52 protein-coding genes, 1 tRNA gene and 1 pseudogene (2 of these 54 cut by a window edge) are annotated in these 56438 nt (G+C 72.8%); 34 read left to right on the forward strand and 20 right to left on the reverse strand.

Features of this window, described 5'->3' with window-relative positions:
- From iolC to mmsA, 4 genes and pseudogenes are all read left to right on the forward strand, one after another.
- A protein-coding gene (gene iolC / locus ACF07S_RS04800) for a 5-dehydro-2-deoxygluconokinase (protein WP_391973440.1) crosses the window boundary here: on the forward strand, nt 1–227 show its end. It extends 724 nt beyond the left edge of the window; 227 of the gene's 951 nt are visible here — the last part of the coding sequence; the start codon falls outside the window, past its left edge; its stop codon occupies nt 225–227.
- Complete coding sequence (locus ACF07S_RS04805; protein WP_391973441.1) at nt 224–352, forward strand: hypothetical protein; 129 nt, start codon at nt 224–226, stop codon at nt 350–352. Before iolC ends, ACF07S_RS04805 begins: the two co-directional genes overlap by 4 nt.
- Before the next feature lie 74 nt (nt 353–426).
- Nucleotides 427–525 (forward strand): annotated as a pseudogene (locus ACF07S_RS04810) (5-deoxy-glucuronate isomerase); the annotation flags it as partial.
- Between the two features lie 206 nt (nt 526–731).
- Nucleotides 732–2234 carry a CoA-acylating methylmalonate-semialdehyde dehydrogenase gene (gene mmsA / locus ACF07S_RS04815; protein WP_391962262.1) on the forward strand — a complete coding sequence of 501 codons (1503 nt, stop codon included), beginning with the start codon at nt 732–734 and terminating at the stop codon, nt 2232–2234.
- A gap of 299 nt (nt 2235–2533) precedes the next feature.
- Here the strand turns inward: mmsA and ACF07S_RS04820 are convergent, their stop codons facing one another.
- Nucleotides 2534–2743: a hypothetical protein gene (locus ACF07S_RS04820; protein ID WP_391962261.1), complete on the reverse strand. Its 210-nt coding sequence runs from the start codon at nt 2741–2743 to the stop codon at nt 2534–2536.
- Complete coding sequence (locus tag ACF07S_RS04825; protein ID WP_391962260.1) at nt 2740–2997, reverse strand: hypothetical protein; 258 nt, start codon at nt 2995–2997, stop codon at nt 2740–2742. Before ACF07S_RS04825 ends, ACF07S_RS04820 begins: the two co-directional genes overlap by 4 nt.
- Before the next feature lie 106 nt (nt 2998–3103).
- On the opposite strand from ACF07S_RS04825, the gene ACF07S_RS04830 reads away from it, so the two are divergent.
- The 3 genes from ACF07S_RS04830 (at nt 3104) to ACF07S_RS04840 (ending at nt 7882) form a co-directional block, all read left to right on the forward strand.
- Nucleotides 3104–3931: a helix-turn-helix domain-containing protein gene (locus ACF07S_RS04830; protein ID WP_391962259.1), complete on the forward strand. Its 828-nt coding sequence runs from the start codon at nt 3104–3106 to the stop codon at nt 3929–3931.
- Nucleotides 3928–4143: a DUF397 domain-containing protein gene (locus ACF07S_RS04835; protein ID WP_391962258.1), complete on the forward strand. Its 216-nt coding sequence runs from the start codon at nt 3928–3930 to the stop codon at nt 4141–4143. The genes ACF07S_RS04830 and ACF07S_RS04835 overlap by 4 nt, the downstream gene beginning before the upstream one ends.
- A gap of 199 nt (nt 4144–4342) precedes the next feature.
- A complete protein-coding gene (locus tag ACF07S_RS04840; protein ID WP_391962257.1) occupies nt 4343–7882 on the forward strand; it encodes an AAA family ATPase in 3540 nt (1179 codons plus the stop codon).
- Here ACF07S_RS04840 and ACF07S_RS04845 read toward each other — a convergent pair whose 3' ends face one another.
- Entirely contained in the window at nt 7883–8182 is a 300-nt protein-coding gene (locus ACF07S_RS04845; RefSeq protein WP_391962256.1) for an NIPSNAP family protein, read from the reverse strand.
- A 304-nt stretch (nt 8183–8486) separates the two neighbouring features.
- Between ACF07S_RS04845 and ACF07S_RS04850 the strand changes: the two genes are divergently transcribed.
- From ACF07S_RS04850 to ACF07S_RS04860, 3 genes are all read left to right on the forward strand, one after another.
- On the forward strand, nt 8487–11141 hold the full coding sequence (locus tag ACF07S_RS04850) for an alpha/beta fold hydrolase (protein ID WP_391973442.1): 2655 nt from the start codon (nt 8487–8489) through the stop codon (nt 11139–11141).
- Complete coding sequence (locus tag ACF07S_RS04855; protein WP_391962254.1) at nt 11138–12028, forward strand: ABC transporter permease; 891 nt, start codon at nt 11138–11140, stop codon at nt 12026–12028. The genes ACF07S_RS04850 and ACF07S_RS04855 overlap by 4 nt, the downstream gene beginning before the upstream one ends.
- A gap of 203 nt (nt 12029–12231) precedes the next feature.
- Nucleotides 12232–13131 (forward strand): chaplin, encoded by a 900-nt coding sequence (locus tag ACF07S_RS04860; protein WP_391973443.1) that lies wholly within the window; start codon nt 12232–12234, stop codon nt 13129–13131.
- Nucleotides 13132–13227: 96 nt separating this feature from the next.
- On the opposite strand, the gene ACF07S_RS04865 is transcribed toward ACF07S_RS04860, so the two are convergent.
- On the reverse strand, nt 13228–14502 hold the full coding sequence (locus ACF07S_RS04865; protein WP_391973603.1) for an NAD(P)-binding domain-containing protein: 1275 nt from the start codon (nt 14500–14502) through the stop codon (nt 13228–13230).
- 2 nt (nt 14503–14504) lie between these two features.
- On the reverse strand, nt 14505–15758 hold the full coding sequence (locus tag ACF07S_RS04870) for an ATP-grasp domain-containing protein (protein ID WP_391962252.1): 1254 nt from the start codon (nt 15756–15758) through the stop codon (nt 14505–14507).
- A gap of 169 nt (nt 15759–15927) precedes the next feature.
- On the opposite strand from ACF07S_RS04870, the gene ACF07S_RS04875 reads away from it, so the two are divergent.
- Nucleotides 15928–17259: a glycoside hydrolase family 26 protein gene (locus tag ACF07S_RS04875; RefSeq protein ID WP_391973444.1), complete on the forward strand. Its 1332-nt coding sequence runs from the start codon at nt 15928–15930 to the stop codon at nt 17257–17259.
- A 32-nt stretch (nt 17260–17291) separates the two neighbouring features.
- Here ACF07S_RS04875 and ACF07S_RS04880 read toward each other — a convergent pair whose 3' ends face one another.
- The 8 genes from ACF07S_RS04880 to ACF07S_RS04915 are packed head-to-tail and all read right to left on the reverse strand — an operon-like array spanning nt 17292 to nt 26721.
- The gene (locus ACF07S_RS04880) at nt 17292–17942 is read right to left on the reverse strand and encodes a lipopolysaccharide biosynthesis protein (protein ID WP_391962250.1); all 651 of its coding nucleotides are present in this window, start codon (nt 17940–17942) and stop codon (nt 17292–17294) included.
- A complete protein-coding gene (locus ACF07S_RS04885) occupies nt 17939–19093 on the reverse strand; it encodes a glycosyltransferase (protein ID WP_391973445.1) in 1155 nt (384 codons plus the stop codon). Before ACF07S_RS04885 ends, ACF07S_RS04880 begins: the two co-directional genes overlap by 4 nt.
- Before the next feature lies 1 nt (nt 19094).
- Nucleotides 19095–19859: a polysaccharide deacetylase family protein gene (locus tag ACF07S_RS04890; protein ID WP_391973446.1), complete on the reverse strand. Its 765-nt coding sequence runs from the start codon at nt 19857–19859 to the stop codon at nt 19095–19097.
- Nucleotides 19843–21579, reverse strand: coding sequence for a lipid II flippase MurJ (locus ACF07S_RS04895; RefSeq protein ID WP_391962247.1), 1737 nt, complete (start codon nt 21577–21579; stop codon nt 19843–19845). Before ACF07S_RS04895 ends, ACF07S_RS04890 begins: the two co-directional genes overlap by 17 nt.
- Nucleotides 21576–22919, reverse strand: a complete 1344-nt coding sequence (locus ACF07S_RS04900) for an O-antigen ligase family protein (protein ID WP_391973447.1) — start codon at nt 22917–22919, stop codon at nt 21576–21578. Before ACF07S_RS04900 ends, ACF07S_RS04895 begins: the two co-directional genes overlap by 4 nt.
- 6 nt (nt 22920–22925) lie before the next feature.
- Nucleotides 22926–24347: a sugar transferase gene (locus tag ACF07S_RS04905; protein WP_391962245.1), complete on the reverse strand. Its 1422-nt coding sequence runs from the start codon at nt 24345–24347 to the stop codon at nt 22926–22928.
- Nucleotides 24344–25588: a glycosyltransferase family 4 protein gene (locus ACF07S_RS04910; protein ID WP_391962244.1), complete on the reverse strand. Its 1245-nt coding sequence runs from the start codon at nt 25586–25588 to the stop codon at nt 24344–24346. Before ACF07S_RS04910 ends, ACF07S_RS04905 begins: the two co-directional genes overlap by 4 nt.
- Nucleotides 25589–25632: 44 nt before the next feature.
- Nucleotides 25633–26721: a DUF3344 domain-containing protein gene (locus ACF07S_RS04915; RefSeq protein ID WP_391973448.1), complete on the reverse strand. Its 1089-nt coding sequence runs from the start codon at nt 26719–26721 to the stop codon at nt 25633–25635.
- A gap of 317 nt (nt 26722–27038) precedes the next feature.
- Between ACF07S_RS04915 and ACF07S_RS04920 the strand changes: the two genes are divergently transcribed.
- Both ACF07S_RS04920 and ACF07S_RS04925 read left to right on the forward strand, forming a co-directional pair.
- The gene (locus ACF07S_RS04920; RefSeq protein WP_391973449.1) at nt 27039–27752 is read left to right on the forward strand and encodes a hypothetical protein; all 714 of its coding nucleotides are present in this window, start codon (nt 27039–27041) and stop codon (nt 27750–27752) included.
- A gap of 151 nt (nt 27753–27903) precedes the next feature.
- Complete coding sequence (locus tag ACF07S_RS04925) at nt 27904–28170, forward strand: hypothetical protein (RefSeq protein ID WP_391962241.1); 267 nt, start codon at nt 27904–27906, stop codon at nt 28168–28170.
- Between the two features lie 201 nt (nt 28171–28371).
- Here ACF07S_RS04925 and ACF07S_RS04930 read toward each other — a convergent pair whose 3' ends face one another.
- Nucleotides 28372–28611 carry a chaplin gene (locus tag ACF07S_RS04930; protein ID WP_391962240.1) on the reverse strand — a complete coding sequence of 80 codons (240 nt, stop codon included), beginning with the start codon at nt 28609–28611 and terminating at the stop codon, nt 28372–28374.
- A gap of 319 nt (nt 28612–28930) precedes the next feature.
- Between ACF07S_RS04930 and ACF07S_RS04935 the strand changes: the two genes are divergently transcribed.
- From ACF07S_RS04935 to ACF07S_RS04950, 4 genes are all read left to right on the forward strand, one after another.
- Nucleotides 28931–29203, forward strand: a complete 273-nt coding sequence (locus tag ACF07S_RS04935) for a hypothetical protein (RefSeq protein WP_391962239.1) — start codon at nt 28931–28933, stop codon at nt 29201–29203.
- Between the two features lie 108 nt (nt 29204–29311).
- Nucleotides 29312–29581 carry a hypothetical protein gene (locus tag ACF07S_RS04940; RefSeq protein WP_391962238.1) on the forward strand — a complete coding sequence of 90 codons (270 nt, stop codon included), beginning with the start codon at nt 29312–29314 and terminating at the stop codon, nt 29579–29581.
- A gap of 208 nt (nt 29582–29789) precedes the next feature.
- Entirely contained in the window at nt 29790–30059 is a 270-nt protein-coding gene (locus ACF07S_RS04945; RefSeq protein ID WP_391962237.1) for a hypothetical protein, read from the forward strand.
- Between the two features lie 143 nt (nt 30060–30202).
- Nucleotides 30203–30481: a hypothetical protein gene (locus ACF07S_RS04950; RefSeq protein ID WP_391962236.1), complete on the forward strand. Its 279-nt coding sequence runs from the start codon at nt 30203–30205 to the stop codon at nt 30479–30481.
- Between the two features lie 82 nt (nt 30482–30563).
- Here the strand turns inward: ACF07S_RS04950 and ACF07S_RS04955 are convergent, their stop codons facing one another.
- Nucleotides 30564–31493: an alpha/beta fold hydrolase gene (locus ACF07S_RS04955; protein WP_391973450.1), complete on the reverse strand. Its 930-nt coding sequence runs from the start codon at nt 31491–31493 to the stop codon at nt 30564–30566.
- Nucleotides 31494–31693: 200 nt separating this feature from the next.
- Nucleotides 31694–31766, reverse strand: a tRNA-Arg gene (locus tag ACF07S_RS04960).
- 322 nt (nt 31767–32088) lie between these two features.
- On the opposite strand from ACF07S_RS04960, the gene ACF07S_RS04965 reads away from it, so the two are divergent.
- The 8 genes from ACF07S_RS04965 to ACF07S_RS05000 all read left to right on the forward strand — a co-directional run bounded on the left by ACF07S_RS04965 (nt 32089) and on the right by ACF07S_RS05000 (nt 41992).
- Complete coding sequence (locus ACF07S_RS04965; protein ID WP_391962234.1) at nt 32089–33699, forward strand: dynamin family protein; 1611 nt, start codon at nt 32089–32091, stop codon at nt 33697–33699.
- A gap of 3 nt (nt 33700–33702) precedes the next feature.
- The gene (locus ACF07S_RS04970) at nt 33703–35505 is read left to right on the forward strand and encodes a GTPase (RefSeq protein WP_391973451.1); all 1803 of its coding nucleotides are present in this window, start codon (nt 33703–33705) and stop codon (nt 35503–35505) included.
- A gap of 243 nt (nt 35506–35748) precedes the next feature.
- Nucleotides 35749–36228 (forward strand): single-stranded DNA-binding protein, encoded by a 480-nt coding sequence (locus tag ACF07S_RS04975; protein ID WP_391962232.1) that lies wholly within the window; start codon nt 35749–35751, stop codon nt 36226–36228.
- Nucleotides 36229–36520: 292 nt separating this feature from the next.
- Nucleotides 36521–37930 carry a Cys-Gln thioester bond-forming surface protein gene (locus ACF07S_RS04980; protein WP_391962231.1) on the forward strand — a complete coding sequence of 470 codons (1410 nt, stop codon included), beginning with the start codon at nt 36521–36523 and terminating at the stop codon, nt 37928–37930.
- A 474-nt stretch (nt 37931–38404) separates the two neighbouring features.
- Nucleotides 38405–38740, forward strand: coding sequence for a hypothetical protein (locus ACF07S_RS04985; RefSeq protein WP_391962230.1), 336 nt, complete (start codon nt 38405–38407; stop codon nt 38738–38740).
- A 498-nt stretch (nt 38741–39238) separates the two neighbouring features.
- Entirely contained in the window at nt 39239–40903 is a 1665-nt protein-coding gene (gene ettA, locus ACF07S_RS04990; protein WP_391962229.1) for an energy-dependent translational throttle protein EttA, read from the forward strand.
- A gap of 4 nt (nt 40904–40907) precedes the next feature.
- The gene (locus ACF07S_RS04995) at nt 40908–41330 is read left to right on the forward strand and encodes an acyl-CoA thioesterase (protein ID WP_391962228.1); all 423 of its coding nucleotides are present in this window, start codon (nt 40908–40910) and stop codon (nt 41328–41330) included.
- Nucleotides 41327–41992 carry a hypothetical protein gene (locus tag ACF07S_RS05000; RefSeq protein WP_391962227.1) on the forward strand — a complete coding sequence of 222 codons (666 nt, stop codon included), beginning with the start codon at nt 41327–41329 and terminating at the stop codon, nt 41990–41992. Before ACF07S_RS04995 ends, ACF07S_RS05000 begins: the two co-directional genes overlap by 4 nt.
- A 69-nt stretch (nt 41993–42061) precedes the next feature.
- On the opposite strand, the gene ACF07S_RS05005 is transcribed toward ACF07S_RS05000, so the two are convergent.
- The 3 genes from ACF07S_RS05005 to ACF07S_RS05015 all read right to left on the reverse strand — a co-directional run bounded on the left by ACF07S_RS05005 (nt 42062) and on the right by ACF07S_RS05015 (nt 44641).
- Nucleotides 42062–42475 (reverse strand): globin, encoded by a 414-nt coding sequence (locus ACF07S_RS05005; RefSeq protein WP_391962226.1) that lies wholly within the window; start codon nt 42473–42475, stop codon nt 42062–42064.
- 667 nt (nt 42476–43142) lie between these two features.
- The gene (locus ACF07S_RS05010) at nt 43143–44009 is read right to left on the reverse strand and encodes a choice-of-anchor K domain-containing protein (RefSeq protein WP_391962225.1); all 867 of its coding nucleotides are present in this window, start codon (nt 44007–44009) and stop codon (nt 43143–43145) included.
- Between the two features lie 20 nt (nt 44010–44029).
- Nucleotides 44030–44641, reverse strand: coding sequence for a hypothetical protein (locus ACF07S_RS05015; protein ID WP_391973452.1), 612 nt, complete (start codon nt 44639–44641; stop codon nt 44030–44032).
- Between the two features lie 541 nt (nt 44642–45182).
- Between ACF07S_RS05015 and ACF07S_RS05020 the strand changes: the two genes are divergently transcribed.
- From ACF07S_RS05020 to ACF07S_RS05060, 9 genes are all read left to right on the forward strand, one after another.
- Nucleotides 45183–46772 (forward strand): serine/threonine protein kinase, encoded by a 1590-nt coding sequence (locus ACF07S_RS05020; protein ID WP_391973453.1) that lies wholly within the window; start codon nt 45183–45185, stop codon nt 46770–46772.
- 134 nt (nt 46773–46906) lie between these two features.
- Nucleotides 46907–47992: a hypothetical protein gene (locus ACF07S_RS05025; RefSeq protein ID WP_391962222.1), complete on the forward strand. Its 1086-nt coding sequence runs from the start codon at nt 46907–46909 to the stop codon at nt 47990–47992.
- The gene (locus tag ACF07S_RS05030) at nt 47985–49637 is read left to right on the forward strand and encodes a polyprenyl synthetase family protein (protein ID WP_391962221.1); all 1653 of its coding nucleotides are present in this window, start codon (nt 47985–47987) and stop codon (nt 49635–49637) included. The genes ACF07S_RS05025 and ACF07S_RS05030 overlap by 8 nt, the downstream gene beginning before the upstream one ends.
- Nucleotides 49634–50347 carry a hypothetical protein gene (locus tag ACF07S_RS05035; protein ID WP_391962220.1) on the forward strand — a complete coding sequence of 238 codons (714 nt, stop codon included), beginning with the start codon at nt 49634–49636 and terminating at the stop codon, nt 50345–50347. The genes ACF07S_RS05030 and ACF07S_RS05035 overlap by 4 nt, the downstream gene beginning before the upstream one ends.
- 74 nt (nt 50348–50421) lie before the next feature.
- Nucleotides 50422–50892, forward strand: coding sequence for a hypothetical protein (locus ACF07S_RS05040; RefSeq protein WP_391962219.1), 471 nt, complete (start codon nt 50422–50424; stop codon nt 50890–50892).
- 88 nt (nt 50893–50980) lie between these two features.
- Nucleotides 50981–51697: a hypothetical protein gene (locus ACF07S_RS05045; RefSeq protein WP_391962218.1), complete on the forward strand. Its 717-nt coding sequence runs from the start codon at nt 50981–50983 to the stop codon at nt 51695–51697.
- Nucleotides 51698–52164: 467 nt separating this feature from the next.
- On the forward strand, nt 52165–53568 hold the full coding sequence (locus ACF07S_RS05050; RefSeq protein WP_391973454.1) for a hypothetical protein: 1404 nt from the start codon (nt 52165–52167) through the stop codon (nt 53566–53568).
- Between the two features lie 105 nt (nt 53569–53673).
- Nucleotides 53674–54240, forward strand: coding sequence for a DUF642 domain-containing protein (locus tag ACF07S_RS05055; RefSeq protein WP_391962216.1), 567 nt, complete (start codon nt 53674–53676; stop codon nt 54238–54240).
- A gap of 115 nt (nt 54241–54355) precedes the next feature.
- Nucleotides 54356–55813: a DUF642 domain-containing protein gene (locus tag ACF07S_RS05060; protein ID WP_391973455.1), complete on the forward strand. Its 1458-nt coding sequence runs from the start codon at nt 54356–54358 to the stop codon at nt 55811–55813.
- Between the two features lie 447 nt (nt 55814–56260).
- Here the strand turns inward: ACF07S_RS05060 and ACF07S_RS05065 are convergent, their stop codons facing one another.
- Nucleotides 56261–56438: the 3' portion of an FHA domain-containing protein gene (locus ACF07S_RS05065; RefSeq protein WP_391973456.1), read on the reverse strand. It continues 1169 nt past the right edge of the window; 178 of the gene's 1347 nt are visible here — the last part of the coding sequence; the start codon falls outside the window, past its right edge; the stop codon is at nt 56261–56263.

Below are 56438 nucleotides of genomic sequence, written 5' to 3' on the forward strand. Positions count from 1 at the left end.
CGGCCGAGGTCCCGCCGCTGCCGGTGAACGTCCTCAACGGGCTCGGCGCCGGCGACGCCTTCGGCGGCTCGCTCTGTCACGGACTGCTGGCCGGCTGGGACCTGGAGAGGACCATGCGGTACGCCAACGCCGCCGGGGCCATCGTCGCCTCCCGCCTGGAGTGCTCCTCCGCCATGCCCACCCCCGGCGAGATCGACGCGGCGCTCGCCGCGGGAGCCGTGACATGACCGTCGACACGGCCGGACCGGTCCGGATCCGTGCCCGGCACCCCGCACGCGGCGCGCTCGGCGCCGGCGGCCGGTCCCTCGCCCCGGCCGACCGCGCCGGCCTCCTCCGGAGGGCCGCCGGATGAGCCGCCGCAGCCGTACGGGCGGCACGGACGGCACGGGACCGCACATCCACCGGGGCGCCACCGGCGGCACCCCGGCACCGATCGCCTCCGGCGCGGGACGCCGCTTCGCTTTGGCAGGAGCGAAGTGCGAGCGACGACTCCCCGCCCGCCTCGGCCCCGCGCCGGAGGTTCCGCCCGGGTCCCCCGAGCCGCCGGGGTCCCATGTGTCTACGCGGGGACCCGAACGGCCGACACAGTGTCGGGCCCGTCCGCGGGGTCCGGCCTGGTCGGATGTACCCGTGGCCGGACCGCGGCACCCCGGGGCCGCGGCCGGGCCGCACGAGCTGTACGAACGGCACGTCCCCACCCGACGCCGCCATCTGCGAAGGAGCACTCGGTCATGACGAAGATCGTCAACCACTGGATCGGCGGCAGGACCGCCGAAGGCGCCTCGGGAACCTACGGGCCGGTGACCGACCCGGCGACCGGCGAGGTCACCACGAAGGTCGCGTTCGCCTCCGTCGAGGAGGTGGACGCCGCGGTCGCCGCCGCCAAGGAGGCGTACCTGTCCTGGGGCCGGTCCTCCCTGGCCCAGCGCACGACCATCCTCTTCAGGTTCCGGGCGCTGCTCGACGCCCACCGCGACGAGATCGCGGAGCTGATCACCGCCGAGCACGGCAAGGTGCACTCCGACGCGCTCGGCGAGGTGGCGCGCGGCCTGGAGGTCGTCGAGCTGGCCTGCGGGATCAACGTGCAGCTCAAGGGCGAACTGTCCACCCAGGTCGCCGGCCGCGTCGACGTGGCGTCGATCCGCCAGCCGCTGGGCGTGGTCGCGGGCATCACGCCGTTCAACTTCCCGGCGATGGTGCCGATGTGGATGTTCCCCCTCGCCATCGCCTGCGGCAACACGTTCGTGCTGAAGCCGAGCGAGAAGGACCCCTCCGCCTCGATCCGCCTCGCCGAACTGCTGTCCGAGGCCGGGCTGCCCGACGGCGTGTTCAACGTGGTGCACGGCGACAAGGTGGCCGTCGACCGCCTCCTGGCGCACCCCGACGTCAGGGCCGTCTCCTTCGTCGGCTCCACCCCGATCGCCCGCCACATCCACACCACCGCCTCCGCCAACGGCAAGCGGGTCCAGGCCCTGGGCGGCGCCAAGAACCACATGCTGGTCCTGCCCGACGCCGACCTCGACGCGGCGGCCGACGCGGCCGTCTCCGCGGCCTACGGCTCGGCGGGCGAGCGCTGCATGGCCATCTCCGCGGTGGTCGCCGTCGGTGCGATCGGCGACGAACTGGTGGAGAAGATCCGCGAGCGCGCCGAGAAGATCAAGATCGGCCCCGGCAACGACCCCGCCTCCGAGATGGGCCCGCTGATCACCAGGGCCCACCGCGACAAGGTGGCCTCCTACGTGGCCGGCGCGGCGGACGAGGGCGCCGAGGTCGTCCTCGACGGCACCGGCCACACCGTGGACGGCTTCGAGGACGGCCACTGGATCGGCATCTCCCTGCTCGACAAGGTGCCGACCACGGCGAGGGCCTACCGGGACGAGATCTTCGGCCCCGTCCTGTGCGTGCTGCGCACCGAGACGTACGAGGAGGCCCTCGACCTGATCAACAGCTCGCCGTTCGGCAACGGCACCGCGATCTTCACCCGGGACGGCGGCGCCGCCCGCCGCTTCCAGCTGGAGGTCGAGGCCGGCATGGTCGGCGTGAACGTCCCGATCCCGGTCCCCGTCGGCTACCACTCCTTCGGCGGCTGGAAGGACTCCCTCTTCGGCGACCACCACATCTACGGCAACGACGGCACGCACTTCTACACCCGCGGCAAGGTCGTCACCACCCGCTGGCCCGACCCGGCGGACGCCCCCACCGGCGTCGACCTGGGCTTCCCGCGCAACCACTGACCGCGTGGACCGTCATCCAGACCGACCGGGACCGTGGAAGTGAACACGGTCCCGGTCGGCCTGGATGACGGCCGGTCGCAACCGCTCCGGGGGTGCGGTCCACTCCCGGCCCCCGCCGACGGGACGCACGAACGCGGTCGGGCGCGGGCGCTGATCCCCTCGCCAGGGAGGGACGCACGCGGTGACGTCCTGGAGGATCCCCACGCGCCCGGATTCCGGATCCTCGACCAGGCTGCCGCGAGGGAGGTTTTCCGTCCCCCGTGGTGGTGCGAGCCAGTCCACGTCCGACTGCCACCCGGTCACCGCCGCCCGTCCCGGTGGCTGCTCCAGTGGTTGAGTTCCCGGAGCCGCTCCCTCAGCGGTCGCCCGTCTCCCCGCGGCGTGGACTCAGGCAGCGACTCGTCCCGGCCTTCCTCGGCCTCGCACGCCAGGCCATTCCTCAAGCAGGCCAGTAACCGCAGCATCATGCGCCGCTCGTCGGCCGTGAGCGGCTCCGCTCCCTCGCTCACCGCGCCGTTCCGGCGGCCCGCAGAACGGCCGCGAGCTTGCGGGCGGTCGGGAGGTTGCAGCGCCCGAGGTCGACGAGCGGGACGGAGTGGCATGCCGCGACCATGGGGACGTCCAGCGCCAGTGAGGGCAGTGTGATCCCGGCACCGGCCAGCGCCGCCCCCAACTCCTCCCGTACGGCCTCCGCCTGCTGAATTCCTTCCATCACCGCTTCGAGTTCCTTGTCCGTCATGTGGCTGCTCCAGTTGTCCGTCACGTGCTGCACTCAAAGCCTCACGTTGAGCAGGTGGCTTGACCAGGGCCGACACGTTGCCGCCCCGCACGGCAGCGGACGCGGTACGAGAGACGAAGGGGAGAAGCCGATGAACGTACGGCCGGAGCTTCAGGACAACGAGGACTCAGCGCGGGGCGCACTCGGCAGCACTCTGCGCTACCTCCGTGAGAAGGAGGGCAAGTCGTTGAGCCAGCTCGCCGAGGACACCAACTACGACAAGAGCTACCTGTACCGGCTGGAAGCCGCCGAACGCATCTCCAAACGGCCGGTGATGGAGGACCTGGACACGTACTACGAGACCGGGGACCTCTTGGTACGGCTGTGGAAGCTGGCGCGGATGGAGGTGTTCAAGGACCAGTACAAGGCATTCATGCGGCTTGAGGCCACGGCCAACGTGATGCACATGTACACGCCGGTCATTCCCGGCCTGTTCCAGACCGAGGGGTTCGCACGTGTGCTGTTGTCCCTCTGGTCGACACAGATCGACGAGGAGGAGTTGGAGGAACAGGTCGTTGCCCGTATCGGTCGACAGGAGTTGCTCCACAGGAAACCCCGGCCGACTGTCCGCGCGATCATTGACGAGGCGGCACTACGACGCGTACCGGCCGATCCCAAGATCTGGGAAGACCAGTTGAGCCACCTCATCCTCTCCGCAGCACAACCGTCGATCACTGTCCAGGTGCTGCCGTTCAGTGTGGGAGTTCAGCCGGTTCCCGACGGCGCGCTCTCCTTGTTGTGGCAGCCGGACGGTAGCTCCGTCGCCTATCTGGAGGGCAGCGCGTCGGGCGAACTGATCGAAGAATCGGATGACTTCCTCAAGTACCGCTTGGCCTACGATCAGATCCGAGACGCGGCACTGGCGCCGCCGGAATCGGTGACGTTCATCGAGCGCATCCTGGAGGAACACCGATCATGAACCGCACTCTCGATCTGGACACCGTGACGTGGCGTAAATCGAGCTACAGCGATGGGGGCCAGAACAACTGCGTCGAGGTCGCCGACGGCCTCCCCGCCGTTGTCCCCGTCCGGGACAGCAAGACCCCGCACGGTCCTGTCCTTCTCTTCCAGGCACCCATATGGGCGGCCTTCCTGAGCACTTTCAAAGGTCCCCACTCGCCGGCTTCCTGATACGGCGTGGTCTGTCGTGGCCGGATCTGATTCGCACCGTTGATCGCTTCTTGGCTTGCCCAGGAAGATGGCCACGAGCCCTCCTGCCCATGGTGAGGGCCGAGGGAATGTGGCACTGGCTCTGAGGCCGGTAGATCGGGGGGCGGGTCGTGCCGGCGGGCGTTGACACGGTCGTGAGTGGTGCCGGATGAGAAACCGGATGCAGATGCTGCTCCAGGTCATGCTGGCGCTGGTTGCCTGCTTACTCGGCATCACCACCAACTACGCCACCAGCACCGACGACGCGCCGTGGGCGCTGCAGGTCATCCAGCGATTCTCGGTTCCGGCCATCGGGCTGCTGGTGGTGGCCATGGTGGTCGGGCAGGTCGTGGTGTACCGGCTGGAGAACCCTGCACCGCCACAAGCCGACTGGCCGCGTGATCGGGTCCCGTATCCGGGCCTGGACGCCTACGACGAGGACGAGGCGGCCGTCTACTTCGGCCGTGAGTCGCAGGCCGCCGAGTTCACACGCAGGCTGCACGCCACTGCGACGCAACCCGCCGACCGGTTCCTTCTGCTCGTCGGGGCGTCCGGCAGCGGGAAGTCCTCACTCGTGCGGGCCGGGGTCCTGCCCCGGCTGCGAGAGAGCCGATGGACTGTCGTCCCGCCCTTCTCCCCCGGTCCGAATCCTTTCGGAGCCTTGGCCGCATCCCTCGCCGCCGCTGCCGGAGGGAGTGAATCAGCCGGCGCCGTACTGCGGCGGTTGCGCCAAGGGCCGGACGCCCTGCGGACCGAGCTGGCCCGGCTGCGCGGAGGACGGTTCCGGCGGACACTCCTCGTCGTCGACCAGCTCGAGGAACTCGTCACCCTCGGGGGCGAGCGGGAACGAGCCCACTTCCTCGATTCCCTGCGCACCTGCCTGGAACAGGACCCCTCGGTCCGTGTACTGGCCACGCTCCGCGTGGATCTTCTGGGAAGACTCCTCGGCACCGGTCATGCCGAACTCTTCCGGCACCCTGTCGCGATCGGCACCCTGAGCAGGGCGCAGCTTGCCGAGGCGGTGGAGGCGCCCGGTGCCCTGGTGGGCCTCTCCTTCGCCCCCGGCGTCGTCGACACGATCGTGAACGAGACGGGCACCGATGACGCCCTCCCGCTGCTCGCCTACCTCCTCCAGGAGCTGTACTTCGCGTCCGGTCCCGGCGGAACGGTCACCGAGGAGCTGTACCAGCGGCTCGGAGGTGTGCCGGGCGCGCTGGCGCGGCAGGCGGACAACACCGTGGTCGGTCTCGGTACGGGCGACACCATCGACCTCGTCCTCCGCGTGCTGCTGAAGTTCGTCACCGTGGAGGGGCAGGAGGTCGCCCGCCGTCACGTGCCGCTGTCGGACCTCACCGACCGGGAGCGGCACGTGGTGGACGCGTTCATCGACGCCCGGCTGCTGCGGTCCGACGTACGTGGGGACGCGGCCCTCGGCCAGGAGCCGTACGCCCAGGTGACGCACGAGGCCCTGTTCCGGCAGTGGGCGCCGCTGCGGCAGGAGGTCGAGGCACGGGCCGAGCGGCTGCGCGAGCGTGCGGAGCTGGAGCGGTGGGCCGAGGACTGGGAGCGGTCCGGGCACAGCGCCGACTATCTCCTCACCGGTGAACGGCTCACCGTGGCCCGGCGCTGGCTCGGAGCCCTGGACGAGGCCGGGCAGGCGTCGGCGCCCGCCCGGGCGCTGGTCGAGGCTTCGCAGCGCCGGGACCTCGCCTTCCTGAGCCGCGTCTCCGACAGCATCGGTCGGCAGGTGCTCGGCAGCGTGGAGACCGAGCCCGAGCGATCCCTGCTGCTGTCCCTGGCCGCGCTCGACGAGTGCACACCGACGCCTTCAGCGCGACGGGGCCTGATGGCGGCGCTGGCCGCCAGCCATCCACGCGTGCGGCTCGACGGGCACACGGACACGGTGCGCGACATCGCCTGGTCGCCGGACGGACGACTGCTGGCAACGGCGTCCCGGGACGGTACGGCCCGTGTCTACGACGCCCGGTCGGGGCGGCCCGTGCTCGTCCTGCCGTCCGACGGTGCGATGGTCGAGTCCGTCGCCTGGTCGCCCGACTCGGCCCAGGTGGCCACCACCGGCCGGGACCATGTCGTACGGATCTGGGACGCCGTCTCCGGCGAGCCCGTACAGCTGCTGACCGGGGCCGGAGCCATCGGCCGGCAGGTGGCCTGGTCGCCCGACGGGCTGCACATCGCCGCCACGTTCAAGGACCGTGTGGTACGTGTGTGGGAGGCCCTGACAGGCCGGCTCGTGCACGAACTGCGTGGGCACGGCGACGACGTCTGGGGTGTTGCCTGGTCCCCGGACAGCGGCCGTCTCGCTTCCGCCGCTCACGACCAGACGGTGATCGTGTGGGACCGTGCAACGGGGACGGCCATCGTGACTCTGACCGGGCACACGGACTTCGTCGAAGGCATCGCCTGGTCCCCGGACGGGCGCCGCATCGCGACCGGCTCCGGAGACCACACCGCCCGCATCTGGGACGCGGATACGGGCGCGCTCCGACTGTTGTTGCGCGGGCACACCGACTACGTGTGGAACCTGGCCTGGTCCCCTGACGGCCGGATGCTCGCCTCAGCCTCCTCCGACCGGACCGTACGCATCGTCAACGCCGAAGACGCGAAAGTCCTGGCGGTGCTGCGCGGACACACCGACACCGTGTGGGGAGTGACCTGGTCTCCCAACGGCACGCAGCTCGCCACCGGCTCGACCGACGGCACCGGGATCGTGTGGGACCTGCGTCCGCGCGGTGCCGAAACCACACTCGTCGATGGGCACGACGGCCCGGTGAACGAGGCCGCGTGGTCCGGCGACGACAACCGTGTCGTCACGGCGTCGGACGACGGCAGCGTGCGGGTCTGGGACTCGACGACAGGCACTCCCGTCGGGCCCGTGATGAGGCTGGAGGACCGTGTGTGGAGCGTGGCCTGCTCGCCGCACGGCGACCGGCTCGCCATCAGCACCAACGACGGGCTTTTCCGGATTGCGGACGGGGCGGGCCGCACACTTTTCGAGCAGCGCGGGGAGGTCGTCGAAGGATGCGCCTGGTCCCCGGACGGCCGGCGGATCGTAACCGGCGGACACGACGGCGCCGTACGCGTCCTGTCGGCGCAGGACGGGACCGAACTGATGAAGCTCACGGAACACCAGGACTGGGTGGGCCGCGTGGCCTGGTCACCGAGTGGGCGGCTGCTCGCCAGCTGTTCCGACGACCGGACCTGCCGGCTGTGGGACACCAGTGACGGCCAACAGCTCACCGTCCTGCGCGGACACGACAACTATGTGGAGGATGCGGCCTGGTCCCCGGACGAGGCGCGCGTCGCCACGGCCTCGGGCGACTGGACGGCCGCCGTCTGGGACGTGGCAACGGGGCGTCGCATCGACATCCTGAAGGGGCACGAGGGGCGGGTCCGTGCCGTCGCATGGTCGCCCGACGGGAGGTACGTCGCCACCGGGGCCGACGACCGCACCGTACGGATGTGGTCCGCGACCACCTTCGAGGAGGTCGGTGTGGTCGGCGTCCACCAGGACAAGGTGACCTCGGTGGCGTGGTCCCGTGACAGCACGCAGCTGCTGACCGGGTCCGCCGACGGGACGGCCCGGGTGTGGCCCGCGGAGCCGGACTACGACCGGCTGGAGGCGATCGCGCGGACGCGGGTGTTCCGCACGCTCACGGAAGAGGAACGGCGGCACCACATGCTGCCGCTCGGCCATCCGTGATCAGTAGACCTGCTCGACGGTGCGGTCGTCGGTGTGGACGAGGTAGTCGTCCGGGTTCAGGTTCATCGCCTTGCGCTCGGGCGACGACCAGTACAGCGCGTTGCGCTCCTGGAAGGTCTCGGGACCGTCGTAGGAGATCAGCCACACGAACTGGTTGCGTTCCCGCTCCACCCACGCCCCGCCGATGGTGAAGCCCAGCTTCAGTCGCAGCGGCACGATCTCCTGCCGCCAGCGCTCGGCCCACTCATCGAGCATGCCGTCACGAACCGTGTACGTGCGCAGCTGTGTGGTCATGGGCATCCTGACGTCCTCCTGGTGTTCGGCCGTTGTGATACAGCCTAGGTAGATCAGCGGCTGCCGCAGAGGCGTTCTCCAGGACAATTCTTCTCCGCGGACGGGACATGCCACCGGCCCACGACCACGCACGCAACTGGGCGCTGCCGCCCCCGAAGCCGATGGCATCCCCAAGCCTTGGCCGGGGCACGAGTACGACCGCGTACCGCGGACGCGGTACGCGGGAGGCCCGGGGTACGCCTCCGGGAGGCCCCCGGGTTCGGTCTCCGGTCGGCATCTCCCCGGCAGGTTCGCCCCGTACGGTTGACGCATGGATCTTCGACTGCCCGGATCGCGGTGGCTGCGGTCACGGCGACCGCGACGGATCACGGCCGCCGCGGCCGCCGTCGTCGTGCTCGCCGGCGCCGGTACCTGGACCGCCGCCGCCTCGGACGACGCGCCCGCGGTCCGCCGCGCCGACCGCGTCGTGGCCACGGGCGACGGTGTGCGCATCGACACCTCGTACTTCACCGCCGGCCCCGGCGGCCGCCGCCCCGCCGTCCTGCTCGGGCACGGCTTCGGCGGCAGCAAGGACGACGTACGGCAGCAGGCCGAGGACCTCGCGCGCGACGGATACGCGGTCCTGACCTGGTCCGCGCGCGGCTTCGGCACGTCGAACGGGCGGATCGGGCTGAACGACCCCGAGGGCGAGGTCGCCGACGTCTCCCGCCTGATCGACTGGCTGGCCGGACGGCCCGAGGTCGAGCTCGACGAGGCCGGCGACCCGCGCGTGGGCATGGCCGGCGCCTCCTACGGCGGTGCCGTCGCCCTGCTCACCGCCGGGTACGACGACCGGGTCGACGCCATCGCCCCGGCGATCACCTACTTCGACCTCGCCGACGCGCTGTTCCCGAACGGCGTGTTCAAGAAGCTGTGGGCCGGCGTCTTCGTCAACTCCGGCGGCGGCTGCCAGAAGTTCGAACCCACGCTGTGCCGGATGTACGAGCGGGTCGCCACGTCGGGCACCCCGGACGCCGAGGCGCGCGAACTGCTCGAGGAACGCTCGCCGTCCGCCGTCGCCGACCGCATCGACGTCCCCACCCTCCTGGTGCAGGGGCAGTCCGACTCCCTCTTCCCGCTCGGCCAGGCCGACGCCGCCGCGAAGGCGATCCGGGCGAACGGCGCCCCGGTCGACGTCGACTGGATCGCCGGCGGACACGACGGCGGCGACCTGGAGACCGCCCGCGTGCAGCAGCGCACGCGGGACTGGTTCGACCGGTACCTGAAGGACGACGAGGCCGCCGGCACCGGCCCCGCCTTCCGCGTCACCCGCACCGGAGGCGTCGACTCCACCGACGGCCGGGCCCTGCTGCGCGGCGCGAGCGCCGACACCTACCCGGGCCTGGACGGAGGCGGCCGGTCCTTCCCCCTCACCGGACGCGAGCAGAGCTTCGCCAACCCGGCCGGCGCCGGCCCGCCCGCCGTCTCCGCCCTGCCCGGCCTCGGCGGCTCCGGCGGACTCGGCCGGCTGTCCTCGCTCGGCCTCGGCGTCTCCCTGGACTTCCCGGGCCAGCACGCCCGCTTCGAGTCGGCCCCGGTCGGCAGCGATCTGCGGATCACGGGATCGCCGGCCGTCACCGTGCGCGTGAAGTCGACCGCCGACGCCGCCGTCCTGTTCGGCAAGGTGTACGACGTCGGCCCGGACGGCCGGCAGCAGGTACTGCCCTCCCAGCTGGTCGCACCGGTCCGCGTCGAGGACGCCCGAGCCGGGAAGGACGTCACGCTCACCCTCCCGGCCGTCGACCACGAGGTCCGCAAGGGCCACCGCCTGCGCCTCGTCCTGGCCTCCACCGACCTCGGCTACGCCTCCCCGGTCGCCCCGGCGACGTACACCGTCTCGCTGGAGAGCGACCTGACGGTGCCCACCGCACCCGGCGTGACCACCGCCGCCACCCCGCTGCCCGCGTGGGTGGTGTGGCTGCCGGCCGCCGGTGCCGTGATCGCCCTCGCCCTGCTGCTGACCGGCCGCCGCCGCACCACCGCCCCGGCCCCCGACCCCGCACTGGCCGACGTCCCGCTCCAGATCACCGGCCTGAGCAAGCGCTACGCCCGTTCCGCGGACCGGTACGCCGTCCGGGACCTGTCCTTCCGCGTCGAGAAGGGCCAGGTCCTCGGCCTCCTCGGCCCCAACGGCGCGGGCAAGACCACCACCCTGCGCATGCTGATGGGCCTGATCAAGCCCGACGGCGGCGAGATCCGCGTCTTCGGCCACGCCATCCGGCCCGGCGCCCCGGTGCTGTCCCGGGTCGGCGCCTTCGTCGAGGGCGCGGGCTTCCTGCCGCACCTGTCCGGCCGGGAGAACCTCGAGCTGTACTGGCGGGCCACCGGCCGCCCGCCCGGCGACGCCCACCTGGACGAGGCCCTGGAGATCGCCGGGCTCGGCGACGCCCTCGCCCGCGCGGTGCGCACCTACTCCCAGGGCATGCGCCAGCGCCTGGCCATCGCCCAGGCCATGCTCGGCCTGCCGGACCTGCTCATCCTCGACGAACCGACCAACGGCCTCGACCCGCCGCAGATCCGCGAGATGCGCGAGGTGATGATCCGCTACGCCGCCGCCGGACGCACGGTGATCGTCTCCAGCCATCTGCTCGCGGAGGTCGAGCAGTCCTGCACCCACCTCGTCGTCATGGACCGCGGCCGGCTCGTCCGGACCGGTCCGGTGCACGAGATCATCGGCTCCGGCGACACCCTGCTCGTCGGCACCGGCACCCCCGTGGACGAGCCGGTCGCCGAGAAGATCGCCGCCCTGCCGGGCGTCGCCTCGGCCGTGCGCACCGACGAGGGCCTGCTGGTCCGCCTCGACGCCGGCGGCACCGCCCCGCGCCTGGTCGCCGAACTGGTCCGGCTGGAGGTGCCCGTGGCGTCGGTGGGCCCGCACCGCCGCCTCGAAGACGCCTTCCTCACCCTGATCGGAGGTTCCGCATGAGCACGCTCACCGAGCGGAACGAGCCCGTCGCGCCGACCCCGCCCGTCGAGGTCGCCGCCGGCTACCGCGCGGGCCGCACGCTGCCCCCGGGGGTGGAGCTGGTCCGCCAGCTGAAGCGCCGGCGCACCCTCGTCATGGGCGCGATCCTCGCCGTCCTGCCGTTCGTGCTGGTGGTCGCCTTCGCGATCGGCGGCGAGCCGGACGGCCGCGGCGACCGGATCAACCTGATGGACACGGCCACCGCGTCCGGCGCCAACTTCGCCGCCGTGAACCTGTTCGTCTCCGCCGGCTTCCTGCTGATCATCCCCGTCGCCCTGTTCTGCGGGGACACGGTCGCCTCCGAGGCCGGCTGGTCCTCCCTGCGCTATCTGCTCGCCGCGCCGGTACCCCGGATGCGGCTGCTGTGGTCCAAGCTGGTCGTCGGCCTGGGGCTCAGCCTCGCCGCGATGCTGCTGCTGCCGCTGGTGGCGCTCGCCGTCGGCACGGCCGCCTACGGCTGGGGCCCGCTGCAGATCCCCACCGGCGGCGCGCTGGACCCCGGCACGGCGGCGCAGCGGCTCGTGGTGGTCGTGGCGTACCTCTTCGTGTCGCAGCTGGTCACCGCCGGGCTCGCGTTCTGGCTGTCCACCCGCACCGACGCCCCGCTGGGCGCGGTCGGCGGGGCGGTGGGCCTGACCATCGTCGGCAATGTGCTGGACGCCGTCACCGCCCTCGGCGACTGGCGGCACTTCCTGCCCGCGCACTGGCAGTTCGCCTGGGCGGACGCCATCCAGCCGACCCCGGAGTGGTCCGGCATGATCCAGGGGGCGGCGGTCTCCGTGACGTACGCACTGGTGCTGTTCGCACTGGCATTCCGCGGGTTCGTGCGCAAGGACGTGGTGTCCTGACGGCGCGGGACGGTGGTGTCCCGGCCCCGGACGCGCCCCCGCCGTGCGGTCCAACCGGGTGAACCTGCGCAACCGATTCCCCCGAGTCGGGTTGATGAAGAAGTAGGCCATGCGGCCGTGGAAGGGCAGAACGCGTGGTCTCGGTTGCCGTTTCCCGAGCCGGGGCCGGCCACTCCCATTCTTCAAGCAGGAAGACAACCACATTGCGACAGACCCTGAGCAGGGGAGTGTTCGCGGCGGCAGCCGCCACGGGCATTCTGTCCCTGTACGGAACCCCCGCCCTCGCCGACTCGTTCGCGGGGGGCGGTGCCGAGGATTCTCCCGGTGTGCTGTCCGGGAACAACGTGCAGGCACCGGTCCACGTGCCGGTCAACGCCTGCGGCAACACCATCACCGCGGTCGGTGCGTTCAACGGTGCCTACGACAACGCCTGCGTCAACGGGGGCGGGTCGTCCCCGCGCGGCGACTCCGGTGGCGCGCGCGCGGAGGGCGGCACCCAGGACTCGCCCGGTGTGCTGTCCGGGAACAACGTGCAGGCACCGGTCCACGTGCCGGTCAACGCCTGCGGCAACGGCGTCAACGGGGCCGCGGCGCTGAACGAGGCGTCCGGCAGCACCTGCGCCAACACCTCGGGCCACGACGCGACGTCCGAGGACCGGTCGCCGCACGCGCACGAGGAGTCCTCGCACGCCGACTCCGGTGGCGCGCACGCGGTGGGCGGCGCCCAGGGCTCGCCCGGTCTGCTCTCCGGTAACACCGTGCAGGTACCGCTCCACGTGCCGGTGAACGCGTGCGGCGACACCGTCGACGTGCTCGCGGTGTTCAACGAGGCGTCCGACAGCCTCTGCGTCAACGACTCCGGCCACGGCGGGAAGGAGGAGCCCGGCGAGGAGACGCCGGAGCCGCCCGCCAAGGTCAGGACGCCTCCCGCGCCGGGCCACGAGGAGCCGCCGGCCGAGGAGGAGCGGGAGAGGCCGGGCAACCCGCCGCACCTGGCCGAGACCGGCAGCGAGGGCCTGATCTCCGCCTCGGCCGCCGGTGCCGTGCTGATCACGGGCGGGGCGATGCTGTACCGCCGCGGCCGTCTCGGCGCCCGCCGCTAGCCGCCGCCCGGCGCCGGATCCGTCCCCCGGACCGCCCCCACGGGGCCGGTCCGGGGGACGTCGCGTCGTGTGCCCCCCGGACCGGGCCCCGGAGGCTCAGCGGCTCACCGGTGACGGCGCCCCGCTGCGGCTGCCGCCGCCCGGACGTCCCGGCACGGGCACCGTCCCGTGCAGCGGAGCCGCCCCGAGCCGCCGGCGCACCCCCTGGACCAGCGTCGACGCCGTGAACGTGGCGCCGTGCACGAAGCGCATCGCCGGGCCGAAGCCGGACGCGGCCACCAGGCCCGCCAGGAACAGCCCCGGGTGCGAGGACTCGAAGCTGCGGCCGAGCGCCGGGGAACCGTCCGGCAGCGCCGCCAGCGACCCGCGCAGCTCGGCCGGGAGCAGGCCGAGCCGGTCCCGGTGCGCCTTGAACCCGGTCGCGGCGATGACGTGCTCGGTCTCCAGGGAGCGCCGCTCCCCGTCACGGCCGGTCAGGTCGAGGCGCAGCCCGCCCGGCACCGCGGCGGCCGCGGTGACCTCGTGGCCCGGCAGCAGATCCACCGCCCGTTCCACCCTCTCCCGCACCCACCAGGCGCCCGCCGGCCCCAGCGCCGTGGCCGCGACGCGCGACCGGGTCGCCTCCGGCAGCCGCCGGAACAGCCCGGGGCGCTCGGAGTAGAACCAGTTCCGCCAGCCGGGGCCCAGCCCGCTGTGCGGCGAGCGGACCGACTGCCACCAGGGACGCTCCCAGGGCGGCGGCACATCGTTCCACCGCAGCCGCTCCGCCCGCGCCAGCACCCGTACCCGCGTGCCCTGTTCGGCGAGGAGCGCCGCCGTCTCCAGGGCCGCCTGGCCGCCGCCGACCACCGTGACGTCCTTGCCCTGGAAGTGGCCGAGGTCGCTGTGGTGGCTGCTGTGCGTCACCAGCGTCGGGTGCAGCCCGCGCAGGACCGGCGGCACCTCGATGAACGGCATCACCCCGACCGCCAGCGCCACCGTCCGCGCGTGCAGCACCTCCCCGTCCTCGGTGACCGCCGTGAAACCGGCGGGCCCGGACGCCACCCGGGCCACCGTGCGCTCGTCCACCTCCGGCACCGCGTTCCGGGCGAACCACAGGCCGTAGGAGGCGAACGCCTCCACCGGGATCGGGTGCGCGTGACGTGCCGTCAGGCCCTGCTCGGCGCAGTACGCGTCGAGGCGCCAGCGCCCGGCCGGGTCGGACAGGTTGGACGCCCACGGCTCCGACTTCAGGAACATGCCGCCGGGCATGTGGTCCCGCCAGGACGCCATGGGCCGGCCGAACACCCGCAGGTCCAGTCCGGCGGCCGCGGCGTGGGACGCGATCGACAGACCGTACGGACCCGCGCCCACCACCAGGAGGTCGTACATCATCAGCTGCTCGCTTTCTCGTTGTCGGTCAGCAAGGGCGTGGCCGCCCGGGGGATCGCGCGCGGCGCCGGCGGCGCGGCCGCCGTGCCCAGCCGCTGCCGCAGCCGGCCGGACACATGACGGGCCCACAGGGCCCACATCGCCCATCCGGGGACGCGGTCGTCCCCGGCGTACCAGGCCAGTTCGCGTCCGCCGGGCGCCGTGCGCAGCGCCGCGAACGGCGCGTAGTTCTCCACCACGAACGACCGCCCGGCCACCGGATCGCCCTCCGGCAGCGGACGCCCGGTCAGATCCAGGTGCAGGGCGCGTACGACGTCCAGCCCCGCGCTGTCCGCGAACAGCCGGAACTGGGCGCCGGGGCGCGGGTTGAAGTCGAGGAGGTGGTAGCGGCCCGTCGTGCCGCAGCGGCGGAAGTCGAGGTCGAAGACGCCGCGGTAGCCCAGTTCGCCGGTGAGCCGCTCGGCGAGCGCGCGCACCTGCGGGTTGGGGGTCCAGCGGCCGACCGCGGTCAGCCCCGCGCCACGTGGCCAGGCGAGCTGCTTGCGGCCCGGACCGCCCGCGCGTACGGCGCCCGAGCGGTCGGCGTAGCCGTGGAAGAACCAGTCCCGGTCCGCCCCCGGCGGCAGGTACTCCTGGAGCAGCAGCGCACTGCCCGCCTCCGCGGTCCGCGCGTGCAGCTCCCGGGCCTGCTGCGCGGAGTGCACCAGCAGGGTGCTGCGCAGTCCGCTGCCGGGCGGCAGCAGCCAGGGCCGGCTCCACTTCGCCACCAGGGGCAGTCCCAGCCGTCGCGCGTCGTCGGCGGCCCGTCCCGGGCTGTCCGCGATCAGCGTCGTCGGGTGCGGGAGCCCGGCCGAGGCGCACACGGCGGCCAGCGCGGCCTTGTCGGCGACGCGTTCGGGCAGCGTGGCCGGCATCGCGGGCAGCAGGTAGGAGGGCGCGAGGGCCGCGCGCAGATGTCCCGCGGCGATCGCGGTGGCGTCGTCCATCGGGATCAGCACGGCCGGACGTCCGACCCGGTCGGCGACCCGGCGCAGCACGGCGAGGATCTCCTCCGCGGACGCTCCCGGTCGCGGCGGAGCGTGCATGCGGCGCACATATCGCGAGTGGCGCACGGGACTTCCCGTGGAGTCCGCGACGACGTGCACCTCCACGCCGGCCCGGCCGAGCGACCGCGCGGCCCCCAGCGTTCCGTGGTGAAAGGGGTTCCGGTCGGTCCGCAGCAGCACGGCGGGGACACGGGTGTCGAGCAGCGACACGCAATCTCACTTTCTTCTGGCATCGGCTCACCCGCACGGGGGAGCCCGGCACTCGAAAGCCGCAGTGACGTTGGCACCGTCGGATTTCCTGTGCGTGACTTCATATGACTGTTCGTCAAGAGCGGGGATCGCAGGCACACGCGGACGAGAGCGAGAAGAGGAGCAGCCAATGGCCCCACAGCACAGGCGGGTCCGGGCCCGCGGAATGGCCGTGGGGGCGGTGGCGGCCGTCGCGTCGGCCGCCCTGGCGGCCGGTCCCGCGGCGGGGGTGGTGCCGGCCGATGAGGCGGGACCCGCGGTGCCGGCCCCGACGGCGCCCGCGGCCACGCCCACCGTCCCCGCCGGACCCACCGCCTCCGCCGGACCCGCCGTCCCGGCCGTCGACACGCCGTCGGCCGGTGCCCCGGCCGGCACCGCGCCGGCCGTCCCGGTGCCGGGCCGGGGGGTTCCGGCCTTCGGCGCCTTCCTCGCCTCCGACGCCCGGGGCGTCGCCCGCATGGAGCAGCTCAGCCGCTGGCTGGGCGGCGCCGAACTCCGCGTCGGCCACACCTACCTGCCCGGCAACCGCTGGAGCGACATCGAGGGCGACATCCGGTTCCTGGAGGCGTGGGCGCACTGGCGCAACGCCCGGGACGACCGGATGCTCGTCCTCAACGTCCCCCTGCAGGAGCGCAACGAGGCGGGCGTCTCCGACGACGAGGTCCGGCGGCTGCTGCGCCGGGGCGCGGCAGGGGAGTTCGACCACCACTTCCGCGCCCTCGCCGAGCGGCTGGTCGAGCTGAAGGTGCCGGACACGGTCCTGGTGCTCGGCTGGGAGATGAACGGCGTCACCTACACCCACCGGTGCGGGCCGGACCCGGAGTCCTGGAAGAAGTACTGGAACCGGATCGTCGCCGCCATGCGCGCGGTGCCGGGCCAGAAGTTCCGGTTCGACTTCACGCCGAGCCGCGGCCGGGACGCCGTCCCCTGGACGGAGTGCTACCCGGGGGACGACACGGTCGACGTCGTCGGCATGGACTCCTACGACCAGCCGGCCGGGCGGTCGTTCGACGAGCAGGTGAAGGAGCCCTACGGGCTCCAGGCGCACGTGGACTTCGCCAGGGCCCACGGCAAGCCCGTCTCCTATCCGGAATGGGGGCTCTTCCGCAACGGCGACAATCCCGAGTACATGCGGCGCATGCTCGCGTGGATGGAGGAACACCGGCCGCTCTACAACACGCTGACCGACTACTGTCCGCACGGCGTGTGGCAGTGCGACGACAACCCGGACTCCTCCCGCGTCTACCGGTCCGCCCTCTTCGGCCGCACCCACGACGCGGACCCGGAGGCCACCCCGGAGGCGACCCCGGAGGCGACCCCGGACGCCACCCCCGCACCGGCCACGCCCACCGCGCCGCTGCCCCCGCAGGACTGCTCGCCGCTGGATCTGGGCCGGTGGGTGGAGCACTGGCTCGGCGGAAAGCTGTGCCTGCGCTTCGGCTGGTGGCCGCGCACGCGGTAGCGGCACCGCCGCCCCGGCCGGGTCCACCGCCGTCACCGCTGCACCCCGGCGGTGGCCGGGCCGGGCACCGCGGCGGCGGGCACCGGCCCCTCGACGTCCGGCCCGTGCCGCCTCGGCCGCGCGAGCAGGGCCAGGCCGCCCAGCAGCCCGCCCGCGCCGGCCCCCACCAGGGCGGTCACCGACGGCGGGGCGGACGCCGGTTCGCCGGGCTTCACCGCGCGCGAGAACTGCACGAGCCGCACCTGGGTGCTGCCCTTGGTGTCCTCCGCGTGCCGGGTCAGCGCGCGGGCGACCGCGTCGGCCATGTCGACGGCCAGGCCGGGCCGCGAGGAGGTGGCCGTGACGGAGACCATCGGCGCGTCCGGCGAGGTCGCCGTGCGCACGCCGTTCCGCAGGGTGCGCACCGGCACACCGGCCCACACCTGCGCGTCGCCGAGCACCGCGAGCTGCGTGGCCACCCGGCCGTACGCCTGCGCGAAACCGCGCGCCGCCTCCGGGGCCGCCTTCTCGGTCGGTACGGCGACGACATAACTGGTGGCGGTGTACGTCGGCGGCGTGAGCAGGCCGTACGCGCCGCCCAGCAGACCGCCCGCGAGCGTGCCTGCCACCAGCGCGGACCAGGCCGGCAGTCTCCTGACGCGGTCCGGGATCGAACGCAGCCGACGGGTCGGGGTGTCGGTCATGACGGGCTTGCTCCCAAAGGTGCGGGGGACGGCGACGAGCCGGTGAGGGCCGCCTCGTACACGTCCATGAGGCGGGCTGAACTGCGGGTGATGCTGTAGTGGTGCGCGGCCCGGCCGGCCGTGCGCGGGCCCGGACCCGCCGCGCGGACCTCGGCGATCGCGCGGGCGTACGCCTCGGGGCCGCCGTGCACCCGCCGGGCGCCGTCGGCGTCCCGCGCCGGGAGGTCCTCGATCGCCGGGCAGGAGGCGTAGAGCACGGGCAGGCCCGCCGCCAGCGCCTCCACGGCCGCCAGCCCGAAGGCCTCCTCCGCGGACGGGGAGGCGAACACGTCCATCGCCGAGGTGAGCGAGGGCAGGTCGGGCCCCGGGGAGCCGTCGGGCACGCAGGGGCGTTCACCGGTGAACAGGACCCGCCCGGCCACACCGGCCTGCCGGGCGGTGCGGCGCAGCAGGTGCTCCTCGGGACCGCCGCCCACCAGCAGCAGCCAGTGGTCCTCCGGCAGCCGGGCGAGCGCGTGGACCAGGACGTCGAACCGCTTGCCCCGGGCGAGCCGGCCGACGCCGCCGACGACGAACGCCCCCTCGGGCAGGCCGAGGCGCCGGCGGGTGCGCTCCCGCCGCCGCGGGTCGAAGCGGAAACGGTCCAGGTCGATGCCGTTGGGGACCACCTCGATGCGCGGGGCGGGCACGCCCCAGCGCCTGAGCCGGTCGGCCACCGTCGGGGAGACGGCGACCGTCGCCGAGCCGAGCCGCTCGCTCGCCAGATACAGCGCGCGCACCCCCGGAGTCAGCCTGCGGCCCTCCATCTGGGTGTCGCCCAGGGAGTGTTCGGTGGCGACGACGGCACGGATCCCGGCGACCCGGGCGGCGAGCCGGCCGTAGACACAGGCCCGGTACAGATGGGTGTGGACCAGGTCGTAGCCGCCCGCGCGGATGATCCGGACCAGGCGGGGCAGGACGGCCAGGTCGCGGTTGCCGCCCATGCCGAGGTGCACCACGCGGACGCCGTCGGCGCCGAGGCCCTCGGCGACCGCGCCGGGGTTGGTGAGCGTCACCACGTCGCAGTCGACGGGCAGGTGACGCAGCAGCAGCCGCAGCTGCTGCTCCGCCCCTCCGACGCCCAGCCCGGTGATGATGTGCAGGGCCCTCATCTCACACGCCCTCCACCGGGCGCCGGCGCAGCCGGTGCAGCCGGAGCTTGAGGCGCAGCCGCCACGCCGTGTCGTTCTGGCCGACGTGGGCGCGCGGCAGGGCGTGCGGGCCGGTCAGCGGTCCGGGGTCGATGGCGCAGGCGTAGTCGTAACCCGCCTTGCGCACGGCCTCGACGGCGCGCGCGTCGACCGTGCCGTACGGGTAGCAGAAGCCGTCGGCCGGGGAACCGGTCAACTCGGTGAGCAGGGCGCGGCTCTCGGCGACCTCGGCGGTGAGGGTGGCGTCGTCGGCGCGGGTGAGGTCGACGTGGGTCAGTCCGTGCGAGCCGATCTCCACGCCCTCGGCGGCGGCGCGCCGGATGCCGTCGGCGGTCAGCAGCGGCTTGCGCGGGCCGAGCGGGTCCCAGGCGTTGTCGCCGCCGAGCCGTCCCGGCAGGACGAAGAGGGTGGCGCCGCAGCCGAAACGGCGCAGCACCGGCCACGCACCGGTGAGGAAGTCGGCGTACCCGTCGTCGAAGGTCAGGCCGACCAGGTCCCGCCCCTCGCCCCGGGCACGGGCGGCGAGCAGGTCCGCCACGGACACGCCCCGCAGACCGCGCCGGCGCAGCCAGGCCAGCTGCCGCCCGAGCCGCTCGGGCGTGACCGTGATGCGGTACGGATCGTCCGCGCAGTCGCCCACCGAGTGGTACATCGCCACCCAGGGCACGGGCCCCGGGCGGGGCGAGGGGAGTCTGCGGGTGCCGGGGGAATCAACGGGAGCGGCCATGTGTGAGCCTTCGTGTGACGGCGCGTACGGAGCGCGGTGCGGATACGGAGCCCCGGGCGCCGAGGACGGTCGGGGCGAGCGGGACGAAGACGGCGGTCACGGCCAGGCAGCCGGCCGCGAGACCCGCCGCCGGGGAGGCGAACCGGCTCGCGGCGAAGACCCCGGCGGCCACGGCGAGGGCCGAGGCGAGCACGGGCCGGCCCAGCCCGGCCAGAACCCCGCGGACGCCGATCGAGACGCCGGGGGCGTCCTCGCGGCGGGCGGTGCGCAGGCCGGTCAGCAGCAGGGCGGCCGTGACGGTGATGCCGACGGCGTTGGCGGCGGCGATCCCCGCCACCCCCCAGCGGCCCACCGCCGCCGCGCCGATCAGGGACGTCGCGAGGATGCCCGCCGCCATCACGCCGACCGGGTACCAGCTGGGGCGGCCCGCCGAGAAGTAGCAGCGGACCAGGGCGCCCACCAGGGTCTGGCCCAGCAGACCGAGGGCGTACACGCGCATGACGCCGGCCGTCGCGGCGGTGTCGCCGGCGGTGAACGCGCCCCGCTGGAAGAGCAGTCCGATCATCTGCGGGGCGCAGGCGATCACCGCGCACATGCCCAGCAGCACCACACAGGAGGCCAGCACCAGATCCCGCTCCACCCGGGCGCGGGCCCGTTCGGTGTCGCCGTCCGCGAGCGCCCGCGCCACCACGGGGAAGGTGACGGTGCACACCATCAGCGACAGTGTCATCGGGATCTGGGCGACCTTCTGCGCGTAGTTCAGATGCGAGATGGCCCCGGCGGGCAGGGAGGAGGCCAGGAAGCGTTCCACGAGGACCTGCGACTGGCGGCACAGCGCGAACAGCAGCACGGCGGCGATCAGGGCGAGCCGCACCGGCCGCTCCTCCGGGCCCGGCCCGGAGGCGGCGGGCGCCGGCGTGCGCGAGGCCAGCTGCCGCCACAGCGAAGGAAGTTGGACCACCACCATCAGACAGCCGCCCACCGCGACCCCGACCGCCGCGGAGCGCACCCCCCACTCCCCGCCCAGCAGGAACATCGCCGCGACGATGCCGGTGTTGTAGGCGACGTAGATCGCCGCCGGCGCGAGGAACCGCCGGTGCGCGCGCAGGGCGGCGCTGCAGTACCCGGCCAGTCCGAACGCCAGCAGGCTGATCGCGGTGAGCCGGGTGCAGTCCACGGCGAGGCGGGGGTCGGGCAGGCCCGGCGCCAGGGCCCGGACCAGGTACGGGGCCCCGGCGGCGACCAGCGCGGCCACCGCGGCGAAGGCCAGGCACAGCCGTGGCAGGGTGGCCAGGACCAGTTCGCGCACCGGGTCGCCGGGAACGCCCCGGGCGCGGCGGGCCAGCGCCAGGCTGAACGCCGGGATCAGCGCGATCGCCAGCCCGTCCTCGATCAGCAGCGTGGCGGCGATCTCCGGCACGGTCCACGCCACGAGGAAGGCGTCCGTGTCGCTCCCGGCCCCGAACAGCCGGGCCAGCGACTGGTCGCGCACCAGACCGAGCAGCGACCCGGCGATGGACAGCGACGCCGTGACCAGCGCCGCCCGCGCGAGGAACCCGCGCGACGACGCCCCCGCGTCCCCGCCGCCGGCCCGTCCCGGCTCCGTGTCCTCCGCCCCGGCGGCCGCCGGGCCGCCGGCCGCGGTTTCTCCGGCCGTGGTTTCTCCGGCCCCCGTTTCTCCGGTCCGGGGCCCGGGGGTACGGGAAGGAAGCACCGTCATCGGGTCACGGCCTCCTCGGCCCGGCCGGGCGCCGCGACGCGCCGCGGCGCGTCCGTCCGCGCGTCGGAGGCCAGCGCCCACCACGCCGCCAGGCCCAGGGCCAGGCCGGTCAGTACGGTCGAGGGGCCGCCGATGTCGCCGTACACGAAGTCGGTCAGCTGCCACAGCAGCAGTCCGCAGGCGACGAGCGCGCAGTCCGCCCCCGGCCCGTGGCGGCGCACCCGCAGCAGCGCCCGCACCGCGCACACCAGCAGCGCCAGCCAGCTCCCGGCGAGCGTGAGCAGCCCGATCAGGCCCTGCTCGCTCAGCACCAGCAGGTACATGCTGTGCGGCGACAGCAGCGACTGGCGGTGGTACGTCTCGCCCGCGCCCTCCACGTCGCTGCCCGACGACAGCGCCAGGGGCGCGTGCCCGTCGCGGTACTCGGGGAAGTTCTTCAGGCCGACACCGGTCAGCGGGTGGTCGCGCCACATGCCGGTGGCCGAGGCCCACAGGGCGTACCGGTCGGTCACGGACTGGTCCGGGGCGTCGGTGACCGCCGTGATGCTGCCGGCCCGCTCCTGCAGCATCGCCGTACCGACCCCGAACCCGCCCACCAGCACCACTCCCGCGGCGGCCACGGCCGCGACCGCCTTCAGCGCGCGCCGCAGCCCCGCCAGCGCCAGCTGCACGGCGCACGTCAGGGCGGTCGCGATCCAGGCGCCCCGGCTGAAGGAGAGCGCCAGCGGCAGCACCAGGAGCACGGCGCACCCGGCGGCGGCCGCCCGCTGCCGCACCGGCCCCCGGCCCAGCGCGATCCCGGCGGCGCACACCAGGCCCAGCGACACCGCCGTCGCCATGCCCATCACGTCCTGCGCCCCGAAGGTGCCGACCGCCCGGACGGTCTCGCCCCGGTAGGAGGCGCCGGTGGCGGTGACGTACTGGTGCACGCCGACCGCCCCCTGCCACAGCGCGAGCCCGACGAACGACCAGGCCAGCACCCGGAAGTCGGCCCGGTGGCGGAGCAGTACCAGCACCGCGGCCGGAACGAGCACGAAGACCTGCAGATAGCGGCAGAGACCGCCGAGGGCCGCCTCCGGCGAGGCCGCCCCCATGGCGGCCAGCGCGAGTCCCACGACCGGCAGCCCCAGCACCACGGCCGCGAGCGGGGACAACGGGCGCCGCCGGGCCCGCACCAGACGGACCGCGCAGTACCCCACCACCAGCGCGGACATCACGTCGGCCGGCCCCGCGCCGTCCCCGGACGGCGGCAGGGCCAGCAGGACGGGCACCGCCACCAGCGGCAGCACCGGCACCAGCGCGGCTGCCCGGCCGGGCAGCGGCGAGAGGACGAGGCTCACGTGTCGTCAGCTCCCCGTCGGCCGGACCAGCGTGACCGCGGTGCGCAGCAGGATGCAGACGTCCCGCCACAGCGACCAGTCGTCGATGTAGGCGTTGTCGAACCGGCAGCGGTCCTCGATGGAGGTGTCGCCGCGCAGCCCGTGGACCTGGGCGAGTCCGGTGATGCCGGCGCGCATGCGGTGCCGGTCCGCGTAACCGGGATAGGTTTGGCTGAACTGTCCTACGAAGTAGGGCCGTTCGGGGCGGGGGCCGACCAGGCTCATGTCGCCGCGCAGCACGTTCCACAGCTGCAGCAGCTCGTCGAGCGAGGTGCGCCGCAGCAGGCGGCAGAACCGCCGCATCTCGTGCTCGTTGGCCACGCTCCACCGGGTCGCCGACTCGTGCTCGTCGGCCGGGCGGTGGGTGCGGAACTTCAGCAGCGTGAACGGCTCGCCGCCGCGGCCGATGCGCTCCTGCCGGAACACCACGCCCGGCCCGTCGGTGACCCGCAGCGTCAGCGCGCACGCCACCAGCAGCGGGCCGGCCAGCAGCAACAGCGTCCCGGACACCAGGACGTCGAGCATCCGCTTGCCGATGCCGCCGCCGCGCGCCGGGGCGAGGTCCAGTTGCCGGCAGGAGAACCCGGCCAGCCGTTCCCGTGCCGGGTACGGCGGGCCGTCGGCGTCGACCTCCCGGACCCAGCAGCCCGACCCGGCCAGCGCCCGCAGCAGCGGCCCGTGCTCGACGCGTGCCGAGGGGTGGACGACGAGCACCGCCCGCACCCCGTTCTGGATGACCGCGCGCTCGACCTCCTCGTCCGTGCACAGCACGGGAACGCCCTCGCCGCCGTCGGTCCGTCCGGCGACGATCCCCACCGGCCGCACCCCGCACCGGGGGTGGCGCAGCAGGGCGGCGGCCACCCGCTGCGCGGTCGCCGGCGGACCGACGACGAGCGCGGCGTGCGGGTGGCGGCGCAGTGCCGCGCGCCGCCGCCCGTACACGGCGGCGCGCAGGCAGCAGCACACCGCCGCCTGCACGGCCGGCCCGGCCAGCACCGTGCCGGCGGCCAGCGCGTGCTCCGGCCGGTACGCCGCCCACAACACGGCGGTGACCAGCCAGGCCACCGCGACACGGCCGCACACGGCGGGCAGTTCCTCCAGCAGCTCCGGCACCGGCGACCGGGCGCCGCGTGGACGCAACAGCAGCGTCACCCCGGCCAGCAGGGCGACGAGCAGCGGGTGGAGCCGGTCACCGGCGAGCAGCGGGACGGCGGCCGCGACGGCGGCGGCGTCCGCGAGCAGCAGCGGGATCGGCGAGAGGGGACGGGGCCGTGCGACGGGCAGCCGGGGGCCGGCACCGGCGCCGCGCGGCGGCATGACGGAGACGGGTGACAATCCGTGGTCCCGTGGCGGTACGCCGGGGGAGGGCACGGTACGTTCGGCGGTCACGAGTGGATGGACTCCCTGTGCTCTGAGGGCTCGACGCGCTGTGTCGTCCGGTCGGCCCCGGCGCCCCCGACCGCCAGGCCGGGACGTGCTCTCGTCGGGCCGGACCGGGTGCCGAGCAGGTCGCGGTAGAGGTCGACGACTGCCCGTGCGGTGTGCCGGACGTCGTGGCGGGACAGCACGTGCCTGCGGCCCTGTTCGCCGAGGGAGGCGCGCAGCGGCGGGTCGAGCAGCAGCGCGCCGACGGCTCCCGCCAGTGCCTTCGGATCCTCCGGCGGCACCAGGCACCGTGCGGCGAAGGCGGACGGCAGGCTCTCGCGGGCGCCGTCGACGTCCGTGACCACCACGGGCCGGCCGCAGGCCATCGCCTCCAGCGGGGCCAGCGCCATGCCCTCCCAGCGGGACGGCAGGACGACGAGGTCGGCCGCCTGGTACCAGGGGGAGGCGTCCGCGACGGCCCCCGTGAACAGCACGGACGCGGGGGCCGCGGCACGCAGCCGCTCCCGTTCCGGCCCGTCGCCGACCAGCACGAGACGGGCCTCGGGCACCTTGCGGACCACGGTGCTCCAGGCCCGCAGCAGGACGTCCTGCCCCTTCTGCCGGCACAGCCGGCCGACACAGACGACGAGCGGTGCCTGCGCGCCGAGTCCGGCCGCCGGCGCGAGCCCGGCCCGTACGGCGTCGGCGGGGAGCGGCCGGAAGCGCTCGGGGTCGATGCCGTTGGGGACGACGGTCCACCGGCCGGCGATCCCGGCCCGCACACCGGTGGCGCGCTCCGCCTCGCTCACGCACACCACCCGCGCGGCCCAGCGGGCCCCCCACCGCTCCCACCGCAGCGCGAGCGCCGCGGCGCCGCCGTCCACCGCCTCGAACGACCAGGCGTGCGGCTGGAACACCGTGGGGACGCGCCCGCGCACCGCGAGCCGCCCGGCGAGCCCGGCCTTCGCGCTGTGCGCGTGCACCAGATCGGGGCGCACCTCGTCGATCAGCCGGGCCAGCTGCCGTACCTCCCGCGCCAGCGACGCACCCGGCGACCGTGTCGCCCGCCAGTGCCGTACGTGCGCGCCGAGCGTGCCGAGCCGGGTGGCGAGCGCGCTGTCGGGGCAGGCCGCGGTGACGTCCAGGCCGTCCGCCAGCTGGGTCCTGACCAGGTCCGTCACGACCCGTGCGACCCCGCCGTCCACCGGCTGGGTGATGTGCAGGATCCGCGGGCGGCGGCCGGGCACGGACAGATGCGTGGGCACGGTTTCCTCGCTCGCACAGATGCCGGGGACGGGGGAGGGCGCGGTCACCGCCGGGCGTCGACGGCGGCGAAGAGCACGCCCGCCCACGCCGTGTCCCGCTGGGAGGTGAGCCGGAACGCGGCACGGTCACCGGCGTGCGGCAGGGCCCCCTGGAGGTCGAACACGTCGGAGTCGTAACCCAGGGTGTTGGCGTACGCCGGCACCCGCGCCGGGGCGTCCGCGCCGGGGCCGGAGATGGTGGAGTTCAGCACGTCGTCGAAGGGGTTGGCCCGGTCGGTGAACGCGGTGGAGGGGGAGTGGCCGGCGGTGAGGACGAGCGAGTCGCCGGGGGTGCCGCGGTCGCCGTTGTAGGCCACCAGACCCACCCGGCCCCCGGCGCCCGCGGCGAACGGCAGGTCGCTCAGGGGGAATTCCGCCCCCGCGCGGGAACCCAGCGGCGCGAAGCCGTCCCAGAGCGCGAGGTGCCGCAGCGGCTCCGCCGGGTTCTCGTACGCCACCACCAGCGTCCAGCCGCCCCAGGCCCCGGCCGCCGACCTGCCGCCGGCCACGTTGACCTGGGCCACCGTGTACGGGCCCGGGCCGCTGTCGCGCACCAGCCCGGTCACGTCCGCCGAGGCCTGGAAGGCGTCCGCGCCGTCCGCCGCCCGGTGGCCCACCACCGTGTCCGCGAGCAGCTCCTTGTAGTTTCCGCCCGGCTCGGCGACCAGCACCCGCCCGTTGTCCTGCGCCGGCTTCTGCTCGCCGACGCGCAGATTGCCGCCCCAGTACAGGCGCGCGTACGTCACCCGGGAGCCGGCCGGCAGCCGGACCTCCGCACGGGAGGAGTTGTAGGTGTTCGGGTCCTGGTCGACGTCGATGTAACCCATCTCGAAGTCGCCGTTCACCCCCTGCCCGCCGGTCTGTGCGCCCCGGCACGCGTCCCGGCCGGAGGCGCAGGTGGCGGAGGCGTTCGCGGCGCGCACGATGCCGCCGTGCTGGACCGCCCGGTACCGCTGGGCGAAGGGGATGCCCTCGGCCTCCGGCGCGGGAGCGAACGGTGCGGCGGCCGCGGAGCCGGAGGGCATCCACGTCGCGGCCAGGGCGAGGACGCCCACCGTCGCATGGCGAAGCAGCAGACCCAGGGATTGGCGCATGACCGGCGGAGCCTTTCGGATGAGGTGGCGGCGGCAGGCAGCGAGGACGAGGGCGATGCGTCCGCCGGTGAGAGTGCTTCGGAGGTTCGCAACTCTAGCCATGAAGCGGACAAAGTCACTGAAACTCGGCTCAAAGGGGTAAGTGTGTTGGAATCGTGAAGCCAACCCGGGAAGGTAATCCGCTCGGCATACCGCCTCGTCCGGCGGAACGGGCAACAGGGTGACGGGCGGAACCGGGTGGCGCAGGCCCGGTTGCGGGTGCCCCGGGCCGCTCCCACGGTGGGCTTCAGGATCCGAAGCCCGCGAAAGGAACGTCCATGCGCGCTCTGTCTGCACGGCGCATCGCAATCGGCGCACTGTGCGCCGCCGTCGTCGCCGGGATCACCGGCCCCGCCGCCGTGGCGGCCGAAACGGCCGCCGGACACGACCGCGCGACGTCGTCGGCCGCGCTGCTCGCGCGGGCCGGGAACGCCCACGCGCACGCGAGCGAACTCGGCCCGGTCCTCGGCCTGTTGAAGGCGGTGCTCGAGACACGGGACGGCCGGCTGACCCCCGAGCGGGCCAGGACGCTGGGCGGGGCCGCGAAGGCCGCCCTGGTGAGGGCGGCGGCCGACGACGACCCGACGATCATGATCACGATCACCGACACGACCGCCCCGCTGACGACCGCCCCGGCCGCGCCGGCGCCGACGGCGGCCGCTTCGGCCCTGACCGCCCCCGTCACGTCCACCACGGTGGCGGGGGTGCTCCCGCCCGCCTCGGCCGAACTCCTGAACGCCCTGCCGGGCGCCGTACGGGAGGCCCTCGACGACCTCCTCGACGCGCTCCTGCCCGAGGCCGGCACCGGCGCCGCCCCGGTGCTCCCGTCGGCCGGCGACCTGCTGACCCGGGTGGACAACCTGGTCGCCGCGCTGCTCGGCGGCGAACCCCAGGTGTCGACCCTGCCCGCGCCGGCCGAGGCGGCGGCGCCGGCGCCCGCCGCGCTGCCCGCGCTCACGCCGCTGACACCGGTGCTGCCGCCGTCCTCCTGAGCGTGCTGCGGAGCGGTGTGCGCGCGGTCGTTCAGGGATTTCATATGAGGACTCGGCAATCTTCGCTTTCCCGGTTTCCGCTCCGGCCGGGGATCGTTGAGCACGGCGACACAATTCCCCTCCGGCGACCCGCGTCGCCGAAGAAAGGAACATGATGAAGTCCCTGAAGGCTGCCGCCGTCATTGCCGGGTCCCTGATCGCCGCCGGTTTCGCCGCGCCCGCGTACGCCCAGGACTCCCACGATCTGGCGTCCACCGGTCTCGACACCGGCCTGCGCACCGCGGTCCCCTTCGAGCTGATGCCGCTGCACGAGTCGGCGGACACCGAAGAGAGCTCGGTGCTCGACACGGCGAAGGAAGCGGCGGTCGTCGTGGACGAGGCCAAGCCGGTCCACGGTGACCTGGGGCTGCACGCCTGACATTCGAGCCCTGCGCCATTCGGCCCCCGGTCTCCCCGGGGGCCGAATTGCGTTCGCCGCGGAGAGCGGCCACTTCCGTGACGGAGAAAGCCCGGTGTCATGGAGGGAACGCCGGGCCATGGAAAGAGCCCCGGCGCGCGAGGCGGCCGGGGCTCTCAGGTCCTACGGCGGACGTCGGTGACCGTGGACGTGGCGGTGGTGCTATTCGTTCACGCAGACGTTGCCGACGGCGGGGTTGAGGAGACCCACCACATTGACGGTGTTGCCGCACACGTTGACCGGCACGTGGACGGGGGCCTGGATCACATTGCCGGACACGACGCCGGGCGAGTGGACCGCCGCGCCCTCGGCGCCGGAGTGCGCCGAGGCCATTCCGGCGCCGCTGAACACCACGGCACCCGTGCCGAGAGCCACGGTGGCCGCCTTCGCGATGCGAGACATCACGTTCTCCTTAACTGTCTGGTGAGTGCGGCCGCGTCGGGAGCGGCCGCACTCACCGCTCAACGCGACAACGGCGCCCCGGGTCACGGTGATTCTCCGTGGATCACTCTTCGGTCCGGCCCTGCGGCGGACGACCGCGCCCGGCCACTCCGCCCCGTCCTCCGTCCGGCGGCGTCGCACACGCCTCTGACCTGCACCTACTAGGAAAACATGCGCAATTGGGCGTTTCGGCTGTGAAAAGTCCCAAAGGTCGCTTACGTTAGCAACCGTCAGTGACCGATCCGTTGCGGATCGTGTCCACTCGAGAAACGGAGAGGTAATGCGCAAGTACCAGAAGGCCGCCGTTGTGATGGCCATGCTCGGCAGTGTCAGCTTCCTCGGTGCCGGCGTCAGCCACGCCGGTGACGAGCCGTCGTTCGAGCTGAACAACAAGCAGACCACGACCTGCGTGCAGGACAACTCGGTCCAGTCGCTGATCGCCATCGACGACATCAACGCGGGCGTCGGCGCCATCCTCGGCCTCGGCAACGCGGAGAACACCGAGACCAACGCGGTCGCCTGCTCGTCGAACCTCGCCCTCGGCGGCAACTGATCACCCTCGGGTGATCCGGGTGGGCTCCGGGGTTCGCGTCCCACGGGACGTCGGGCCCCGGGTCCGCCCGGCCCGTCGGACGGTCCGGCATCGTTAAGGAAAAGGTAGATGTTCAACTCGAAGAAGATCGTGGCGGCCGCCGGAGTTCTGGGGAGCTTCGCACTGATCGGCCTGGGCGCCGTTCAGGCCGTCGGCGCCGAGAACGCCGGTACGTGTGCCGAGGACAGCAAGGGCAACCTTCGCTGCGTCCAGCAGAACGAGTACCGGCTCACCGAGAAGGACGGAAAGGTCCGCGTCGACAACAAGACGTCGCAGACCTGCTCCGGCAAGGGCGAACTCTCCTGTGAGAACACCCTCGTCGTCGGCGAGAAGTCCTGACGGTACGGCGATGCGCACCGGTGTTGCCGCAGGCCCGCCCATTGCCGGGCCGATTGTGTGAATACGCGTCAGCGGCGAACGGTGCATTTTTCGCAAGGTAAACGCCATGCGGCGTTTCGCTATCAATTGCCTCAAGAGTCGCCCTAAATTGGGCGGCTGTCAGTGACCGGTCCGTCGCGGACCGCGTCCACTCGAGAATGGAGAAGTAATGCGCAAGTACCAGAAGGCCGCCGTCGTGATGGCGATGCTCGGCAGCGTCAGCTTCCTCGGCGCCGGCGTCAGCCACGCCGGTGACGACCCGGCGGTGCAGCTCAACAACGCGCAGACCACGACCTGCTCGCAGGACAACTCGGTCCAGTCGCTGATCGCCATCGACGACGTCAACCTGGCGCTGGCCATCCTGGGTCTCGCCAACGCCGAGAACAAGGAGACCAACTCGGTGGAGTGCGCCAGCAACTTCGTCGTCGGCGGCAAGTGATCACTGCCGAGTGATCCGGGCGGGTCCCGGGGTCCGGTCGCACGCGACCGGGGCTCCGGGCCTGCCCGGTTCGTCGTCGGTCCAGGAATGGGTGACGACACCGCCGTTCAGCCGCGGCGGGTCGACCGTCAAGGAAAAGGCAGATGTTCAAGTCGAAGAAGATCACAGTGGCGGCGGGAGTCCTGGGGAGCCTCGCGCTCATCGGCCTCGGTGCCGCCCAGGCCGTCGCCGTCGAGAGCACCGGCAGGTGCGCGGACGACGGCAAGGGCAACGTCCGTTGCGCGGACGTGAGCGAGCGTGAGATCACCACCGAGAGGTACGGCAAGATCCGCCTCAAGAACGACATGTCGCAGAGCTGCTCCGGCGGCGGCGCGAAGGTCTCCTGCGGGAACAGCCTCGTCGTCGAGGGCAAGAAGCTCTGAGGCGTTCGCCGGTCGGCCGGAAGGGCCGGGACCCGTTGCCGGGTCCCGGCCCTTTCCGTCGGCCCGGGGGCGGGCCGGCGGTTCAGGGGCGGGCCGGCGCGGGGACGCGGGGGGCGCGCAGCGACTCGACGGGGTTGCAGTACGGCAGGTCGTGGACGGGGCGGTCGGTGCAGAACCGGCCGATCAGGTCGGCGGACTCCTGACGGCGTTCGACGGTGACCAGGTGGTCCGCCTCCTTGATGGTGGTGAACAGCGCCGCGGGCAGGGTGGCGGCGAGTTCGCGGCCCATCTGCGGGGTGCACAGGGTGTCGTACTCCCCCGTGAACACCAGGGAGGGCACCTCCGGGACCGGCAGCGGCCGGTAGCAGCCGTGCGTCACCAGCCGGGTGTTGTGCTCGACCGCCTTGCGGATCTCGTCCGGCGTCTGTTCCATGAACTGCCGCTGGAGGAGGCGTGCCACGGCCGCGTGCCTGCGGACCCTGCCGGCCTCCGGATTCGACATGAACAGCCGCACCAGCCCGTCCGCGGCCTTCTCGGTCTCGCCCCGCTCGAGGGCCTGTGACAGACGGGGTACGGCGTCGGTGTAGAGCTCCGGAAGGCGGCCGGCCGCGCCGGCGAAGACGATGCGCCGGATGAAGCCGGGGTGGCGCTGCGCGAAGCGGAGGCCGACGACCTCACCGAAGCAGCCGCCGAAGAGGTTCACCCGGGGCACGCCGATGTCGGAGAGCATGTGCCCGACCGCGTCGGCGAGGAAGTCGATGCCGTAGCGGGCCGGCAGGAAGTCCGAACCGCCGTAACCGGGGAGGTCGACGGTGATCAGCGTGCACAGCGGTGCCAGCCACTTCTCGTGGCTCTGCCAGGAGTACCGGTTCTGCGACGAACCCCCGAGCAGCAGCAACGGGTGCGTCTGCGGGGCGTTCTGACGGACGATCCGGCACGTGTACGCGAAACCCTCGAAGACGAGCCCCCGTTCCTCCGCGGAGTCCTGGGCGGCGGTGACGGCAGTGCGCATGAACGGCTCCGGGAAAGGCGGAAGACAGCGAACCGTTCCATGATTACCAGGATCCACGCGAATCCGTCGTAATCACTCAAATGTGGGCGATCCGGGCGCAGTACGGGCCGAGGAGTGGGGGGAGGCGCTTGCCGTCAAAAGGGTCCGCGGGGTGCGGAAACACGAGCAGGCCAGCGTTTTCGCTGGCCAACGGTCATGTGCGCCCCCGGCAGGACTCGAACCTGCGGCCAAGCGCTTAGAAGGCGCCTGCTCTATCCACTGAGCTACGGGGGCCGGGTGTGGTGGCCTCTGTCGTGGGGCCCGGGTCCGGACCTGTCCTCGACGTCGCCGGGGACAAGGATAGGGCTCCCGCATCCTTGCCCCGGTTCACCCCGCCTCCGTGACGCGATGTGGAGGTTCGGTGAAGCGGTCCTGATAATCGCAGGCAGGTGCGAATCGCGCATCGCTTTTGGCCCCTCGCGCACCGGGTGTTGTGCACTCGTTATGCCCGGCCTGTGCCCGTGTCTTGGTCGTCCCTTCCATCCCTTGTGTCCTGTCGGCGCGCAGACACGCCCATATGCTTCAGAATCCCCCTGAAATTGGGCATTCTTCGCATGTGGTGACCTTGGACGTACGGCCTCAGCTGCTCGACGCACTTTCCGCCCTGCGCGACCGTGTCGCCGCCGCACGCCTTCCGCTGCCCCTGGCGGGGGCCGCACGCGCGCGTGCCAACCGCGACGAACTGCTCGCCCAGCTCGACGACTACCTCGTACCACGGCTGAGAGACCCCGAAGCGCCCCTGTTGGCCGTGGTCGGCGGATCCACCGGGGCCGGGAAGTCCACCCTGGTCAACTCCCTCGTGGGCCGGCGGGTCAGCGAGGCGGGCGTGCTGCGGCCGACCACCCGGACGCCGGTACTCGTCTGCCACCCGGAGGACCACCACTGGTTCAGCGGGATGCGGGTGCTCCCCGACCTCACGCGCGTGTGGGTGCCCCGCCACCGGAACCCGGACGACGACCTGCTCCTCCCGGGCGAGAACCCCGCGCGGGTGCTGCGCATCGAGACCGCCGACACCCTGCCGCCCGGCCTCGCCCTCCTGGACGCGCCCGACATCGACTCCCTGGTGGCCGACAACCGGGTCCTCGCCGCCGAACTCATCAGCGCCGCGGACATCTGGATCATGGTCACCACCGCCGCCCGCTACGCCGACGCCATCCCCTGGCACATGCTGCGCACCGCCAAGGAGTACGACGTCACCCTGGTGACCGTGCTGGACCGCGTGCCCCACCAGGTCGTGTCCGAGGTGTCCCGGCAGTACGGCGCCCTGCTGACCAAGGCCGGACTCGGCCAGGTGCCGCGCTTCACCGTGCCCGAGCTGCCCGAGTCCGCGTGGGGCGGCGGACTGCTGCCCGCCACCGCGGTGGCGGCCCTGCGCACCTGGCTCGTCCACCACGCGCTGGATCCCGCCGCCCGGCAGCACGTGACGGCCCGCACCGCCTACGGCGTCCTCGACTCCCTCAACGCCCGCATGCCCGAACTCGCCGGCGCCGCCGCCGCCCAGCACGCCGCCGCCCTGCGGCTCACCGCGGCCGTCGACGGGGCGTACGACAGCGAGCGCGCGCGCCTGCGGGGCCGGCTGCAGGCCGGGGCCGTGCTCGCCGGGGACGCGCTCAAGCGGTGGCGCGCCTTCCCCCTGGACTGCACCCCGGGCGAACTCCTCGACACCCTGGTGGAGAGCCTGAGCGAGCTGCTGCTGTGCGCCGTCACCGCCGCCGACGAGCGCGTCGACGACGCCTGGCGGCGCGAACCCGCCTCGGAGGCACCCGAGTTGACCGCCCGCGACCCCGCGCCGGAGAGCCCCGAGCACCGGATCGGGCTCGCCGTACGACGCTGGCGGCGCGAACTCGAGGAGTACGCCGAGGACGAGGTGCGGGAGCTGGAGCGGGGCCTCGCGCCCGACCCCGAGCTGGTCGCCGCGCTGGTCGCCACGGTGCTGCTGGGAGGCAGACGGGCGCGCACCGCCGGGGAGGGGCTCGCCGAGCGGCTCGGCGCGCACGGCGCGCTGCGGCTCCGGGACCGCGGCGGACGGCTGCTCCTCCAGCACGTGGACCGCGTCATGCACACCGAACGCGAGCGACGGCTCGCCCCGCTCGACGCCCTGGAGGTGCACGCGGAGCCCCAGGCCGAACTCATCGCCGCGTTGTCCGTACTGCAGAAGGAGAGGTGACCGGTGACCGCCGTCACTGACCAGGACCACACCGAGCACCCCGAACGTCCCGGCCGAGGCGACTCCGGGGCGTCCGACGCCTCCGCGCGCACGGACACCACGAGCCCCTGGGACGACGGGCTGATCGCGCGGCGGGTGAACGGGAGCGACACGGAGGAGCACCGCGCGATGGCCGAACCCCGGGCATCGGTGCCGCAGACCGTGACGCCCCTGGCGTACGGCCCGCAGCTGGGGGCGCGGCTGGAGGCGCTGCGCGAACTGGTGGGGCTCTCCCGCACCCGGCTGGACAACCGGACCCTCGCGCAGGCGGGCCGGATCCTCGACGAATCCGCCGCGCGGCGCAGGCTCTCCGGACAGCACACCGTCGTCGCCCTCGCGGGCGCCACCGGCAGCGGCAAGTCGCAGCTGTTCAACGCGCTGGCCGGAGTGCCCATCTCGGAGACCGGCGTACGGCGGCCGACCACCGCCGCGCCGATCGCGTGCAGTTGGAGCGACGGGGCGGCGAGCCTCGTCGAACGCCTCGGCATCCCGCCCCGGCTCAGACGACGCCCCCTGCAGGCCACGGCGGACGCCGACGAGCGGCTGCGCGGGCTGGTCCTGGTCGACCTGCCCGACCACGACTCGGCGGCCGTGCAGCACCGGGAGCAGGTGGACCGCGTGCTGGAGCTGGTGGACGCGGTCATCTGGGTCGTCGACCCCGAGAAGTACGCCGACGCCATGCTCCACGAGCGCTATCTGCGGCCGATGGCGGCCCACGCGGAGGTCATGTTCGTCGTCCTCAACCAGATCGACCGGCTGCCCGGGGAGGCCGCCGAGCAGGTCCTGGACGATCTGCGGCGCCTGCTCGACGAGGACGGCATCGTCCTGGGGGAGTACGGCGAACCCGGGACGACCGTGCTCGCGCTGTCCGCGCTCACCGGGGACGGGGTCGGTGAACTGCGCGAGGCACTCGGCCGGTTCGTGGCCGAACGCGGGGCCCCGGCCCGCCGGATCTCCGCGGACGTGGACATCGCGGCGGCCCGGCTGTGGCCGGTGTACGCCGCCCGCCGGCGCACCGGACTGAGCGAGGAGGCGCGAGAGGAGTTCTCGGACCGGCTCGCGCAGGCCGTGGGCGCGACGGCCGCGGGCGAGGCCGCCGAACGCGCGTGGCTGCGCAACGCCAACCGCGCCTGCGGCACGCCCTGGCTGCGGCTGTGGCGCTGGTGCCAGGAGCGGCGCGAGCCGTCCACCGGCCGGGTCGCCCTGCGCGGGCAGCCCGACGAGGAGGTCACGGCCCGCCAGCGCGTGGAGCAGGCGGTGCGCACGGTGGCCGACCGGGCCTCGGCCGGGCTGCCGGGGCCGTGGGCGCAGGCGGTGCGGGAGGCCGCCGCGCGCGGCTCGCAGGGACTGCCGGAGGCGCTGGACGCGCTGGCGGTACGCGCGGGACTGCCACCGGGGAGGCCGCCGCGGCCCGGGTGGTGGCCCGTGGCCGTACTCGCCCAGGCGTCGATGACGGTCCTTCAGTTCGCGGGCGGGCTCTGGCTGCTGGCCCAGATCATCGGTGTCATGCCGCCCCGTCTCGGGGTGCCGGTGCTGCTGATGGTGGTGGGCATCGTGGGCGGCCCGCTCATCGAGTGGAGCTGCCGCCTGGCCGCCAGGGGGCCCGCCCGGCGGTACGGGCAGGAGGCGGAGAGACGGTTGCGGGAGGCGGCCTCGGCGTGCGGCCGGGCCCGCGTCCTCGATCCGGTGGCGTCGGAGCTGCTGCGGTACCGGGAGGTACGGGAGCAGTACGGCCGGGTCGCGGGGGTGGGGACCGGGGGAGGGTGAGGCGGCCGGGGCGGCTCCGGCCGGGGCGGAGGGTCCCGTTCGGGTGACGGGGTTCTCCCCAGGCCGGTGGTGGTCCACAGCGCTCGGCGGGCCCGGCCCGGCGGAGGCAGTCTGGCTGTGCGGCGACCGCGGGACGGTCCGCGGTCACCGCGTCGGACGGCAGCCGTACGGGACGGGCCCGTACGCGTGTCCGCCCGGCGCCGGCGTGGATGCCGGGAGGGCCGGGCCAGGGAGGGAAACGTGATGAACGAGACGATGGTGTGCGTGGTGGGCAACGTGGCGACACGGCCGGTGTACCGGGAGACGGCGTCCGGCCCCGCGGCGAGGTTCCGGGTGGCGGTCACCTCCCGGTACTGGGACCGGGAGAAGAACACCTGGGCCGACGGGCACACCAACTTCTTCACGGTGTGGGCCAACCGCCAGCTCGCCACCAACACCGCGGCGTCGCTGTCGGTGGGCGAACCGGTGATCGTCCAGGGCCGGCTGAAGGTGCGCACGGAGACGCGCGAGGGACAGCAGGGCTGGATGTCGGCGGACATCGACGCGGTCGCGATCGGCCATGACCTCGCCCGGGGCACGACCGCCTTCCGCCGCGCCCAGCGGCCGGACCGGACGCCCACGCCGGACCGCTCCGAGCCCGACTGGGAGACGGAGCAGGCGAGTTCACCGACCGCCGACGGAAGTACGCCCCAAAGGCCGCCGCGGGCGGCGGCGGTGACGTGAGGCCGGCGGTGCGCCGGCGGTGCCGATGTCCGGTGCCGACCGGAGCGGGGCTTATCGGTCCTATCGGCGGATGCGTACCGAACCGTCCCGAGTGGATGTGTCGACCGTCACGCCCGCGACGCCTTTGCGATAACGATTCCGATTCGGATCAGTCCCGCGACGCGATCACCGGCGAGCGCGGTACGCCGCCTCCTTAGGATTCCGGGCATGGCTTCCGGGGTTCTCGGGGCCGGCGAATCTGCTGGTGGGACCCCACCCCCACGCCAAAGGGTCCTGCTCGGAAGGGATTTCGGTGTTTGCTTCGTTCTCCGCGTGGTCCGCGCGCGGATGTGGATCGGCCCGCCTCGCCGCGGGGACGCTGGTCTCCGGACTCGTCGCCACCTCGGTGCTGACCGGCGCCGGGACGGCCGTCGCCGCCGACGAGGAGACGGCACCGGGGCACAGTGGAGCCGCCGCGACCATAGGCGGACTCAAGACGTTCGGCGCGGCCGTGATACGCGGTGCCGCCGGGGACCAGCAGGTGTCGGCGGGCCTGTTCGAGATGTCCGTCGAGGGCGGCGGCATGCTGCAGACGTACTGCGTCGACATCCACACGCCGACGCAGAAGGACGCCAAGTACCACGAGACCGCCTGGAGCGGGACCTCGCTGGGCGCCAACAAGGACGCCGGCCGGATCCGCTGGATCCTGCAGAACTCCTATCCGCAGGTGAACGACCTCGCGGCGCTCGCGAAGAAGGCGGGCGTCCGCGGGCAGCTCACCGAGCAGGACGCGGCGGCGGGCACACAGGTGGCCATCTGGCGCCACTCCGACGGCGTGGACGTGGACGCCGTCGACCCCCAGGCGGAGCAGCTCGCCGACTACCTGCGCAGGAGCGCCCGTGACCAGTCCGAGCCGCGGGCGTCGCTGACCCTGGATCCGCCGGCGGTCTCCGGCCGCCCGGGTGGACGGCTCGGTCCGGTGACCGTCCGCACGGACGCCCGCAGCGTGACGGTCCTGCCGCCCGCGGACGCCGCGACGAGCGGGGTGCGGATCGTGGGGAAGGACGGCGAGCCCGTCACCACCGCGGCCGACGGCGGCCAGATCTTCTTCCAGGTGCCCGAGGACGCGCCGGCGGACACCGCGGAGCTCACCGTGCAGGCCTCCACCACGGTGCCCGTCGGCCGGGCCTTCGTCTCCGACAGCCGCAGCCAGACGCAGATCCTGGCCGGCTCCAGCGAGTCGACCGTCTCGGCGACGGCGAGCGCGAACTGGGCGGAGACGGGCGCGATACCGGCGCTGTCCGCCCGCGAGAACTGCGCCAAGGGGGGTGTGGACCTCACCGTCGCCAACCAGGACGACGAGCCGTTCACCTTCACGCTGGCCGGTGCGGAGTACACCGTCGAGGGCGGTGCCTCCCGCACCGTGACGGTTCCGCTGAGCGAGGACCAGCCGTACGACTTCACGGTCGAGGGGCCGGGCGGCTTCCAGCAGCGGTTCACCGGCATGCTCGACTGCCTGACCCGGGCCGCCGAGACCGGCACCACCACCCACACCCTCAGCGGGCCCGGTTCCGCCCCCGTCGTCCCCGCCGACGTCAACCTCGCCGACACCGGCGCCGCCGCCGTCACCCCGTGGATCGCCGGCACCGCCATCGGCCTGGTCGTCCTCGGCGGCACGGGCCTCGTCCTGACCCGCCGTCGCCGGACCCCGCCGACCGCCTGAGCCGCCGGCTCCCGTGCGCGCGACCGGCTGCCCGGACCGTCACCAGGGATCCGGCGGACGTTCCACTCGAGAGGGAGCAGTGGGAGGAGGCCCGGGGCTGTCACCGGGGGCCGCGCGATGGCCCGCGGGAGGGCGGCCTTGCGCGCTTCGGCCGCTCAGCGCAACTGCCGGCGTGTTCGGGGAGTCGTACCCGCCGTGACCGAAGCACGTACACGGAACAGCGTGAGGCTGTCGCCCGCCGTCTCGACGGCAGCCGGCATCGGAAGCCCGGCACTCGCCGCCGTGGCGAGTTGGAGCAGCCTCCTGCTGGTCGTGCAGGGGCGGGTGGTCCCCGGCTGGGGCGTGAGCGCGGTCCTCCTCGTCGTTTCGCTCGTTCTCCGACGGGCCCTGACCCGGGTGGGCCGCCCGACGGACGCTTCGAGGCTCCTGCGGAAGCGAGCCACATGGGTACGGTCGGTAAGCACTCTGCTGATCGTGACGGCAGTGCTCGGCACCGCATGGGGAGCGCTGGACGACCTGATCTCGGACGCGGAGTACCGCGTGCTGCACCCCGCGGGGCCGGGAGGCTGCACGGCCGTGGTGCGGGAGACGTCCTTTCTCGTGATCGGCACTGGCGAGGTGTACGCGGTGGGGCGCACCGGCCTGGCCCTGGACGAGTCGGGATCCTGGACGGCCGACGATGGTTACCGGCCCGTCGACGCAGGCACGTACGAACTGTCCTGGGGACGGGACGGCGGTCATCTGCGGATCAGCGGTACGGGCACCGATCCGGTCCTGCGTGGGGGATCGACCGACATCGACTGCGGGTAACCGGTCTCTTCGGAGTGCGGTCGTCCGGACGGGTGACGAGGAGCCCGAAGCGGTCGGCATCGGCCACCGCTTCCAGGACCCCCCCGCCACGACCCGGCGGAGAGTGGTTCCGCCACCTCCGCCTCGACGGCCGTACGGTCGTCGCGCTCCTCCACACGGGTGGCGAGCCCGACGGCTGACGACCGGGCTGTGATGGCCGGACGTCGTCGTGCTCGCCGCACTCCGCGAGACCGTCCGGGAGATTCCGGCCGGCCGTCAGCCGGGACGGCCAGGTCGTGACGCCGTCGACCGCGGTCGGTGCGGGGCCGTCTCCGGGCCGTGCGCGGGTGCCCGAGGGCACTCGACGGCGGCCGGCGGTGACCGGCGGCGCGCGGTCGACGTCCGTGAAACCGCAGGTAGGGGCCCCCGTGTCAGACGCGTTTCCGCCCAGGGGTGGCGGTGCGGCAAGATGGGGTGTATCTGCCCACTGCCAGATTTCAAGCTGCCGGACGGTTTCTCTTGGCTGAGTACATTTACACCATGCGCAAGGCGCGCAAAGCGCACGGCGACAAGGTGATCCTCGACGACGTCACCCTGAGCTTCCTGCCGGGAGCGAAGATCGGTGTCGTCGGCCCGAACGGCGCCGGTAAGTCAACCGTTCTGAAGATCATGGCGGGGCTGGAACAGCCGTCGAACGGTGACGCCTTCCTCACTCCCGGCTACACCGTGGGCATCCTGCTCCAGGAGCCCCCGCTGAACGAGGACAAGACCGTCCTGGAGAACGTCCAGGAGGGCGTCGCCGAGGTCAAGGGCAAGCTCGACCGGTTCAACGAGATCGCCGAGCAGATGGCGACCGAGTACACCGACGAGCTGATGGACGAGATGGGCAAGCTGCAGGAGCAGCTCGACCACGCCAACGCCTGGGACCTCGACGCCCAGCTGGAGCAGGCCATGGACGCGCTGGGCTGCCCGCCCGGCGACTGGCCGGTCGCCAACCTCTCCGGTGGCGAGAAGCGCCGCGTGGCGCTGTGCAAGCTGCTGCTCGAGGCCCCCGACCTGCTGCTGCTCGATGAGCCCACCAACCACCTCGACGCCGAGTCGGTGAACTGGCTGGAGCAGCACCTCGCCAAGTACGAGGGCACCGTCGTGGCCGTCACCCACGACCGGTACTTCCTGGACAACGTCGCCGGGTGGATCTGCGAGGTCGACCGCGGCCGGCTGCACGGCTACGAGGGCAACTACTCCAAGTACCTGGAGACCAAGGCGACCCGTCTCAAGGTCGAGGGCCAGAAGGACGCCAAGCGGCAGAAGCGGCTCAAGGAAGAGCTCGAGTGGGTGCGGTCCAACGCCAAGGGGCGGCAGGCCAAGTCCAAGGCGCGTCTGGCCCGGTACGAGGAGATGGCAGCCGAGGCCGACAAGATGCGGAAGCTGGACTTCGAGGAGATCCAGATCCCGCCGGGTCCGCGGCTGGGCAGCGTGGTCGTCGAGGTCAACAACCTCAGCAAGGCCTTCGGCGAGAAGGTGCTGATCGACGACCTGTCGTTCACGCTGCCGCGCAACGGCATCGTCGGGATCATCGGACCGAACGGCGCAGGCAAGACCACCCTGTTCAAGATGATCCAGGGGATCGAGGAGCCCGACTCCGGCTCCATCAAGGTCGGCGAGACCGTCAAGATCTCCTACGTCGACCAGAGCCGCGAGAACATCGACCCCAAGAAGACGCTCTGGGCCGTCGTGAGCGACGAGCTCGACTACATCAACGTGGGCCAGGTCGAGATGCCGTCGCGCGCCTACGTCTCCGCCTTCGGGTTCAAGGGTCCGGACCAGCAGAAGGCGGCCGGGGTGCTCTCCGGAGGTGAGCGCAACCGGCTCAACCTCGCGCTCACCCTCAAGCAGGGCGGCAACCTGCTGCTCCTCGACGAGCCGACCAACGACCTCGACGTCGAGACGCTCAGCAGCCTCGAGAACGCGCTGCTGGAGTTCCCCGGGTGCGCCGTGGTCGTCTCCCACGACCGGTGGTTCCTGGACCGCGTCGCCACGCACATCCTCGCCTACGAGGGCGAGTCCAAGTGGTTCTGGTTCGAGGGCAACTTCGATTCGTACGAGAAGAACAAGATCGAGCGGCTCGGTGCGGACGCCGCGCGTCCGCACCGCGCCACCTACAAGAAGCTGACCCGGGGCTGATCTCTTGCGGCACATCTACCGCTGCCCGCTGCGCTGGGCGGACATGGACGCCTACGGCCACGTCAACAACGTGGTGTTCCTCCGCTATCTGGAGGAAGCCCGTATCGACTTCCTGTTCCGTCCCGACAAGGACTTCAAGCAGGGGTCCGTGGTGGCGCGCCACGAGATCGACTACAAGCGGCAGCTCGTCCACCGGCACAGGCCCGTGGACATCGAGCTGTGGATCACGGAGATACGGGCGGCGTCCTTCACCATCACCTACGAGGTGAAGGACGGCGACCAGATCTACGTCCGTGCCTCGACGGTCATCGTGCCGTTCGACTTCGAGACGCAGCGTCCGCGCCGGATCACCGAGGAGGAGCGCGAGTTCCTCGAGGAGTACAAGGACGACGCGAAGGACGAAGAGGAGGAGGCCGTCGCCGCATGACGGTGCTCCACCTCGCCGACGAGACGGAGGCCGCGGATCTCGCGGCCTTCCTCTCCCGGCTGCTGCACTACGACCGTTCCGCCGCGGTGCGGTTGCAGGCCGCCGGTACGGCGCTCGCCGTCTTCGGCCGGCCTCCCTCGTTCGAGGTGCTGGCGATCCGTGCCGTACGGCTCGCCAAGCCCTACGAGGACGGGCTGGACGTCGCCCTGGACGTGACCGTGTCCGCCGGTGAGCTGCTGGAGTCGGTGGACGAGTCCGCCGCCACGGCCGGCGTGCCGGGTGCGGTGACGGGGCCGCCGTGGGCCGGCGTGCTGCCGCCGCGCGGCGGCTGGCGGGCCGAGCCCGGGCTGCCGGCCCCCGAGGCGCTGCGGGGGCTGGTCGCCGCGTCGGTCGCCGAGTTCCGGTCGCGCACCGGGGAGTTGGCGCCTCGGCTGCGTACCCGGACCGAACTCGACCGGATCGGGCGGGAGATCTGGTCGCGCACGGTCGGGGAGACCGGACTCCCGGTGCGGGCGGTGCACGCCGCCCAGTCGCTGGGTTTCCTGCGCGGCGACGGGCAGGGACTGCTCTCCTCGGGGGCCTGGCTCCGGCTGCGCACCCCGTACGGGTCGGTCGCGGTGCGCCGGGCGGGGCTCGGGGCGCTGGGGCTCAGCGTGCGCTGAGCCGCCCCGGGCGGCCCGTGCGCTGAGCCGCCCCGGTCGCCGAGCCGTCCCGGGCGGCGCCCGGCTCCGTCAGTCCGGGGAGTTGACCATCGAGGCCGCCGCGTACGTCAGGTACTTCCACAGCGTCTGCTCGTGCTCCTCGGACAGGCCCAGCTCGTCGACCGCGTCCCGCATGTGCTTCAGCCACGCGTCGTGCGCCGCCCGGTCGACCGTGAACGGGGCGTGCCGCATCCGCAGCCGGGGATGGCCGCGGTTGTCGCTGTAGGTGGTCGGACCGCCCCAGTACTGCATGAGGAAGAGTGCGAACCGCTCCTCGGCCGGACCCAGGTCCTCCTCGGGGTACATGGGCCGCAGCAGCGGATCCCCGGCCACTCCCTCGTAGAAACGGTGGACGAGCCGGCGGAAGGTCTCTTCCCCGCCGACCTGCTCGTAGAAGGTCTGCTCCTGAAGCGTGCCGCGCCGAATCTCTGTCACGCCCTCCATGTTCGCAGAGGTCGTTCCCTTTCCGAACCTCATGTGTGGTTTTTGCTGGTCAGGCATGGGATCAGGGTTGTCGCGGGAGGGTCGGTCCGTTGCCGGCCGAGGGCCGCGGCGGTGCGGGTGGAGGAGCTCGGAGCCGGAGCGGGTGCGGGCGGCTCCGGCTGCGGAGGTGCTCCGGTGCCGGGCCGTCGGTCCGGAGCGGTGTCCGGAGGCGTCGGCCGGGGCGGACGCGCCCGCCGCCGTGACCGGCAGGGTGCCGATCTGACCGCGCGGCTGTCCGCGGCTTCCCGCGTCGTCGTCGACCGCCTGCCGCACGCCGGCCATGACGTCGGCCTCGGCTGGACCGTCCGCGCCTACGACCTCGGAGCCCTGGCGTTCACCGAGGAGTGTCCGACCCACGCACCTCACACGGATCCCGGGAGTTCCGACCGCGCGAACGACGACTGCCGGTGGGCAGGAGGCAGGGCCGGCACCCCGCTGCGCGACCGCTCTCCCCCTCCTCATGCTCTTCATGGCCGACACCGTGATGAGCCGCCCAGCACTTCCAGGACAAGGCGCCGGCTGCTTCGGCCGGTGCGATCGGCCAAGTGAACTCCTTCGGACGATGCCGGGCCCGACTGGTGAGGCTCGCTTCGGCCTCACCAGTCGCTGGAAGCCCGAGGAGGCCCGTTTACGGTGTGCGGGCTGTGTTGAAGCCCTTGTCGAGGTAGGAGTACTGGTCCGGGACGAGGCCGTCGGCTGCGACCAGGCGGGCGATGCCGCCCTCGTCCCGCCAGACCTGCTGGGAGGAACCGAAGGTGAATCCGCCGAATTGCGGGTGGGACTCGTTGGTGTAGATGCGGTAGCGCTGACCGGGCCGGATGACCGTTCCGGCAGGGAAGGGGAAGTCGCGCCCCGTGGGCTTGGACTCCACGACCCAGCCGGTCAGGTCCTGGGGCGCACCGCCCCGGTTGAAGATTTCGACGTACTCGTCGGGCTGGCCCGCTCCGGTGCCCAGGTACCGCAGGCCGGAGATGATCACGTCGGGCTCGTCGAGGGTGAACATGCAGACGACTTCGGCGAAGTTGACCCCGCCCTCGGGGCTGCGGAACTGCCGGACGATCTGGCCGTTGCGCTTGAACCCGCTCAGGACCGCCCGGTACTGCTTGCCGTCGACGGTGACGGGCTGGGGGTGGACGAAGGTCTGCAGGTCGACGAGGTCGTCGTCCACGGGACTGCTGCCGGTGGTGTTGGGCGTCTCGTTGTGATGGAAGCTGAAGCCGAGGTCGGTCGTGGTGCCGTCCTCGAACATGACGTTGATGGTGAGCTGGACGTCGAACTGGCTCGGGCTGACGTTGGTGGGCAGATTGCGGTGCACGAAGGTACCGACGACGAACTCGGTCCCGTCGAGTTCGACGTCCGCGGCCGCCCCGCGGAACTGGTACCCGCTCTGGGAGCCGCTGCTGCCCCATTTGACGTCCGCGGTGCCCAGACCGCTGATCGGCGAGGCGGCCGGGTTGGTGGAGGGGAAGACGCCGGTGGTGACGACGGTGGTCATGGTGTCTGGCTCCTGCTCTCTCAGTCCTCGTCCTCGATGACCTCGGCCTTGAGCTTCGCCGGGGGTGCGGTGCCGATCTGGGCGACGCCGTCGGTGAAACGGCCGGGTTCGGCGCCGTCGACTGCCTCGAGGCCGCAGGTGTAGACGATGCAGTCCTTGTCCTCGGTGTTCGTGTTCAGGTGCACGTCAAAGGTGAAGGTCAGCGTGCGCCCGTCCGCGCTGACCTTGGCCTGGACGGGGGGCAGGCCGCCGCCCGTGGTCTGGTCCATGCGCTTGTACTGGGCGCCCACCGTGCCGTTCCAGCGGAATCCGGTGGGAGCGGTGAAGACGTGCTCGCGTTCGCCGGCGGCGACGGTCTCGCTCCAGTTCGGCGTGCGGACGCAGATGTTGATGGTGGTGCCGAGACCCCCCGGGGCGTCCTCGACTCCGCCCTCCTGCCACACCACGAGGTCCAGCTTCTGCGCACGGCCCTGTTCGTAACCCCAGTCGTAGCCGTTCGCGTACTGGTCCTTCTCGCCGCGCGTGCCGTCGCGCGGCGGGTCGGCGTGGGATCGGCCGGCGAGCGCATCGGCCCGCCCCTGTTCCTCTCCCCGTGCGTAGGCTTCCTTCTTTGACTGCACGTCGGTGGCCATCTCCGTGTCCTCCTGGGGCTGTGATCGAAGCGTGCGGCGAAAGGGACGTACTGACGCGGGCCGCCCCTGCCCGCAGGCGGCGGGCAGGGCTCGGGGCCGCCCATCGCACGGTCCAGCGCATGCAATGCCATGGGGAGCTGCGTCCGGAAGACGGAGGCGGGTCGCCGTCTGCGGCCCGCTGCGGGGTGTTCGCGCAGGCATCACGGCGCGTACCGGGCCGTCATCCGAGTCCATCGTTATCCCGGGCGCACGGGCGGTATGCGGCCATTCCCCCGTTTGGGATGCCGGATCGATTCTGCGTCACTTGTCCGAGTGGAGCTGAGGCGTGCGAGGGCGCACGGACGCAGAGCGTGGCAGCCCTGCGCCCCGCCGCCGGACCTCGGCCGACGCCCGTGACGGGCCGGCGTCACCCGTCCCTCGTGGCCTCTCCCTCGTACGGGTGGAGCGCCCGGTGCGCTGCTCCGGTGCGGTCGGCCCGGCCGGTATGCAAGGGGGATGTGATGTCGGCCCGGAAGGAGACGGACATGCGCAGGACGAGGCCGTGGAAGCGGAATGCGCCGGGTGCCACCGGGAGGCCACCGCGCCGGTGCCGGGCGGTGACGGCGTGACGGCGAAGGCCACGGCTCGACGGCGGAAGCAGGTCTCCCCCCGGGGCGGCCCGTCGGGCACTGTGGCGGGAAACGGCACCGCCGGATTCTCCGGGGACGACGGGCCCGCGCCGGAAGGGCAGTTGGCCTTCCCCGCGGGTGTGGCCGTGGGGGGCGGCGCGGTCTTCGTAGCCGACCACGCCAACCACCGGGTCCGCCGGATCGACGGCTCCGGCACCCTGCTGACGGTCGCCGGCGACGGGCTGCGCGGTTTCGCCGGGGACGGCGCGGACGCGACGCGGGCCCGGCTCGGATTCCCGGCCGCCCTCGCGGTCGGCCCGGACGGGGCCGTGTTCGTCGCCGACGAGATGAACCACCGGATCCGCCGGATCGACCCCTCGGGCGTCATCGGCACCGTCGCGGGAGACGGCTCCCGCGGCGGCGACGGTGACGGCGGTCCCGCCGACCGCGCCCGGCTGGACGCCCCCTGCGCTCTCGCGGTGGACGGCGCCGGAGTGCTGTACATCGGCGAAGCGGGCACCCCTCGGGTGCGCAGGATCGGTGCGGACGGCATCATCAGCACGGTTGTCGGGACGTCCGGACCGTCCGGCCGGTCCGCGCGTTCCGGCGCGGCCGACGCCGGCGGGGCCTTCCTGCCCGCGGGGCTGGCGGCCGACGCGTCCGGGCGGCTGTACATCGCCGACCCAGTGGGCCGTCGGGTGCTGCTGTTGGGCACGGACGGGACTCTGCGGGTGCTGGCCGGACCGCCGGGCGGGAGCGCTGCCGCCACGGTGGTCGACTGGAGTGCCCCGTGCGCCGTGGCGGTCGACGCCCAGGGGGCCCTCTACGTCGCCGACGTGAACGGACATCGCGTATGGCGGCTGGCTGACGGAGCGGCCCACTGCGTCGCGGGACCGACCCCGGCGGCCGGCCCGGCGGAAGCGGCTGACGGGGCGGAGACGGCCGCAGGGGTCTCGCTGGCCTACCCCTGCGGTCTGGCCGTCGACCCGGCCGGCCGACTGCTCGTGGCGGACAACTTCCACCACCGGATCGTGGCCCTGCCTCTGACCACCGCGAACCCCCCGGACCCCAAGCCGGACCGGCACCCGGTACCGGAGAACACCCCGAAACTGCTGGTACGCCAGGAAGTCGGAGTGGAGATTGCGCGCGGCGGCGGCGAGTTGCTCCACGTACGGGTCTCGTCCACCGATGCCTGGGCTCCCGGGCGCGTGACACACACCTTCACCGCTCCGACGGGCCTCTCCTTCGACGGCCGCGCGACCTGTGCGTACTACCGCGTCGACGGCTCCGTGATCGCCGCTCCGGCACCGACGGCGGCGGTACGGGAGGACGGCAGGTCACTGTCCGTGACGGACGAACCCCGTCTGAACACCCCCGGCAACCCGGCGGCGGCCCTGGTGTACACCCTCGGCGTCCGGGCCGGGGCGGAGGCCGAGCCGGGCCGGTACCGCGACGGACGAGCGGTGATCGCGGGCCAGCCGGAAGTACGCCTGACGGCAAGCGTCCTGGGGGACGACGAGTGAGCACACCACGACCGCTGGCCGCTTTTGCGGGTTCAAACCTCGAATGCGGAAGTGAACGATTCTGTGCTCCCCTGTCACCCGACCGAATGTCACCGAATGCGACATCGTCCATGCGGTGAGTTAGCTTTCGAGGTGTGTCCACGTCGCCCCTCCCGAGGCTAGGGCCCGCGGGCCCCTTCCCGCACGCCCCGCTCACCCATCCACTCGACCGCAGATGGCTGCACTACGCGTTCACGTCGCGGTGCGGCAGGCAAGCCCTGATCGCCAACCTGTCCGTCCTGGGGTCCTCCACCGGCGCGGTCTTTGCGGATCCGGGCGCTCCGGTCACCGGGCGGCGCAGCGGCACCGGCACGGCGGCCGAGGGGCAGCACATGGCGATCCTCCTCGTCCACGAGGAGGATCGCGGCTGGAGTGCGACGCAGTTCAACGCCGAACAGCCGGAACTGCCCTGGTCAGCCTTCCGGTTGCCGCGTCCGCGCGGTGAGTCCGGCGCTTTCCGGGTGGCGGCCCGGTCCGCGGCGCCGGCGGCCGACGTACGGCTGACCCGGACCAGCAGGCCGTGCACCTCGCAGTGCGCGCCCTTCGGCGAGGACGAGCATCTGCGGTGGCAGTCGGAGCCCGGCGTCCTGGGAGAAGGCACTGTGCGGCACGCCGACGGGACGGCCACGGCCACGGACCTGCTGGGCTACCACGAACGAGTGCGCGGCCGGTGGTCCTGGCCCACGCTGGGGGGCTGGGTGTTCGGGTTCGTCAACGACCCTTCCGGCCCCGTCGGCCTCGCTCCGCCCTCTGCGGTGGTCTTCACCCTGATCCAGCCCACGCGTCCGGCGGACGCGGCCAGCGGATCGGTGATGCTGTGGCGCGACGGACGCATGGTGCGTCATTTCCCGCGCCGCGGCTTGCGGGTCGCGGTCACCGGCAGCCTGGATCGCGACCGGGTCGTGATGGTGCCGCCGCTGGCTGAGGTGCTGGGCACCCCGCCGACGGCGGCGGTGCCCGGGAGGCTGCTGATCACCGCCCGGCTCGGTGACGACCGTCTCGTCCTCGACTTCCGCTCGCACACGGCAGGGCGCATCGCCAACCCGTCCGAGACGAGCCTGCACCCGTTCAGCGTGCACGAGACCCTCGGCCCGTGCACGGTGGAGGGCCGGGTCGGCGGGCGCCGTATCGGCTTCAGTGCCGGGGGCATCGTGGAGTTCGCCGGTGGTGCCCATGACTGACACCGTGACCGCGTTCACGGGCGCCCGGCTGCTGGACGAGACCGTGGCCGCCCTGTCCGACCGGGCGCCGGCCATCCTCGCCGCCGCGGCCGACCAGCTGCGCGGCATCCGGCTCGGACTGCGCTTCAACGACGGCAGCCACGCCACGCTCACCGCCCGGCACAGCCGGCTCGTCGTGTCCCGGGACCGCTGCCCGGACCCGGACGTCGAGGTCGCCTTCGACAACCGGGCCATGAACCTGCTGTTCGACCTTCAGCGCCCGCCCGTCGAACAGGCGCTGCCCGACAGCCTCGACGTCCGCGGCTCCCAGGAGGACACCCTCGCCGTATGGCGCGCCTTCACGCTGCTGTCCCAGCGCGCGGCGGGCCTGCGCAGCATGCAGGAACTCTGGGGCGCGTACCGAGAACAGGCCCCCCAGCTGTGGGGCAGCGCGGCGCCCGCAGCCCTGGAGCCGGTCACCGAGCCGGTCGACTGGACCGCGCTGGACTTCCTCGCCCGGCGCTCCCCCGAGGACGCCCCCGCACCACCCGCGCTGATCGGCGACACCACGGTCAGCGTCCCGCGCCTGCTGTGGGACGGACGCAGCAGCACCAGCTGGTCGCTGGAGCACGCCGTCCACGACGCGGACCTGATGGAGACCATGCGCCGGTGCCGGGCTCGCACCAACGAGGAGATCGAGCGGTTGCTGCCGGACCGGGAGCCGCGTGCCGAGCTGTACGACCTCATGCGCTCCTACCCCGCCCGGCAGGGCAAGGGCCTGCGGCCCACCCTGACCATCGCGGCCTGCGCCGCCTTCGGCGGACGCCCCGACGACGCCGTGCGCGCCGCCGCCGCGCTGGAGCTGTTCCACAACGGCTTCCTCGTCCACGACGACATCGCCGACGAGTCCACCCACCGGCGCGGCCTGCCGACCATGCACGAGGAACACGGCCTGGGCCTGGCCGTCAACGTCGGCGACGGACTGAACCTGCTCGCCGTCGACGCCGTCCTGTCCAACCTCGAGACACTCGGCCTGGTCCGCACCCTCGGCCTCATCCACGAGGCGATGCACATGTGCCGGGAGTCCATCGAGGGCCAGGCCATGGAGCTGGGCTGGATCCGCCACGAGGTCGTCCCCGAGACCGACGACGACTACTTCACCATGAGCACCAAGAAGACGGGCTGGTACACCTGCATGAGCCCGTGCCGTATCGGCGCCGTCTGCGCCGGCGTCACCGACCCGGCCGTGCTCGGCCGGTTCGACGAGGCGTTCCGAATGATCGGCATCGCCTTCCAGATCCAGGACGACGTCCTGAACCTGGTCGGCGAGGAGGCCCTCTACGGCAAGGAGCCCCTCGGGGACCTGCTCGAAGGCAAGCGCACGGTGATGCTGATCCACCTCTTCCGCACCGTGCACGCCCACGAGCGGCCCCGCCTCCTCGACGTCCTGCGCCAACGCCGTACCGACAAGACGCAGCAGCACGCCGAGGAACTCCTCGCCGCCATGCGCCGGCACGGCTCCATCGAGTACGCCACCGACCTCGCCGACCGGCTCGCCGCCGAAGGCATCGCGCGCTTCGAGGAAGACCTCCGCGTCGTCCCCGAGAACGAAGGCAAGGCCGTCCTGCGGCAGGTCGCCCATTACGTCACCTCAAGGCCACTGTGAACACCACCACCACGACCCCACCCCCGCCGGCCGATCCCGCCGCCGGTCCGCTGACCCCGACCGACCACCGGGCGTTCGCCTTCCTGGGCCAGGTCAACGGCTGTCTGCGCCAGTGCCTGTGCACCCTGGCCCGGCACGGCGTGGCCCTGCGCCGGCACGACCCCGAACGCGCCCGCGAGCTGCTCGACGCGGTCCGGCCCTGGCCCCTCTACAAGGGCGGGCAGTTCCTCTTCGACCTCATGGAGTGGGAGGACCTCATGGTCGACGGGGATCCTCCTCCGCTGATGCCCGCCGAGCGGATCAGGTCCGCCTGCACCCTGCCCGTCCAGTGGCTCGCCGTCGCCACCGCGGAGGCTCCCGCCGCGACGGGATCCGTCCCCGGCCGGCGCACCGCCGCCGCCCTCGACCTTCCCCTGCGCCTGCTGGCGGCCACCGCCCGCACCGCCGTCCTGGGCGCGGCGCAGGACCTCACCGACCTGCTCGGCACCCCTGTCACCGAGGCCGGGGCCGACGACGGCTCCGGACACGACGTCACCGGTCCGGAGGCCGGCGCGGAAGGTACGGATGCCGAGCTGCCGCCTCTGGAAGCGGGCTTCTACCTCTACGAGGACGTCATCCTCGGCGCCCTCGCCGTTCTCGGCCCGCTCCTGGCCGACCGGGCGCCCACCGGCCGGCCCAGGGAGTCGGTCCCCGACCCCGACGGTCCATGAGCGGGCCCGGGACCCAAGCCCGCCACCGGCGGATCCGCCCACGCGGACACCATCCATCCACAGAAGGGAAACCCATGGCCACGCAGACCCAGACCCCCGTTCAGCCGGGATCCGAGGACAAGCTGTACATCCTCCAGCAGGGCATCGTCGAGGACGCGCCGGGCGGAGTACCGGCCCACCTCAGCTTCGGGATCCTCAGCACCGTCCCGGACCCGGTGAACCCCGGCGACATCACCTTCACCCTCAAGGCACCCACCGGTTTCGTGTTCACCGGATGGCTCTCCTGGGCCTACCACGACGTCAACACGCTCCAGGCGAAGGGCAACCTGCAGACCGTCCAGGGCTCCCTCGCAGACGGGGGCCGCACGCTGACCTTCACCCACAACCCGTACCTGTCCACCAACCAGGAAGCCATCGGCTACGCGGCCCAGGTCACCGCCGTCGAGGGCGCGGCGCCGGGCCGCTACACGGACGGCCAGCTCAAGGTGGGCGCCGCCAACCCGATCAAGCTCAAGGGCCGCGTCCTCGACCCCGACGAGGACTGACCTCCCCATGGCGGACCGTCCCGTCGGTGGTTCCGCCGGCTCGGCCCGGAGCCACCGCCGGGATACGCAGCAGAGAAAGGCTCAAGGCATGTACGGAGCAGGAAACGCACCGGCGGTCCGTGGCGAGGACGCCGCCGTGCCGGTGCCGCGAACGCGGAGCAGGGCACGCAGGGCCTGGGGGCTGGGGGTGCTCGTCACGGCGATGCTGCTGGGGTCGCCGTTGCCGGGAAACGCCGCCGCGGCGCAGGGGCAGCCCGCCGCGGCGGAGCGGGCCACGGCGGCGCCGCAGTCGCAGTGCGTCCAGCCGGGGAACGCGGGGCTCAACGCGCGGTTCTACTGGCGGAACCTATTCGGTACCCGGCTGGGTGAGGGCGTGATCCACGAATCGTCGTCACCGAACCCGTTCGGCGGGCGGATCGCGCCGGAATCGACCTTCACGTTCAGGTGGCGTCCGGAGACCACGCGCAACCCCATCGGAGCGCAGCACCATGTCCACCGGGTCGATCTGGCGTCGATCATGACGGTGGCCGACGTGACGTCGGTGACGGGACCGGGCAGCCTCGCAGGGACGACGCTGAGCGCCCAGGAGACGCCGCCGCAGAAGCTCGGGGACACCGTGGTGACGTTCCGGATCAGGCCGGGTACGGAGGGGCGGACGGCCACCCTGTCATCGGCCGACCACAGCCTCACGACGAGGTGGATGTTCACCAACATCAACAATCTCTGGGAGAACACCGGGGCCATCTCCTTCACCGTCGCCGGCCGTGCCGCTCTCGGCTGCGCATCGTCTTCGGCCCTCGGGTAAGAGGACGACGAGGTGACGCGCCGGTCCGGCGCGTCGCCGGACCGGCGTCCGCCCCCGGCTCGGAGCCGGGGGCGGACGCCGTAGGCGTTCCATGGGAAGCCGGAGCCGCAGGGCGCCGCCACCGCGCGGGGAGCGTCAACTTCGAGATCGTCGATTCACCCTGAGCGAGAGTGAGCGCAAGCGTGGCACCGGGGACATTCGGCCATAACGGGGTGGGCGGCAGAAATCCCGGAGACGGGTGTGGCGGAAGTGGTGCGCCCATGCGGCGCGGGTGACGGCGCGCCGAGAGATTTCCGGGGGTGCGTGTCGCAAACCCGCCACACGGGGTTGGCCGACCTCGATCACCCGCCATTTCACGTCTCCGCCCGATTGCGGTGCGCTACTGCCTGCTTCGGCTCCGTCACGGCGCGCATCGGCGCGGCCGGTCGGCGGTGCCTTCCAGCAGTGTCGACGCAAGGGGACGAACCATGGCCGCACCTCCTGCTGTTCCGCTCCGGGTCGCCCTGGTCAACGGCAGCTTCGAGGAGCCCGCCGTCACCAACTACGAGGTCCTGCCGGACGCCTCACAGACACAGGCGCCGAAACGAGTCCCGGGCTGGCTCACCACGGCCTCCGACCACATGATCGAACTATGGCGGTCGGGCTTCAACGGTGTTCCGGCAGCCGACGGTGTCCAGCTCGCCGAGCTCAACGCCAACCAGGTCTCCACGCTCTACCAGGACCTGCCGACCACGCCCGGTACGAAGCTGTACTGGCGGCTGTATCACCGTGGCCGCCAGGGCGAGGACACCATGGCCCTGGACATCGGAGCGCCGGGATCCCCGGTGGAGCAAAGGCGCTTCACCGACGGCAACACCGCCTGGGGCTACTACACAGGCACCTACACCGTCCCGGCGGGCCAGACGCTGACGCGCTTCGCCTTCCGCTCCATCTCCGCCGCCGGCGGCAACCGCAGCGCCGGCAACCTCCTGGACGGCATCTTCTTCGGCACCGCTCCCTACGTGCTGCTCACCAAGACCGCGATTCCGGCGGGACCGCTGGAGGTGGGCGACGTCGTCACCTACCGCATCACCGCCAGGAACGAGGGCGGCGGCGGGGCCGACAACCTCGTCCTGACCGACGGCGTCCCCGAGGGCACGACGTACCTGCCCGGTTCCCTGCGCGTCGTCGACGGCCCGAACGCCGGAGCGAAGAGTGACGCGAAAGGCGATGACCAGGCGTACCACGACGCCCGGGCGAACCAGGTCGTGTTCCACCTCGGCAACGGCGCTTCCGGCGTGGCAGGGGGCAGCCTGCCCAGCACCGAGACCCAGCCTGCGGGGACCACGGTGGAATACCGGGTCACCATCGACCGGGCCAGTGGCGGCAGGCAGCTCAGCAACATCGCCACCGCCTCCTACGACAACCTGCTCGGCGCACGGCCGGAGCCGCTGACGTCCACCTCCAACGAGGAGGTCACGCAGGTCAAACCGGCTGCCGACCTGACCGTGGCGAAGGCAGCCGACGCGACCACCGTCACCATCGGCCAGACGGTGACCTACCGCATCACCGTCCACAACACCGGCCCGAACGGTGCCACCGGCGTCACCGTCACCGACCGGCTCCCCGAAGGCCTCGCCTTCCTGTCCGCCGACGGCACACCCGGAGGCTACGACCCGGCCACCGGGCAGTGGGCCGTGGGCGACGTCGCCCACGGCGCCACCGCCACGCTCGTGCTGCGGGCCAAAGCCACCAAGGCCGGCCTGGTCAGCAACACCGCCACCGCCACCGGAAACGAAAGGGACCCCGACACCACCAACAACACCGACACCGTCACCGTCTGCGTCGAACCGGCCCCTTCCTGCTGCGACCCCTGCGCCACCGAGAAGTAGCTCCCCGGGCGTGCGCCGGGCGGGCCGCTGCCCCCCCCGGCCTCCGCGTCCTCCCCCGCGGTCCGCGCACGCGTGGTGCGCGGACTTCCCGAAACAGGAGATCTCATGAAGCGTGCTGCTTACGGCTCCCTGCTGAGTGCCGCATTGCTGGCCCTGTCCTTCCCGGTATCGCCGGCCGGTGCGGCCGACGAGATCGCCAGGAACGGCGAGTTCTACCCTCCCGCCGTCGCCGACTACGGCTACCTCACCATCTGGCCCAACAGCAACCCGGGCATCGACCAGTGGAAGGTGTCCGACGGCAACGTCGATGTCTACAGCACCCAGCTGGCCCGCTCCCCCTACCAGGCAGTCGACCTCAACGGCGGTCAACCCGGCTCCATCACCCAGGTCATCCGCACCACCCCGGGGACGACGGTGCACCTGACGTGGAAGCACACCCGTAACACCTATGCAGGGTGCGCGCCCGTCACCGAGCAGAGGTACAACGTGTCGATCGAGGAGGCCGGGCTTCAGGAGGACCACCTCGTCCGCGGCCGGATCGGCAACTGGCAGCCCGCCGAACTCACCTTCAAGGCCCAGCGCAGCCGCTACAACCTCACGTTCGCCTCCGACACGACGGGGGTGTGCGGCGCCCTGATCTCCGATGTCGAAGGTGAGCTGATCGACTCCTAGCCGGCCCCTGCCGGGGTCCGCCCGTCCGCCGCCGGGCCGGAGCGGGCGGGCCCCCGCCTCAGGCGAGCCCTGCCCGGCTCCGGACCCCCACGCACGAAGCGCGAAGGAGCGAAACATGGCCACCGACTTCCGCAACGCCTCGTTCGGCGAACCTGCACTGACCACCCAACCGTTCGTACAGTTCACCACCGACGGTGGCCGGCACATCCCCGGCTGGAAGGTCACCCAGGGTGTCGTGGAGGTGGTGCGCCTGGGGTCCGGCGACGGCCCGGACACCGCCACCACCCAGGCGCTGCGACTGAAGAACGAGAAGCGCGCCGAGGACCGCGACGTGGGCGGAGTGAGCCAGGACCTCCCCACCCGTCCGGGAGAGCGGGTCACGATCAGGTGGAAGGAGCGCGCCGACCTCGGAGGTGACTCCACGCCCAACGAGCAGCGCTACACCGTGCAGGTCACCCCGGTGCGCGGGACGCCCGGCACGCTCAGGAAGTCCTTCGATCCTGAACCGGTCAAAGAACAGGGCTGGGTGACGCGGTCGGTGGAGTTCACCGCCGACGCGTCCACCACGACCGTCCGTTTCACGGCCTGCAAGGCGGGGGTGCGCTGCGCCCTGATCACCGGCCTGACGGCTGCTTCGCCGGACGGCGAGGTCCCCGGGAAACCCCAGCTCTTCGCCACAGCCGACGCCGCCGTCGTGGCCGCCGAGCCCGGGGACACGGTCGCTCTGGCCTTCTTCGCCGGCAACCGGGGCTCCGCACCCGCCCCGGGGGACAAGGTCGTTGTCACCCTCACGCCCGCCCCGCCGCTCGCCTTGGCGCAGGACGCGCCGGCCACGGTGTCGTTCCCCGGCCGGCAACTGGTGGCCGGCGGGCCGACGCTGCCGGGCGGATTCAAGATCACTGTCCCCCCAGGCACGGCTTCCGGCACCTACACCGCGCAGGCCGTCGTCTCCTACGACGGACTCGCCCTCAGGGACGCACTGGCCTGGCGGATCGAGGTGACCCCCAAGGGCACTCCCAAGCCGGTCGTCGACGAAAGGCAGCTTGTGGTCTTTCAGGTGACCAGCGAACCCACCGAACCCCCGTCCCCGTACCTGACGCTCATGGCTGAGGCTCCCAAGTGGCCGTCCGCGCGCCCTGGCCAGAGCAGGGAAGAGGACTCACTGCTCTGTATCGGCATCGCCACCCTCGGGCCGAACGCCGACCTGCTGGGCCTGCCGCAGGAGTTCAAGGCCCCGACCGGCTTCATGTTCACCGATGTCGCGGCCTTCGGCCACTTCCGCACCGTGCGCAACTGGGCGGCCGTCTCGCCCAAGCCGCGTCTTGTCCTGCGGCGCGGCGAGGACGACACCAAGGTCTGGGTGACCGGCAGCGAGACGGGACGGATTCCCGTCCACCGGCTGGAGCCGGCCTTCTTCACCGATCCTGTGAAGGCACTCACCCACAACCAGGTGTTCCTCGGTTACGGCTTCAGCCTGGCCGCCCGGCCGGACGCGAAGCCCGGCCTCCACGAGGACGGCTACGCCAAGTTCGGCAAGAACCTGACGGTCAAGCTGATCGGCAGGATCCTCTGATCCCGGCGGCAGTACGAGTGCCGGCGCCGGCCCGGCAGCGACCGCCCGCCGCGTCTCCCGAACCGCCCGTACCGACGGCACCCGCACTCCCGCGACCACCGTGATCTCATGCCTGACCAGCAAAAACCACACATGGGGTTCGGAAGGGGAACGATCCCTCGGACGGCACGGCACAGGACTCAAGGCCCAGGACCGGCCTGGTGCGGGGGCACGGACGGGCGGGACCGCCGCCCGGGGAGGCGATCCGTCCCGCTTCCTGCCGGCGCTGACCGCCGGTGCCCTGGAACCGCGGGAGGCGTACGACCTCTGGGAGCGCGCGGGCAGGCCGCAGCGCGAACGCTACGGCCTGACGGTCGGCGCCGGGGGCGGGAGCGCCTGGCTGGACGACCCGCGCAGCCCGTACGTCCGGCCGGTGCCCGGCCGAGGCGTCCCGCCGGAGCGGGTGGCTCAGCCCCGGCGGATGGTGATCGTCGTCCAGGCGCCCACGTGGACCCGGTCGCCGTCCTGGAGCGGGACTGGGACGAACGGCTGGATCGATTCGTCCGAGCCGTTGACCGTCGTGCCGTTCGTCGAGTTCTGGTCGACGACCGCCCAGGTGCCGTCCGGCTGCTGGACCAGCACCGCG

The sequence above is a fragment of the Streptomyces sp. NPDC016640 genome (genome assembly GCF_043076215.1).
GTDB lineage: Bacteria > Actinomycetota > Actinomycetes > Streptomycetales > Streptomycetaceae > Streptomyces.

What these genes read in the sequence shown, in the direction of transcription:
- ACF07S_RS05015 (WP_391973452.1), bottom strand. Translation starts at nt 44,641, where the DNA reads ATGGCCACCGACGTGCAGTCAAAGAAGGAAGCCTACGCACGGGGAGAG.
- ACF07S_RS04930 (WP_391962240.1), bottom strand. Translation starts at nt 28,611, where the DNA reads ATGTCTCGCATCGCGAAGGCGGCCACCGTGGCTCTCGGCACGGGTGCC.
- ACF07S_RS04955 (WP_391973450.1), bottom strand. Translation starts at nt 31,493, where the DNA reads ATGCGCACTGCCGTCACCGCCGCCCAGGACTCCGCGGAGGAACGGGGG.
- ACF07S_RS04880 (WP_391962250.1), bottom strand. Translation starts at nt 17,942, where the DNA reads ATGACCGACACCCCGACCCGTCGGCTGCGTTCGATCCCGGACCGCGTC.
- ACF07S_RS04855 (WP_391962254.1), top strand. Translation starts at nt 11,138, where the DNA reads ATGAGCACGCTCACCGAGCGGAACGAGCCCGTCGCGCCGACCCCGCCC.
- ACF07S_RS05045 (WP_391962218.1), top strand. Translation starts at nt 50,981, where the DNA reads ATGTACGGAGCAGGAAACGCACCGGCGGTCCGTGGCGAGGACGCCGCC.
- ACF07S_RS04915 (WP_391973448.1), bottom strand. Translation starts at nt 26,721, where the DNA reads ATGCGCCAATCCCTGGGTCTGCTGCTTCGCCATGCGACGGTGGGCGTC.
- ACF07S_RS04975 (WP_391962232.1), top strand. Translation starts at nt 35,749, where the DNA reads ATGAACGAGACGATGGTGTGCGTGGTGGGCAACGTGGCGACACGGCCG.
- ACF07S_RS04950 (WP_391962236.1), top strand. Translation starts at nt 30,203, where the DNA reads ATGTTCAAGTCGAAGAAGATCACAGTGGCGGCGGGAGTCCTGGGGAGC.
- ACF07S_RS04840 (WP_391962257.1), top strand. Translation starts at nt 4,343, where the DNA reads ATGCAGATGCTGCTCCAGGTCATGCTGGCGCTGGTTGCCTGCTTACTC.
- ACF07S_RS04805 (WP_391973441.1), top strand. Translation starts at nt 224, where the DNA reads ATGACCGTCGACACGGCCGGACCGGTCCGGATCCGTGCCCGGCACCCC.
- ACF07S_RS04925 (WP_391962241.1), top strand. Translation starts at nt 27,904, where the DNA reads ATGATGAAGTCCCTGAAGGCTGCCGCCGTCATTGCCGGGTCCCTGATC.
- ACF07S_RS05040 (WP_391962219.1), top strand. Translation starts at nt 50,422, where the DNA reads ATGGCCACGCAGACCCAGACCCCCGTTCAGCCGGGATCCGAGGACAAG.
- ACF07S_RS05030 (WP_391962221.1), top strand. Translation starts at nt 47,985, where the DNA reads ATGACTGACACCGTGACCGCGTTCACGGGCGCCCGGCTGCTGGACGAG.
- ACF07S_RS04830 (WP_391962259.1), top strand. Translation starts at nt 3,104, where the DNA reads ATGAACGTACGGCCGGAGCTTCAGGACAACGAGGACTCAGCGCGGGGC.
- mmsA (WP_391962262.1), top strand. Translation starts at nt 732, where the DNA reads ATGACGAAGATCGTCAACCACTGGATCGGCGGCAGGACCGCCGAAGGC.
- ACF07S_RS04875 (WP_391973444.1), top strand. Translation starts at nt 15,928, where the DNA reads ATGGCCCCACAGCACAGGCGGGTCCGGGCCCGCGGAATGGCCGTGGGG.
- ACF07S_RS04945 (WP_391962237.1), top strand. Translation starts at nt 29,790, where the DNA reads ATGCGCAAGTACCAGAAGGCCGCCGTCGTGATGGCGATGCTCGGCAGC.
- ACF07S_RS04895 (WP_391962247.1), bottom strand. Translation starts at nt 21,579, where the DNA reads ATGACGGTGCTTCCTTCCCGTACCCCCGGGCCCCGGACCGGAGAAACG.
- ACF07S_RS04865 (WP_391973603.1), bottom strand. Translation starts at nt 14,502, where the DNA reads ATGTACGACCTCCTGGTGGTGGGCGCGGGTCCGTACGGTCTGTCGATC.
- ACF07S_RS04850 (WP_391973442.1), top strand. Translation starts at nt 8,487, where the DNA reads ATGGATCTTCGACTGCCCGGATCGCGGTGGCTGCGGTCACGGCGACCG.
- ACF07S_RS04885 (WP_391973445.1), bottom strand. Translation starts at nt 19,093, where the DNA reads ATGAGGGCCCTGCACATCATCACCGGGCTGGGCGTCGGAGGGGCGGAG.
- ACF07S_RS04920 (WP_391973449.1), top strand. Translation starts at nt 27,039, where the DNA reads ATGCGCGCTCTGTCTGCACGGCGCATCGCAATCGGCGCACTGTGCGCC.
- ACF07S_RS05000 (WP_391962227.1), top strand. Translation starts at nt 41,327, where the DNA reads ATGACGGTGCTCCACCTCGCCGACGAGACGGAGGCCGCGGATCTCGCG.
- ACF07S_RS04835 (WP_391962258.1), top strand. Translation starts at nt 3,928, where the DNA reads ATGAACCGCACTCTCGATCTGGACACCGTGACGTGGCGTAAATCGAGC.
- ACF07S_RS05005 (WP_391962226.1), bottom strand. Translation starts at nt 42,475, where the DNA reads ATGGAGGGCGTGACAGAGATTCGGCGCGGCACGCTTCAGGAGCAGACC.
- ACF07S_RS05060 (WP_391973455.1), top strand. Translation starts at nt 54,356, where the DNA reads ATGGCCACCGACTTCCGCAACGCCTCGTTCGGCGAACCTGCACTGACC.
- ACF07S_RS05055 (WP_391962216.1), top strand. Translation starts at nt 53,674, where the DNA reads ATGAAGCGTGCTGCTTACGGCTCCCTGCTGAGTGCCGCATTGCTGGCC.
- ACF07S_RS04940 (WP_391962238.1), top strand. Translation starts at nt 29,312, where the DNA reads ATGTTCAACTCGAAGAAGATCGTGGCGGCCGCCGGAGTTCTGGGGAGC.
- ACF07S_RS04890 (WP_391973446.1), bottom strand. Translation starts at nt 19,859, where the DNA reads ATGGCCGCTCCCGTTGATTCCCCCGGCACCCGCAGACTCCCCTCGCCC.
- ACF07S_RS05010 (WP_391962225.1), bottom strand. Translation starts at nt 44,009, where the DNA reads ATGACCACCGTCGTCACCACCGGCGTCTTCCCCTCCACCAACCCGGCC.
- ACF07S_RS05050 (WP_391973454.1), top strand. Translation starts at nt 52,165, where the DNA reads ATGGCCGCACCTCCTGCTGTTCCGCTCCGGGTCGCCCTGGTCAACGGC.
- ACF07S_RS04935 (WP_391962239.1), top strand. Translation starts at nt 28,931, where the DNA reads ATGCGCAAGTACCAGAAGGCCGCCGTTGTGATGGCCATGCTCGGCAGT.
- ACF07S_RS04845 (WP_391962256.1), bottom strand. Translation starts at nt 8,182, where the DNA reads ATGCCCATGACCACACAGCTGCGCACGTACACGGTTCGTGACGGCATG.